This is a genomic window from Pseudoxanthomonas composti, assembly GCF_004122095.1.
In the GTDB taxonomy this organism is placed as follows: domain Bacteria; phylum Pseudomonadota; class Gammaproteobacteria; order Xanthomonadales; family Xanthomonadaceae; genus Pseudoxanthomonas_A; species Pseudoxanthomonas_A composti.
This window is the reverse complement of sequence record NZ_SAWZ01000014.1, coordinates 1-55564: the sequence shown is the minus strand read 5'-3', so window position 1 is coordinate 55564 and position 55564 is coordinate 1. Positions and strand designations below refer to the sequence as shown.

The window sequence follows — 55564 nt, the reverse complement described above, 5'->3', positions numbered from 1 at the left end:
GCCAGGACAAGGCCTGGGCATGCGCATTGTTGAGCGCAAGCAGGGCGGGCAGGTCATCGGCCAGGACATCGCGGAAGCTCGCAGGCGTGCTCATCGGTTCATCCATGCGCGGTACCGCGGGCAGGGGCGATGGCGTGCCTCACGGGTGTTCCAGGGCGGGTGGGACGACAGCATGCCGCATCGGCGCGCGATCTCAAGCGCCCGTATCGCCGCCCTCGAGCGCGGTGTCATGACCTCCGGCCAGGTCCGGCCGGCTGCGGCGACCGGCTAGAATGGCGCTCTATGTCGCCCACGCCCCTCACCCTGCTCAAGCCCCTGGCCGGCCGCGCGCTGGAAGCCGCGCTCAACCGCGCCGTCGCGCTCGATCCGGACACCTACGATGCGCTGGCCGCGCTGGAAGGGCACCGTATCGCCCTGACGCTGGCATCGCCGCCGCTGGCGCTGGAAATCGCCGTGGCCGAGCAGCACCTGCACGTGGGCCCGGTGCGCGAGCACGCCGAGGCCGACCTGTCGGTGCGCGGCACGCTGGGCGGGCTGCTGGCGCAGCTGCCCTTCGCCCGGCCCGAGCGCGCCACCACGGTGGGCAAGCTGCGCATCTCCGGCGATGCCGAGCTGGCGCATCGTTTGCAGACCCTGGCCTCGCGCTTCGACCCGGACTGGGTCAAGCCCTTCACCGACGTGCTGGGCGATGTGGTCGGCGTGCAGGTCGCGCAGGCAGTGCAGGGCGCGCTGCGGCAGGCGCAGCTGCGTGGCGCCGATCTGGCCCGCACCACCGCCGAGTACCTGACCGAGGAATCGCGCGATGTGGTGCCGCGCGCGGAGCTGGCCGCCTTCCACGACGATGTCGATGCGCTGCGCGATGACGTCGAGCGCCTGGCCGCGCGCATCGGGCGCCTGGGCCCGCGCGCATGATGCTGCCCGGCATGAAGAGCGTGCGCGCCGCGCTGCGGGCCAGCAAGATCGGCCGGGTGCTGATCCGCTACCGCCTGGACGCATTGCTGGATGGCACGCCCGCCGAGCCCTGGCTGCGCCTGGCCCGACCCTTCGTGCCGCGCGCCCGCGACGACGTGGCGGCGATGAGCCGCGGCGCGCGCCTGCGCATGGTGCTGCAGGAGCTGGGCCCGATCTTCGTCAAGTTCGGGCAGATCCTGTCCACCCGCCGCGACCTGGTGCCGCCGGACGTGGCCGAGGAGCTGACCCTGCTGCAGGATCGCGTGCAGCCCTTCGACGGCCAGACTGCGCGGCGCATCGTCGAGCAGGCGCTGGGCCGGCCGATCGAGGTCGCCTTCGCCAGCTTCGACACCGCGCCGCTGGCTTCGGCCTCCATCGCCCAGGTGCATGCGGCCACGCTGCACGACGGCCGCCAGGTGGTGGTCAAGGTGCTGCGCCCGACCATTGAGCGCGACATCGCCGGCGACATCGCCCTGCTCAAGTCCGCCGCCGCGGTGGTGGACTATGCGCATCCTTCAGCCGACAAGATCCGTCCCAAGGAAGTGGTGGCCGAGATCGAGACCACCCTGGCCGCCGAGCTGGACCTGCAGCGCGAGGGCGCCAACGCCAGCGTGATGCGCAGGTTCTGGAAGGATTCGGACGACCTGTACGTGCCGGAGATCATCTGGACCCACACCGGCGAGCGCGCGCTGACCATGGAGCGGGTGAGCGGCATCCCCTCCGACGACGTGGCGGCGCTGGACGCGGCCGGCGTGGACCGCAAGGCGCTGGCGGCCAAGGGCGTGCGGGTGTTCTACACCCAGGTGTTCCGCGACAACTTCTTCCACGCCGATGCCCACGCCGGCAACATCTGGGTCGATCCGGACCCGGCGCGCCGGCTCAATCCGCGTTTCATCGCGCTGGATTTCGGCATCACCGGGCAGCTGTCCTCGCGCGACCAGTACTACCTGGCCGAGAACTTCATGGCGATCTTCAACAAGGACTATCGCCGTATCGCCGAACTGCACCTGGAGGCGGGCTGGATGCCGGCTACGGTGCGGATCGACGAGCTGGAAGCGGCCGTGCGCGCGGTGTGCGAGCCGTACTTCACCCGGCCGCTGTCGGAGATCTCGTTGGCCGAGGTGCTGGTCAAGCTGTTCCGCACCGCGCAGAAGTACCAGCTGACGCTGCAGCCGCAGCTGATCCTGCTGCAGAAGACCCTGCTCAACATCGAGGGCGTCGGCCGTCAGCTGGACCCGCAGCTGGACATCTGGGCAGTGGCCAAGCCGGTGCTGCAGCGCATCCTGATCAAGCGCTACAGCCCGCGCCATGCGCTCAATGAACTGCGCAAGCGGCTGCCGGAGATCATGACCCAGGCCCCGGACATGCCGCGGCTGATCCACAGCTGGCTGCGCCAGCAGGTGGAGGGCCAGCACGAGCTGTCCATGCGCTCCAAAGACCTGGCCCAGCTCAACCTCACCCTGGCGCGGATGCAGCGCCGGGTGGTGACGGCCATCGCCGGTGCCGGCCTGCTGGTGGTGGCCTCGGTGCTGCATGCCTTTGGCGTGGGCGGCCCGGTGCTGCTGGGCGTGCCGCTGCTGACCTGGGTCACCGGGAGCATCGGCGTGGTGTCGCTGCTGTCGGCCTGGTTGCGCAAGTAGGCGCAGATGACCCGCTGCGTCCATCGCGGGCCGTGCGTGCGAGGACCATCGAGGGAGACAGGGCGTGGATGACTTGCAGGCGTTGAAGGACGAGCTGGCGCGCTTTGGCGCCGACAACGATGCGGTGCAGACCGCCCGCGGCAAGCGCATGCTCAACATCACCCCCGACACCGGTCAGCTTCTGGCCGTGCTGGTGCATGCCATGCAGGCCCGACAGGTGCTGGAAGTGGGCACCTCCAACGGCTATTCCACCCTGTGGCTGGCCGAGGCGGCCGCGGCCATCGGAGGCCACGTCACCACCCTGGAATACGCGCAGGACAAGGCCGACCTGGCCGCGGCCAACTTCGCCCGGGCCGGACTGCAAGCCAGCATCACCCAGGTGCTGGGCGATGCCGGACGCTGGCTGGAGGACGCCGCCGATGCCAGCGTGGACCTGCTGTTCCTGGACTCGGACCGCGGTGCCTATCTGGACTGGTGGCCGCACCTGCGGCGCGTGCTCAAGCCCGGCGGCGGGCTGATGGTGGTGGACAACGCCACCTCACACGCCCAGGAGATGGCCGGCTTCATGCAAGCCGTGCGTGCGGATGCGGCGTTCCGCTGCAGCGAGGTCCCCGTCGGCAATGGCCAGTTCATGGTCGTGCGCGCAGCGGCCTGAACCGTCCGCTTGCACTGGTCGGGCGCTTAAAACGGTTTTAATCGCGCCCGGCGAACCTGCTGCCATGCCCCTGCTGCTGCGGAGTTCGCCATGTCGCATCGTTCCTGCGTAAAGCCCGGTCCGGCCCCGACCATGACCATGCACGCCGGAGGCCTGGCATGAAGGCGGCCGTCGCACGCCTGCCGCGGCGCCGCGCCACCCTGGCCCTGCCGCTGGTACGCCGGGTGGTGCGAGAGGACCTGCCGCAGCTGATGCAGCTGTGTGCGGAACTGGCCCAGGCGCAGGCGCTGCCGGCGCAGGACGGTCCGCGGCTGGAGCTGCTGGAGGCCCTGTTCGACACCCCGGTGCGGACCTGGGTGTGGGTGGCCGAGCAGCATGGCCAACTAGTGGGCTTCATCGCCGCCAGTGCCGGCCTGGCCTTCCCGCAGCAGCGCTACCACCTGTCCATCGATGCGCTGCACGTCAGCGCGCCCTGGCGCGATGACGGCATCGCCGATGCGCTGCTGACCTTCGCCCGGGCGCGCGCGGCGGAGCTGGACTGCCTGGAACTGCGCGGTCCGCAGCCGGTGCTGGCGCAGCTGCCCGCGCCCGGTCCGCACCCGCCGCTGGTTCGCGTCGGGCAAACGCACGCGCGGCAAAACTGACCCGCGCCGATGTCACCTTCCCCGCGCCGCTGGCGCCGCCGTCTTGCCGTGGCCGCGCTGCTGTCGGCCCTCGCTGGAGTCCTGCTCGTGAATGCCGCCGCCCGTCCCCCTCGCGCCTATCCCGACTCGCCGCAGTTCCATGACGGCGCCTTCCATAACGCGGTGACGCCGAAGGGGCCGCAGGGTGCGGGCGATGTGCTCAAGCTGTGGTGGAAGTTCTTCTTCGGCAAGCGCCCGACCACGCGTCCGGACACGCAGCTGCCGGTGCAGCCGCTGACGCGCGCGGACCTGGAGGCCGCGCCGGACCATCATCTGTGGCGGCTGGGCCATTCCACCGTGCTGATGAAGCTGGACGGCGGCTTCTGGATCACCGACCCGGTGTTCTCCGAGCGCGCCTCGCCGGTGCAGTTTGCCGGGCCCAAGCGCTTCCACGCCCCGGCCATCGCGCTGGACGAGCTGCCGCCGCTGCGCGGGGTCATCCTGTCCCACGACCACTACGACCATCTGGACCGGGCCAGCATCCAGGCCCTGGCCACGCGCGCGCAGGTGTTCCTGACGCCGCTGGGCGTGGGCGACACCCTGGTGCGCTGGGGCGTGGCGCCGGAGCGCGTGATCCAGCTGGACTGGTGGCAGTCCACCCAGGTCGATGGCCTGCATTTCACCGCCACCCCGGCCCAGCATTTCTCCGGGCGCACGCCATTCCGCAAAAACCCGACGCTGTGGGCCTCCTGGGTGGTGCAGACGCCGGCGCTGAAGCTGTTCTTCAGCGGCGACACCGGCTACTTCGAGGGCTTCAAGGCCATCGGGCAGCGGCTGGGGCCCTTCGATGTGACCCTGATGGAGAACGGCGCCTACGACCCGCTGTGGTCGGGCGTGCACATGCTGCCCGAGCAGAGCGTGCAGGCCCACCAGGACCTGCGTGGCGGCTGGATGCTGCCCATCCACAACAGCACCTTCGACCTGGCCTTCCACGACTGGCAGGCACCGATGGAAACCGTGCTGTCCCTGGCCGAGCAGCGCGGGGTGTCGCTGTCCACCCCGCGCATGGGCGAGCCGGTCAACCTGCTGGCCATGCGCCCCTTCGAGCGCTGGTGGAAGCCGCTGGTGCGCACGCACGAGCGTGACGCGGCCGCGGTCGGCAACACGCTCAAGCCATCGGCCGGGGAAAGCGCACGCTGATCCCCAGCCCGCGTCCGTCCAGCCCGGTGTGCGCCTCGATGCGCGCGCCGTGGCTGCGGGCGATGCGCGCCACCAGCGACAGGCCGATGCCGCTGCCGCGCTCGCCGTTGCCATTGCTGCCGCGGAAGAAGCGCTCGAAAATGCGTTCGCGCTCGTCCTCCGGCACGCCGGGCCCGTCGTCGCACACGCGCAGCAGCGTGGACTGGCCGGATTCGTCCGGGCCGCAGCACACGCGGATGCGGCCCCCCTGCCCGGCGTAGCGCACGGCGTTGTCCAGCAGGTTGCGCACCAGCACGCCCAGGTCGTCCAGATCGCCGCGGACCTGGGCCGAGTCGCTCTGGATCGCCACGCTCTGCTGCCGCCGCCCGGCCTGGCCCTCGAATTCGCGCACCACCATCATCACCACGTCGGCCAGTTCCACCGTCGCGTCCTCGCCGCGACGCAGGGAGGCATCCACGCGCGCCGAATCGAGCAGCTGCTGGGCCAGCCTGGTGGTGCGCTCGATGCCGTGGGACAGGTGCTCCAGCGCCTGGCGCGCATCGGCCTGCGTGCCCGCGCGCAGGGCCACGTGGGTCTGGGTCAGCAGCGCGGCCAGCGGCGTGCGCAGTTCGTGCGCGGCATCGGCCAGGAACTGGCGCTCGCCCTGCATCGAGGCCGACAGTCGCTCCAGCAGCTCGTTGATCGAATACACCAGCGGTGCGACCTCGCGCGACAGGCCGGCCACCGGCAAGGGCGTCAGGTCGGTCGGCTCGCGCGCGGCGATCTGCGCGCGCAGGCGCTGCATCGGCCGGAAGCTCCAGTGCACCACCGCGGAGATGGCGATGGCCAGCAACAGCACGATGCCCAGGCCCGAGAGCAGGCTGGTCTTGAGCCAGTGCAGGAACTCGGTGCGCAGTCCAGAGCGCGGCAGGGCCACCTGCACCTGCACGCGGTGGGTCGCATCGCTGACCGCGTAGACGCGCCATTGCTCCTGCTCGGTGGTCAGCAGGCTGTAGCCGGGCCGCATCGACGGCTGGAACGGCGTTCGTGGCGCGCCGGCCGAGTTCACCAGCCCCAGGCCGGTGTCCAGCGCCCACACCTGGAACTGCATCTTGTAGAACTCAGGCCCGTGCTGCGGCGGCAGCGCCTCGTGCTCCAGCTGCAGGCGCGGCTTGCGCCCGGCGTTGCCCACGTCGGCCGGCAGCGACAGCAGGATCTGCTCGCCGACCTCGCGCAGGGACTGGTCCCACTGCGCGTTCTGCTGGTTGCTGACCTGGCTGTACTGGCAGGCCACGGTGATCAGCCAGCCCACCACCAGGCAGCCCATCAGCGCGCCCAGCAGTTTCTTCTTCAGCGAGGGGTGGTAGCCCTCGCAGCGCTCATGCCAGCGGCCAGGGCCGTGCCAGCGCTGGTGCCGATGCCGGTGCCAGCGGTTCATGCCTCGTCTCCGACGCGGTAGCCGTAGCCGTGCTCGGTGACGATGATCTCCTCGCCCAGCTTGCGTCGCAGCTGGTGGATGTACACGGCGATGGTGTTGCTCTCGATGGTGCCGTCGCCGCCGTAGACCAGCGCTTCCAGCGCATCGCGCGCCACCACCCGGCCGCGGCGCTCCATCAACGCCAGCAGCGTGCGGTATTCGTGCACGCCCAGCTTCACCGGCACGCCGGCGCGGCTGACGCTGCGCGCGGCCGGGTCGATGACGATGTCGCGCCACAGCAGCTGCGGCGCCACCCGGCCCTGGCTGCGCCGCACCACCGCCCGCAGGCGCGCGCACAGCTCATCGGTCTGGAAGGGCTTGACCACGTAGTCGTCCGCGCCGGCATCCAGCCCGCGGATGCGGTCGCTGAGCTGGTCGCGCGCGGTCACGATCAGCACCGGGGTGGTGTCGTAGCGCTGGCGCATGGCCGAGAGCACGTCCAGCCCCGAGCCCTGCGGCAGGCCCAGGTCCAGCAGCACCGCCTCGAAGCCATGGTCCACCAGCGCGGTCCGCGCGCTGGCGGCATCGGCCGCGCGGGTCACCTCCCAGCCGTCCTGGACCAATGCGGCGGCCACGGCATCGCCGAGCATGCGGTCGTCTTCGACAAGGAGAAGCTGGGACACGGAAGATCCTGAAGGAAAGCGGCAGGGTGCGAGGGTGCGGCCAAGTCTTTAAAACCGTCTTAAACAAGGCCTGGGCCGCCTGCGCTGCGATAATGCCGCGCTTTGCGCCCGCCGATGCCCGTCATGCCTTCCGATTCCACCCCGCCCGACGCGCTGCCGCCGCTGCAGGTGCTGTACGCCGACCCGCGCTTTGCGGTGATCGACAAGCCCGCCGGACTGATGATGCACGACAGCGCGCTGGCCCGTAGCGAGGACGAGTTCCTGGCCGATCGCCTGCGCGCGCAGTTCGGGCAGGCGATCTTCCTGATCCATCGGCTGGACCGCGCCACCAGCGGCTGCGTGCTGGTCGGCTTCGACCGCGAGGTGGCCGGCTTGCTCGGCAAGGCGCTGATGGCCGGCCAGATCCGCAAGGACTACCTGGCCATCTGCCGCGGCTGGCCGGAGGAGGGCGCCTTCACCGTCGACCACGACCTGGACGGCGGCCCGGGCAAGCCGGTCAAGAAATCGGCGATCACCCACTTCCGGCGCCTGGCCACCGGCGAACTGCCGATTCCTAGCGGCGGCTTTGAGACTTCGCGCTATGCGCTGATGCGCTGCCAGCCGCAGACCGGGCGCTACCGGCAGATCCGCAGGCACCTCAAGCATCTGTCGCATCACCTGATCGGCGATACCAGCCACGGCGATGGCCGCCACAACCGTGCCTTTCGCATGCAGGGCATCCACCGCATGCTGCTGCACGCCTCGCAGCTGGCATTCGCCCATCCAACCACCGGCGAGCGGATGACGGCGATGGCGCCGCTGGACCACGAACTGCGCAAGGCCTTCGACCTGTTCGGTTGGGACCACGACACGCGTTGAGCGGCGGTGCTGCGGCGCGTCAGATCCGCTTTGCCGCGTGGTGCGCTGCAGCGTGCCTGCATGCTGCAGCGCACGCATCGCCATGCTGGGTCCTGAGCAGACTTCCCATTGCACGAATGTCAGCCAATTCCGTGCAATAGACCCCAAGCATTTAGACCAAAGGCGAGCAGTGCGCGCCGTACGGCGCCGTATGATGCACGGACGAAAAACCATGCTGTGGGAGAGGGGGAGCAAGATGATGAACAAGCGCGTGCTGGCAATGGCAGTGGGTGCGGTGTGTGCGGGTGCGAGCGGGCTGGCCTCGGCCGGTGCGCTGGATCGTTCGGGGCAGTCGGTCGCCGCCTTCCTGCGGCCGGGCAACTACGCCGAATACGGCGGTTCGTTCCTGAGCCCGACGGTCGAGGGCGTGGACCGCAACGGCGATGCCACTGGCGATATGGGCAGCAGCTACAGCTTCATTGGCGCGGCGATCAAGCTGCAGCCGACCGAGAAGTTTTCCTTCGGCCTGATCTACGACGAGCCCTTCGGCGCGGCGGCCGAGTACAAGCGCGAAGGCGCCTTCGTCGCCTCGCCGACCGACCCGGTCCTGACCGGCCTGCCGGTGGTGTCCGGCCCCAGCATCGTCTCCGGTGGCCAGCTGGCCGCCTTCGGCCTGAACTCGGGCATCGAAGGCGACACCGAGGTGCAGGTGCGCACCCGCAACCTGTCGGCGCTGGTGGGCTTCCAGCCGACCGAGAACTGGAACATCTACGGCGGCGCGGCCTACCAGCAGATCAAGGGCGATGTGAACCTGCGCGGCGAGACCTACTCGGTCTTCAACGGCTACGACCTGTCCGTGCCCACCACCGGCGAGTGGGGCTGGCTGGCGGGCGTGGCTTACCAGATCCCGGAGATCGCGCTGAAGGTCTCGCTGACCTATCGCTCGGAGATCGACTACGAGATCGACGCCAACGAGTCCATGCCGATGGTCGCCGCGCTGGGCGCCAACAGCGCACAGCTGGGTGGCCTGATCCAGCAGCTGGTGCGGGCCGGCCGCATTCCGCCGGCCACCGGGCAGGCCATCGGCGGCGCGCTGGCCAATCTGCGCGGCGGCTTCACCCCGGGCACCACCGACCTGACCACGCCGCAGTCGGTCAACCTGGACTTCCAGACCGGCATCATGGCCGACACCATCGCCTTCGGTAACGTGCGTTGGGTGCAGTGGTCCAAGTTCTCCGTGCAGCCCTCGGCCTTCGGCCAGCTGTCGCGGGCGGTCGGCCCGCTGGTGGGCCAGCCCAACGGCTTCAACCTGGTGGACTACTCCGAAGACCAGTGGTCGGCCAACCTGGGCCTGGGCCGCAAGCTCGCCCAGACGCTAAGCGGTTCGCTGTCGGTGGGCTGGGACAGCGGCGCCGGCAACCCGGTGACCACGCTGGGCCCGACCGAGGGCTACTGGAACGTCGGCGTGGGCCTGCGCTACAGCCCGACGCCGAACATCGAGATCTCCGGCGGCATGAAGTACTTCTGGCTGGGCGATGCCACCGCCGAGACTGGTGCGCGCAGCTATGCCGGTGAGTTCACCGACAACCATGCGCTGGCCGGTTCGATCAAGTTTGGCTTCCTGTTCTGAGCCACACCTTCGGATGACGGGATCGAAGAAGGCGCCGCAAGGCGCCTTCTTTTTTTGCGCCTCTCCCGACGCAGCGACTCAGGAGCGAAGGTAAGGCGTGGCCTATCGCTGCTTGGCAGGGCAGCGGTCCGTCGGGTGGCAAGCGCACCTTGCCCTGTGGGAGCGGCTTTAGCCGCGAAGAGGCTTTCCCGGAAACACCTCTTCGCGGCTATACCCGCTCCCACAGAAGGCGCGCTAGCCGACGCGCAGCGCGGCCAGGACGAACAGGGCCAGCGTGCAGCCCAGCCCGACGAACCACACCAGACTACGCAAGCCAGCCCTGCCGGCGATGTAGCACAGGCCATGGGCGATGCGCGCCAGGGTGATCGCCAGCATCAGCGCCGTGGCCGTGTGCGCCGGCACGCCGGCCAGCTGTGCCATCAGCAGGCCCGCGGCGATCAGCGGGAAGGCCTCAAAGCCATTGAGATGCGCCGCATGCGCGCGCTGGGCCAGCGGGTTCTGCTGCCTGGCCATCCACTGCCGCGGATCGCGGTTGTCATAGCGCGTGCCGGCCACGGCCTTGGCGGTGGCGACCCACACATACGGCAGCACGCCCAGCACGAGCAGGCACCAGTAAGCGAGGGCATAGGTCATGGCGGATCCTCGTGGAAAGCGGGCAGCTTAACCATGCGCGTGTCCCGCCAGGCGCTGACGACGCTCACTGGACGGCTCATGATCGGCCGCTGCGGCGACGATTCCCGAATGCGGAGACGACACACGCTCTCGACCATCCCTGAAGTCGCTCCCACAAAGCTGTATGCAGCGGGCGAGTGGGAGCGAAGACCAGGTGGCAGTGCGTCGCGGCACGGTGGTCGCCGCAGCGCTTGACCGACCGCCGCGCTCAGGGCTCCTGCGGCTGCATCATGGCATCCCGGGCGGCCTTGAACGGACTGCCGGCGTAGAAGTTGGGCCAGGCGTCGCTGCCGGCCAGCTGGCGGCCCACGCCGTACAGCGCTTCCAGGTCCTGCAGGGTGCCGTCGAGCTTCCAGGCCGCCGGGTCGTACTGATCGGCCGGCGAGTGGTAGCGGTGCTTGCCGTAGTCGGCCGCATAGGCTTCACCGGCGGCCTTGCCGCCTTCGAGCAGGTCATCGCCGCCGTCGGTGTACAGCGCCGGCACGCCGGCCTTGGCGAAATTGAAGTGATCCGAGCGGAAGTAGAAGCCGCTCTGCGGCGAGGATTCCGGGTGCAGGGTGCGGCCCTGGGCGGTGGCGATGGGCTTGAGGATGTCTTCCAGCTCCGAGGCGCCCATGCCCGTCACCGTCATGTCCCGGGTCTTGCCGGCCACGGACATGGCATCGATGTTGATCACCCCGGCGATCTTGTTCAGCGGGAAGGTCGGGTGGGCGACGTAGTACTTGGAGCCAAGCAAGCCCGACTCCTCCAGCGTCACCGCCAGGAACACCACCGACCGCTTGGGCTTGGGGTCCTGGTGGGCAAAGGCATCGGCGATCTCCAGGATGCCGGCGGTGCCGGTGGCGTTGTCCACCGCGCCGTTGTAGATGTTGTCGCCCGGCTCGCCCTCGTGCTTGCCCAGGTGGTCCCAGTGGGCCATGTACAGCACCGCCTCGTCGGGCCGCTCGCTGCCGGGCAGCACGCCGATGACATTGCGCGAGGTCTTCTCGGTGGTCGTGCTCTTCAGGTCGAAGCTGACCGTGGCCTTCAGCGGCACCGGCTTGAACCCGCGCCTGGAGGCGTCCTTGTAGGCCTGGTCCAGGTCCAGCCCGGCGCCGGCGAACAGGGTGCGGGCCTGCGCCTGGGTGATCCAGCCCTGCGCCGGCACGCGCGCATCCGGGTCGTCCTTGGCCGGCAGGTCGTACTGCGGGCCGGACCAGGAGTTCTTCACCACGTCCCAGCCATAGCTGGCGCCGGCATCGTCATGGACGATGATCGCCGCGGCCGCGCCCTTGCGTGCGGCTTCCTCGAACTTGTAGGTCCAGCGGCCGTAGTAGGTCATCTTGCTGCCGTCGAACAGCGTCGCGTCCTGGGTGTGGAAGCCCGGGTCGTTGACGAACATCACCACCGTCTTGCCCTTCCAGTCCTGGCCGGCGTAGTCGTTCCACTGCTGCTCCGGCGCATCCACGCCGTAGCCGACGAACACCAGCTCGCTGTTGTCCACCTTGACCTCGGGCTGGCCGGTGCGCGTGCCCAGCACCATGTCCTGGCCGAACTTGAGCGTGCGCGTCTGCTCGCCCTGCCTGATGGCCAGGGTGGTGTGCTCGTCGGCCGTGGTCTCCACCATGGGCACGTCCTGGGTCCAGCTGCCGTTGTTGCCCGGCTGCAGGCCGATGCGCTGCATCTGCTGGGTCAGGTAGGCCACGGTCTTGTCCTCGCCCACCGAACCGGGGGCGCGGCCCTCGAACTCGTCCGAGGCCAGGGTCTTGACCAGCTCGCCGAAGTCCTCGGCATTGAGCTCGGGCGAGAAGGTGTGGGCCGAGGCAGGGGCCTGGCCCGGCGTGGCGCTGGCGGCCGCCGGATCGGCGGACTCGCGCTTGCACGCCGACAGGGCGGCCATGACGGCCAGGCCGAGCAGCAGGTGTCGTGACATCAGGACATTCCGGTGAAAGAAACCCCGGAGTTTACCCAGGACGACCTTCGGCCCGATGTGCCGAAGGTCGTCTCCCCAGACGTTGGATCAGTCTTTCGGCGCGCTCGGCGTGTCGAACGAAATCGCCGTTGCGCCCGTGATCGCACCGGTCTTGGCGGTGCTGTGCACGTACAGCTTGACCGGCAGTTCGAACTCCAGCGGGCCATCGACCACGGCGTTGGGCCCGATCACCACGCGCGGCAGCTGCGAGCGCTTGCTGGTGTAGGTGTTCTTGGGCTTCTTCAGCCGGACCTTGCCTTTGACATGCGAGCCGACGCCGACGGTGACATTGCTGCTGACGAAGGTGATGTCGCCGTCCACCTCGGTCTGCACCAGGCCGATCTCGCCGCTGACTGCGGTCACATCGCCATCGATCTTGCCGCCGCGGTCGACGAAGATGTTGCCGCTGACGGAGGTGACATCGCCGCCGATGACCGCATCGCGGCCCACGGTGAGGTTGCCGCTGACGGTGGTCAGGTCCTTGGTCCTGACCTTGTCGGCGAGTTTGAGATCGCCGCTGACCGTGGTGGCTTCCTCGATGCCGACGTCCGCGCCGATGGTGACATCGCCGCTGACCGAGTTGACGCTGCCGGCCTGCACGCCGGCATCGACATCGATATCGCCGCTGACCGTGGCCAGCTCGCCGTACTTCTGCCCGGCGGCGGCATGGATATCGCCGGAGATCTTGCTCAGGTCCTGCTGGGCCAGGGCCGGGGTGGCGGCCAGCAGGGCCAGCCACAGGATGGATCGCGGTACGCGCATGGTCTGTCTCTCCACGATGAATGATGGCGGGCGCTGTGCCAGCGACCCTCACCGTCATCGCACCATGCCTGGCTACAATCGGCACCTGCCTGAAGTCACTAGGAAATCCGTCGTGCCCCCAGCCATTGCCCGCCCGGCCTTCGCCTGTGTCCCTTGCGGGCCCGGGGTGGACGGTGGGCGCGCATGGGCGCCAGGCAACGGGGGCATGATCGCCGGATGCGCGTGCTGAGGCCTGGCCGCATGCGCCCGGCGCTGCATCTGCTGCTGCTCACCGCGCTGGCGCTGCCGGCCGCGACAGGGCTGGCGCAGACCACCGGCGAGACCCAGAAGCGCCTGGAGCGCGTGCGCGGCGAGCTCAAGAGCATCAGCGCCGAGCGGCGCAAGCTGGAGGACCAGCGCGGCGATGCCTCGCGCGACCTGCGCCAGGCCGATGCCAAGGTCGCCACCACCAGCCGCGCGCTGAGCGAGACCGAGGCCGCCATCGCCCGCGAGGCCAGCGCCCTGGCCGAGCTGCAGGCGCGCCGCGATGCCATGCGCACGCACCTGGAAGCCCAGCGCAGGCAGCTGGTGGCGCTGGTGCGCGCGGCCTACCAGCAGGGCGAGGACGCGCCGCTGAAGGTGTTGCTGTCGCAGGAACATCTGGGCGATGCCGGTCGGGCCATGGCCTATCACGGCTACCTGCAGCGCGATCACGCCAGGCGCATCGCCGCCCTCACCACGCAGATGCAGGCGCTGACCCAGGTCGAGCAGGAGATCACCGACCGTCGCCAGGCCCTGGCCGCCACCCGCGCCCAGCAGAAGCAGCAGGTCGACGCGCTGCAGCAGGACCGCAAGAGCCGGGCCACGGTGGTGGCCCAGCTGGAGGAGCGCTACAAGGACCGCAGCGAGCGCGAGCAGGCGCTGGGCCGCGATGCCAAGTCGCTGGAAACCCTGCTGGCCAACCTGCGCGCCGCCGCGCGCAAGGCCGAGGCCGAACGCCGTGCCGCCGAGGCCAGGCGCGTGGCCGAAGAGCGCGCCGCCGCCAAGGCCGCGGCCACCGCCAAGGCCGAAGGCAAGCCCGCGCCGCCGCGCCCGGAGCGCAAGGTGCCGCCCACCGTGGCCAGTGCGCCGGCGTTGAAGGTGGGTGGCCTGAGCTGGCCGGTCAGCGGCAACCTGCTGGCCAGGTTCGGCGGGCGCATGCCCGATGGCCGCAGCAGCTCGGGCGTGCTGATCGGCGCCAGCGCCGGAGCCACGGTCACCGCCGTGGCCGAGGGCACGGTGGTGTTCTCCGACTGGATGACCGGCTACGGCAACATCCTGATCATCGACCACGGCAACGGCTACATGAGCCTGTACGCGCACAACGAGGCGCTGCTGCGCGAGGTCGGCGCCACGGTCAAGCGTGGCGAGTCGGTGGCCAAGGTCGGCAGCTCCGGCGGCCAGGGCATGCCGGCGCTGTACTTCGAACTGCGTCGCAACGGCCAGCCGGTGGATCCTTCTTCCTGGCTGCAGCGGCAGTGATCGCGCGCCCCAGGGAATGGCCGATGCGCGGGGGCAACGGGTTTTTCCGCCGCGCTCGCGCATAATCCAGCCTCCCGCGTCGTTTCCCGGAGTGCGTCGAATGCGTCTGTCCTTCTCCCTGCTTCTGCTGCTGGCCGCCACCCCGGCGCTGGCACAGGAACGCGCCGCCGAACCTGCTAGCGGCGACGAGGACACGGTGGCCGCCAGCGACGACCCCAACGCCGCCGAGAACGCGCCCTCCAAGGTGCCGTTGGACGAGATCCGCCGCTACGTGGCCGTGTTCAACGCGGTCAAGGAAGCCTACGTCGAGCCGGTGGACGACAAGAAGCTGATGCAGTCGGCCATCCGCGGCCTGCTGCTGGACCTGGACCCGCACAGTACCTACTTCGACAAGGAGGACGCCGAGGCCTTCGACGAACAGGCCTCCGGCGCCTACGACGGCATCGGCGTGGAACTGCTGGCGCAGCCGGACAACACCTTGCGCGTGGTCGCGCCCATCGACGACACCCCGGCCGCGCGCGCGGGCATCAAGTCCGGCGATGTGATCGTCGCGGTGGACGGCAAGCCGCTGCCCAGCGACGACAGCATGTCGCCGCTGCGTGGCCCGACCGGCAGCCAGGTCAAGTTGACCCTGGTGCGCGAGGGTCGCGAGGGGCCCTTCGATGTCACCGTCACCCGCCAGACCATCCGCGTGGCCAGCGTGCGCTCGCGCCTGCTGGAGCCGGGCTACGGCTACATCCGCATCAGCGCTTTCCAGGCCGATACCGGCGCGACCTTCCAGCAGCAGCTGGACGCGCTGCAGGCCAAGGGCGCGCTCAAGGGGCTGGTGCTGGACCTGCGCAGCAATCCCGGTGGCCTGCTCAATGCCGCCGTGCAGGTCGCCGACGAGCTGCTGGACAAGGGCGTGATCGTCACCACCCGCGGCCGTATTGCGGTGAGCGATTCGGAATTCGACGCCACCCCGGGCGATCGCATGCATGGCAAGCCGGTGGTGGTGCTGGTGGATGCCGGCTCGGCCAGCGCCGCCGAAGTGCTGGCCGGTGCGCTGCGCGACAACGACCGCGCCCGCGTGGTCGGCAGCCGCACCTTCGGCAAGGGCTCGGTGCAGACCGTGCTGCCGCTGGACAACGGCGACTCGGTCAAGCTGACCACCGCGCGTTACTACACGCCCAGCGGCAAGTCGATCCAGGCCAGCGGCATCGTGCCGGACGTGGTGTTTCAGGCCCCGGCCCCGCAGGACAAGCCCGCCAGCATCGCCGACTACAGCGAGGCGACCCTGCCCGGCCACCTGCACGGGGACAACGAGGGCGCCGAGGGCTATACCGCCGGTGACCTGCTCGAGGGCGATGGCTACATCACCTCGGCCCTGAACGAGCTCAAGCAGCCGGGCAGCTATACCAAGGCGCAGGCAGCCAAGGGCGCCAAGGCGGCGAAAGCGCCTACTGGCGCCAAGCCCAAGGCCGCCGCGGACAAGGCAGCGGCCAAGCCTGTGCCGGCGCCCGCCAGGCCGCAGGCCCCGGCCAGCGTGCCGGCGAGCGAGCCTGCCAAGCCAGAAGCGCCGACCCCGCCGCCGGCTGCCGAGTCGGCCAAGCCGAAGCAGCCCTAAAAGCAGAAGCGACTGTGAGAGCGGCCCTAGGCCACCTAGAGCCGCTTCGATAGAGAAACTGTCACCTGCCGGCTGTCCTCGTCGGCCGGGTCCCTGACTTCGATGATCCGCTGCGGCGCATGGCAGCCAACTCACCTGGCATCGCAACGCGACCCTGGCCGGGCTGCTCAGCGCGGCTTGGCAGGCACGGGGAAGGGCGTGACCACCTTCTCGCCACTGATGGCATCGCGAATCGCCGACTGGCCTTTCTTCTCGACTTCCTCGATCCGCACCACGCTCTGCATCGGCAGATGCAGCATGCGGGTGTTGCCGAACTCCTCGCGCAGGCGTTCCTCGGTCGGGTCCACCACCAACCCTTCGTGCAGGTCGAAGACCAGCTCGCCGACCTCGGTGAAGCCCCACATCGTGTTCGATGTGCCGACATGGCGGGCGTAGAGCTCGTAGACCTTGCCGTGGTTGAGGAAGGTCACCTTGTAGAGAATCTTGCTGGACATCGCGGCGATCGATTCGGTGAGGCGAGGAAGCCTCTCATGTCTGGGCGCGGTCCTTCGAACGCAAGTGCCCGCGGCCACCCACTCACTCCTCACTCCTCTCCACTCACTCCTCGATCAGTAGCCCTTGCGCTTGCGCAGCCGCCGCGCGATCGCCGCGCGCACCCACAGCGCGAACACCACGCCGAACAGGAACCCGGCGATGTGCGCCGGCCAGGCCACCGCCCCCAACGCCGGCCCGAAGTAGGCGAAGCCGAACTGCAGCAGCGCCCACATGCCGATCAACAGCGAGGCCGGCGCCTTCACGAACTGCAGGAACAGGCCCAGCGGCAGCACGATGCCCAGGCGCGCATTCGGGAACAGCGCCAGGTAGGCCCCGATCACCGCCGACACCGCGCCGCTGGCGCCGATGATCACCCGGTCCGGGGACTGGATGGCCAGCACCGCGGCCAGGTTGGCCACAGCACCGCCGACGAAGAACAACAGCAGGAAGCGCCATGGCCCCATGCTGCGTTCGGCCGGCAGGCCGAAGATCAGCAGGAACACCAGGTTGCCCAGCAGGTGCGCCCAATCCGCATGCAGCAGCAGCGCGGTGAACAGCCGCAGCACGGTCCCGTCGTGCAGGCTGGCCGCCCAGGCCTGCGGCGAATCCAGGCCCCCGGACAGCGCGCCCCAGGCGATCACCAGATCGCGATAGGCGTTGTTCGGCCGGGTCACCGCCCACAGGTAGGCGGCCAGCAGCGAGGCCAGCAGCAGCGGCGTGGCCCAGCGCCAATGCGCTTTGCGACGGGAGGGAATGGCGACGAACATCGGCATGGACTGTAATGGCGGGACCGCGCGAACGACATGGCGCGCCGGGAAAGAGGCAGACAGGCCCGACAAAGTCGGGGCGAATGTTACCGATTTGTTAGAAATGCCCGATATACTTGCATACGGCGTCGTATGTCGGGAGGGGTTCCGGCAGGTGGTCAGGATGACTCCACCGACGCGTTGATGCACACCACAACAATCCGGAGCGCGACACGTCATGCAGAATCTTTCTACTTTCGCCCGTCTTTCCGCCCTGAGCTTGGGCATTGTCGGCGCCCTGGCCGCAGGCCACGCCCACGCCGCCGCCTTCCAGCTCAAGGAAAACAGCGCCAAGGGCCTGGGCCGCGCCTTCGCTGGCTCCGGCAGCGCGCCGGACGATGCCTCGATCATCGCCGTGAACCCGGCAGGCATGCGCCAGCTCGACGGCCGCGTGTTCCAGGCCGACGTCAGCGCCATCCAGTTCTCCGCCAAGTTCCAGGGCAGTGGCACCTACGCCAGCGGCGGGCCGATGTCCGGCGGCAACGGCGGCGACGCCGGCATGATCGCGCCGGTGCCGGCGATGTATTTCCATCTGCCCTTCGGCGCAGACGACAACATGCACTTCGGTACCTCGCTGACCGTGCCGTTCGGCTTCAAGACCGAATACGACCGCGACTGGGTCGGCCGCTACAACGGCGTCAAGACCGAGCTGCAGGCGGTGGACCTGAACTTCGCCTTCTCCTACGACGTCAACCCGTACGTGTCCTTCGGCGCGTCGGTGTTCGCCGAGCGCCTGGACATCGACCTGACCAACGCCATCGACTTCGGCACCCTGCTGGCCGCGCGTCGCGTGCCGGGCTTCGCCCCGGGCAGCGCCGATGGCTTCTCGCGCATCAAGGGCGACAACACCGAGGTCGGCTTCACTCTCGGCGGCTTGTTCAGTGTCGATGAGAATACCCACATCGGCTTCAGCTACCGCTCGCAGGTCGAGCACAAGATCACCGGCGGCGACGCCAGGTTCACCGTGCCGGGCAATGCCGCCACCGTGCTGGGCGTGGCCGCGCCGGGCACCTTCGTCGATACCGAGGGCCGGGCCACGGTCAAGCTGCCGGCCAGCGCTACGGCCAGCTTCACCCACAACATCAACGACCAGTGGTCGGTGATGGCCGACGTCACCCGCACGGCCTGGAGCAAGTTCGACAAGGTCACCGTCGACTTCGCTTCCAATCAACCCGACAGCGTGCTCGACTTCTCCTACCGCGACACCACCTTCGTTTCGCTGGGCACCGACTACCGCATGAGCGACACGCTGACCCTGCGTGGCGGCCTGGCCTACGACCAGACCCCGACCACCGACGAGCATCGCGATGTGCGCGTGCCGGACGCGACCCGCAAGTGGGTCTCGCTGGGCCTGAGCTGGAGGCCGTCCGAGCAGGCCGAGTACAACCTCGGCTACACGCACCTGTTCACCAGCGACCCGGCCGTGGCCACCACCAGCGCCACCGGTAACCGCCTGGTCGGCGACTACGAGGTCAGCGGCAACGTGCTGGCCGCCTCGGTGCACTACAAGTTCTGATCCGGCATCGCGTTGGCGATGTTCAAAAGCCCTGCTTCGGCAGGGCTTTTTTCTTGGTTCTCCGCTGGCGCCTGGCTGGCAGGTCCGCACCCCAGGGCAATCCGCAAGCAGCGATCGGCGAGCGTTGTTGGGCGCACGCAGGTCGAGCCGTGATGACCCGAAGGACGGTCCTGGTGCGCTGGCTTCGCCAAGCAGCCTGGCCCTGAGTCGGGCATGGCTCCTCGGCTCGGTCAGCCATCCCTGGCTGACTCGCCGCCGCGGGCCATCCTGGCCCGCTTTCCGCCATGCCCGACTCAGGTCCAGGCTCGGCAGCGGATGGGTTTCCATTCTCCAAACGAAAGGCTTCCGGCCTGGGACGTGCTGCAGAGCCGTAGGGTGGATGACGCTTCTCCATCCACCATCGCCGCCGGTGCCAAGGAGCCCGACCCGTGCAGCAGCGGCTCTACCGCCGTGGCGGCGGCAAGCGAGGCCTGCCAGCCTTCGCTGCACCTCACCCAGTTGCATGACGCCGCTGCCGGAAAACGCCACAAGACAGGCTCAACCTTTGGTCGACCCCGTTGCAATGTGTTGCCGAAGCCCTTGATTTCAGGCGCGTTTTAGCTGCGGCGCAGCATTTTTTCAGCTTGCCGCCCATGTGAAAGCGGGACTACCATCGAAACGGTCTTCGCGGGCTGGGTGCCTGGCAGCGTCGGCATGATTGAAGTGGCTCCACTCCCTTCGGGCGGGGCGGGCGCGCGACTGACGCTGCGACCTCCCCGGGCATTGTCCGCACGGCAGTTCGTGCTGCTGTTCGGCGTGCTGTGCGGTGCCATGTGGCTGGTGGCGGGACTGGGGTGGTGGACCGGCAACGTGTTCGCCCCCGTGTTCGCGCTGCTGCACAGCACGCTGCTGGGGCTGTCCCTGCGCTGGCTGTGGCGGGAGGGTGAGCGCGACGAGGTCATCGCCGTGGCACCCGATGCGGTTGAGGTCAGGCGGTCCCGGTTGCCTGCGGCGGTGTTCCGCGCGCATCCCTACTGGGTCCGGCTGAATGTGGGTGGACAAGGTGAATGGATTTCGCTGTCCTCCAGCGGCAGGCGGGTCGAAGTCGGCGCTTTTCTCGGGCCGGCCGAACGCCAGGTGCTGGCGGGACAGTTGCAGGATCTCCTGGCGGCCGTGGCAGGCCGCGACCGATGACGCGTTGAGGGTCTAGGCAAATGCGGCGAGCGATGGGGTGGGGCAGGCGTTGGATGATGGCCATGGCGGCGATGAGCGCGCCGATGCTGGCCGTGGCACAGGCGGCCGATCCCAAGGAGTGGCAGCTCAACATGGGCCGCGGGGTGACCCATACCGCGCGCATGGCCTACGAGGCGCACATGGTGGCGCTGTGGGTCTGCGTGATCATCGGCCTGATCGTGTTCGGCGCGATGGGCTATGCGATGTTCAAGTTCCGCAAGTCCAAGGGCGCGGTCGCCGCGACCTTCTCGCACAACACCACCGCCGAGATCATCTGGACGGTGATCCCGGTGATCATCCTGGTGGTCATGGCCTGGCCGGCCACGGCCAAGCTGATCGCCATGTACGACACCCGCGAGTCGGAGATGACGGTCAAGGTCACCGGCTACCAATGGATGTGGAAGTACGAATACCTGGGCGAGGACGTCTCGCTGACCAGCCGCCTGGACCGCGAATCGGACCGCATCCGCCAGAGCGGCCAGCGCCCGGACGCGGCGGCCAACCCGCATTACCTGCTGGACGTGGACAACGCACTGGTCCTGCCGGTGGACACCAAGATCCGCTTCGTGATCACCGCCGATGACGTCATCCACTCCTGGTGGGTGCCGGCGCTGGGCTGGAAGCAGGATGCGATCCCCGGCCTGATCAACGAGGCCTGGACCAACATCGAGCAGCCCGGCATCTACCGCGGCCAGTGCGCCGAGCTGTGCGGCAAGGACCATGGCTTCATGCCGATCGTGGTGCGCGCCGTGCCCAAGGCCGAATACCAGCAGTGGCTGGCCTCGCGCAAACCCGCGCCGGCCGAGGCCGCGCCTGCACCCGCGCCTGCCGAAGCCGCGCCGGCCGCGCCCGAGGGCCAGCCGGCCGAAACTCCCGCCGCCGAAGCCGCGCCCGCGCCCGCGCAGGCCTGACCGCTTCCACGCTCGCTGCTCTTTCGAGGATCCGTCCATGGCCCATACCGCCACCGATCACCACGATGACCACCACGGTCATCACCAGCAGAGCTTCATGGAGCGTTGGTTCTTCTCGACCAACCACAAGGACATCGGGACGCTGTACCTGATCTTCAGCTTCATCATGTTCATCATCGGTGCGGCGATGAGCGTGGTGATCCGCGCCGAGCTGATGGCGCCGGGCCTGCAGTTCGTCAAGCCCGAGTTCTTCAACCAGATGACCACCGTGCACGCGCTGGTGATGATCTTCGGCGGCGTGATGCCGGCTTTCGTCGGCCTGGGCAACTGGATGATCCCGCTGCAGATCGGCGCGCCGGACATGGCGCTGCCGCGCATGAACAACTGGTCGTTCTGGCTGCTGCCGGTGGCCTTCACCATGCTGCTGCTGACGCTGTTCCTGCCGGGCGGCGCGCCGGCCGGTGGCTGGACGCTGTATCCGCCTCTGTCGCTGCAGGGCGGCGCCAACGTGGCCTTCACCGTGTTCGCCATCCACGTGGCCGGCATCAGCTCGATCATGGGCGCGATCAACATCATCGCCACCATCCTCAACATGCGCGCGCCGGGCATCGACCTGCTGAAGATGCCGATCTTCGTGTGGACCTGGCTGATCACCGCCTTCCTGCTGATCGCGGTGATGCCGGTGCTGGCCGGCGCAGTGACCATGCTGCTGACCGACAAGTTCTTCGGCACCAGCTTCTTCAATGCCGCCGGCGGCGGCGACCCGGTGATGTTCCAGCACATCTTCTGGTTCTTCGGGCACCCCGAGGTCTACATCATGATCCTGCCGGCCTTCGGCGTGGTCAGCGAGATCCTGCCGACCTTCAGCCGCAAGCCGCTGTTCGGCTACCAGGCCATGGTCTACGCCACCGCCTCGATCGCCTTCCTGTCCTTCATCGTGTGGGCGCACCACATGTTCGCGGTGGGCATGCCGCTGGGCGGCGAGATCTACTTCATGTTCGCCACCATGCTGATCGCCATCCCCACCGGGGTGAAGGTGTTCAACTGGGTCAGCACCATGTGGAAGGGCTCGCTGTCCTTCGAAACCCCGATGCTGTGGGCGGTGGCCTTCGTCATCCTGTTCACCATCGGCGGCTTCTCCGGCCTGATGCTGGCCATCGTGCCGGCCGACTTCCAGTACCACGACACCTATTTCGTGGTGGCGCACTTCCACTACGTGCTGGTCACCGGCGCGCTGTTCTCCATCATCGCCGCCACCTACTACTGGTGGCCGAAGTGGACCGGGCGCATGTACAGCGAGTTCTGGGGCAAGGTGCATTTCTGGTGGACGATGGTGTTCGTCAACCTGCTGTTCTTCCCGCAGCATTTCCTCGGCCTGGCCGGCATGCCGCGCCGCATCCCCGACTACAACGTGGTGTTCGCCGACTGGAACCTGGTCAGCTCGATCGGCGCCTTCGGCATGTTCGTCACGCCCTTCATGATGGCGGCGATCCTGGGCGCGTCCCTGCGCAGCGGCAAGCGCGCCGACGCGCGCGCCTGGGAAGCGGCCAAGGGCCTGGAGTGGACCGTGCCTTCGCCGGCACCGGCCCATACCTTCACCACGCCGCCGGTGATCAAGCCAGGCGACCTGGCGCACGACGACGTCACGCACTGAAGGCCGACATGAGCATCGCACCGGACGAGCAGGGCCTGATCGAACGCCGCCGCCGCGCCTCGCGCACGGCGCTGGTGGCGGGCCTGATCGCGCTGGGCATCTATGTGGCCTTCATCCTGTCGGGGGTGTTGTCCAGGTGAACGCCTCGGCGCCCTCGCGGACCTTCGGCCTGCCAAAGCTGATCGGCGTGGCGGTGGCGGTGTTCGTGCTGACCTTCTCGCTGGTGCCGCTGTATCGCATCGCCTGCGAGAAGGTGTTCGGCGTTCGCCTCGAGCAAGGCCCGGCCGATACCCGCGCCGCTGCCGCAGGCGCGGGCGCGCCGCAGGAACGCGTGGTCACGGTGGAATTCGATGGGGGCGTCAACTCGCGCCTGCCGTGGGCCTTCCACCCCGAGCAGCTGACCATGAAGGTGGTGCCCGGGCGCATGTACGAGGCGAACTACTTCGCGCGCAACGACGGTGCCCGCGCCATCGTCGGCAGCGCCGTGCCGTCCGTGGCGCCGGCGCGCGCCTCGCAGTACTTCACCAAGACCGAGTGCTTCTGCTTCACCGCCCAGACCCTGGATGCGGGCGAGACGCGGGACATGCCGGTGCGCTTCATCATCGATCCCAACCTGCCCAAGGACGTGTCCACCGTGACGCTGTCCTACACCTTCTTCAAGAACGATGCCCTGACCGCGGAGCTGGGCGCTCCGCCGCAGGGCTCGCCACCGCGCGCTGCGCCTTAACCCGTTTTACCGGAGAGCCCCATGGCACAGACCCAGATGCCGGACAGCAACGTCTACTACGTGCCCGCGCAGAGCAAATGGCCGTTCGTGGGCTCCATTGCGATGTTCGTGACCGTCATCGGCGTGGCCAGCTGGCTCAACGACGCCGGTTGGGGGCGCTGGATGTTCTTCGCCGGTTTGCTGATGCTGGCGGCCACGCTGTTCATGTGGTTCGGCGATGTCATCCGCGAGTCCATCGCCGGGCACTACAACCGGCAGGTGGACGTGTCCTTCCGCATGGGGATGGTGTGGTTCATCTTCTCCGAGGTGATGTTCTTCGCCGCCTTCTTCGGCGCGCTGTTCTACACCCGCACCTATGCACTGCCGTGGCTGGGCGGCGAGGGCGATGGGGTCATGACCAATGCCATCCTGTGGGATGGCTATAGCGCCGGCTGGCCGACCAACGGCCCGGCGCAGATCGGGGGCGCCTTCCAGACCATCCCGGCCTGGGGCCTGCCGCTGATCAACACCCTGATCCTGCTGACCTCGGGCATGACCCTGACCGTGGCCCACCACGCCCTCAAGGCCGGCCACCGCCGTCAGATCCTGGTGTGGCTGGGCCTGACCGTGGCGCTGGGCGTGGTGTTCCTGTGCCTGCAGGCCGAGGAATACATCCATGCCTACCATGCCCTCAACCTGACCCTGGGCTCGGGCATCTACGGCTCGACCTTCTTCATGCTCACCGGCTTTCACGGCGCCCACGTCCTGCTCGGCACGATCATGCTGGCGGTCATGTGGCTGCGCGTGCTGCGCGGGCATTTCACCGCCGACAACCACTTCGCCTTCGAAGCGGCCGCGTGGTATTGGCATTTCGTCGACGTGGTGTGGCTGGCGTTGTTCCTGTTCGTTTACGTGCTTTGAGCAGAAACGAGAAACGAGAAACGAGGAACGAGGAACGAGTGAAAGCAGGGGCTGCGCCGAAGATCGAGCTTTGACTCGTTTCTCGTTCCTCCGCACTCGTTCCTCGCACTTTGCCCACTCGTTACTCGTTCCTCCGCACTCGTTTCTCGCCCTCAACCGCCTACCCCATGCGGCCGGATCACGCCGCTCCAGATGCCCAGGACGACCAGCACGATCAGTCCGACCGACAGGCCGATGCGCCAGGTCAGGGCGTTGACCGTGCGTTTGCTCTGGCCGCGATCGACCAGCAGGTAGTACAGGCCGGCGCCGAGATTCCACAGAATCAGCAGCAGAAAGCCGACCACCAGCAGGATCTTGAGTGACTCGTTCATCGCACGCCTCCCACGCCGATGTCCATGAGCGTCCGATTATGGCCGCTGCGGCGACGCCGCGTGTGAGGCGCATGCCGCTGTGGCTGGGGTGGACGCTGGCGCTGCTGGTGGCGGCCGGCTTCAGCGCGCTCGGCCACTGGCAGCTGCAGCGCGCGCGGGACAAGCAGGCGCTGCTGGCCAAGACCGAGCAGGTGCTGGCCAGGCGCCAGGCCGGGCCGCTGTCGCTGGCCGGCGCGCCCGACGGCCTGGACTGGGCCGCCGGGCACGGGCGCTTCACCGACGCCCCGCCGGTCCTGCTGGACAACCAGCTGCGCGAAGGGCGCGCAGGGGTGCGGATCTACCGCGTGTTCCAGCCGCTGCAGGGCCCGCCGCTGCTGGTGGAACTGGGCTGGCAGCCGCTGCCGGCCGATCGCCGCCTGCCGCATCCGCCCAAGCCTGTGCAGACCGAGGTCTCCGGCCTGCTGATGCCGCCGCCCGCGGCCGGGCTGGCCGGCCACGGCGCGCCGGCCGCGCAGGACGGCGTGCTGCTGGCGCTGGGCCTGCAGCCGCAGGCGCTGGCCGGCCCGCTGCATGCGCCGGGCCTGGCGCCGCGGGTGCTGCGCCTGGATCCGGCCCTGCCCTGGGGCTATCCGCGGGACCTCGAGGTGCTGCCCAACACCCTGCCGCCGGAGCGCCACCTGGGCTATGCCGTGCAGTGGTTCGGCCTGGCCATCGCGGTGCTGGCCACCGCCGCGCTGCTCACGTTCCGACGCCGACGGGCCGCGCGTGCGAAAATAGGCGGATGACCCCGCCGTCCACCGACGCGGCCCGTGTCCGCGGCCGCTGGATCCTGATCGCCCTGTTCGTCCTGTTCTTCGGCAGCGCCGCCGGGGCCGGACTGCTGCGCTTCTCCGGCTGGCAGCCGGCCGGCATGCGCAATCACGGCCAGCTGCTGAACCCGCCGGTGGACCTGCGCCAGCATCCGCCGCAGCTGATCGGTGGTGGCCGCTATGCCTGGCAGCAGCCGCAGAAGACCTGGCGCATCGTCCTGGCACCGCCGCCGGAGTGCCAGGCCGCCTGCGTGGCGTTGGGCCAGCGGCTGGACACGGTGTGGCAGCTGTTCGGCCACAACGCCGACCAGGTGCACATCCTGTGGCTGGGCACCCCGCCGGCCGGCGCGCCGCGCCCGGCCGCGCTGCGCGTGCTGGCGCCGGATGCGGCGCTGCGCGCGGCGCTGCCGCAGGTGGACGACCCGGCCGGCGTGCCGGTCTACGTCATCGATCCCAATGGCTTCGTCATCATGCGCTTCGCCCCGGGGTTCGACCCCGCCGACCTGCGCAGCGACGTGGCCAAGCTGTTGAAACTTCTTTGATTTAGCGGTCGCCCCCTCATGCCTGCCTCGTTCCGCCTGCCGTTCCGGCACTTCCACCGCATCGCCTGGTTCGCCGCGCTGATGACCGCCAGCACGATCATCTTCGGTGGCTTCGTGCGCCTGTCCGACGCCGGCCTGAGCTGCCCGGACTGGCCGACCTGCTACGGCCGGGCGACCTGGCCGAGCGCGCCGGCCGAGGTCGCCGACCATGCCGCCAGCAAGATCCGTCCGCTGGAGACGCACAAGGTCTGGCGTGAGCAGGTGCACCGCTTCCTGGCCGGCCTGCTGAGCATCGAGGTGTTCGCCCTGGCGCTGATGTCCGCGCGCCGCCGCAAGGGCGGCATGGCGCAGATCATCGGCGCGGCGGTGCTGGTGGCCGCGGCGATCCCGCTGTACATGGGCGGGCAGCATGTGGCGGCCAGCGTGCTGGCGGCGCTGGGCGAGGCCGTGCTGCTGATCGCCGCGCTGCGCTGGTCCAACCAGGATCTCTCGCGGGTCTCGGTGCTGGCCCTGGCCACCATCATCTTCCAGGCGCTGCTGGGCATGTGGACGGTGACCTGGCTGCTCAAGCCCATCGTGGTCATGGGCCATCTGCTGGGCGCCATCACGTTGTTCATCATGCTGGTGTGGATGGCCTGGCGCGCCACCCAGCTGCCGATCCGCCTGGCCGATGCGGCGCGCCTGAAATGGCTGCTGCGCATCGGGCTGGGCCTGCTGCTGGTGCAGATCGCCCTGGGCGGCTGGGTCAGCGCCAACTACGCCGCGCTGGCCTGTGGGGGCGGCAGCTGGTCGGCCGACAACTTCCCGCGCTGCGTCAGCCAGTGGTGGCCACCGCATGATTTCGCCGAGGGCTTCACCCTGTGGCGCGGCATCGGGGTGGACTACGAAGGCGGCGTGCTCGACGGCGCCTCGCGCATCGCCATCCAGCTGGCGCACCGGATGATGGCGGTGCTGGTGGCGGTGTACCTGCTGTGGCTGTCGCTGCGGCTGCTGCGCTCGCCGGGCATGCGCGGCTGGTCCATCGCCCTGGTGGCGGCGCTGGCGGCGCAGATCAGCTTCGGCATCCTCAACGTCAAGCTGGCCCTGCCGCTGGCCGTGGCGGTGCTGCACAACGCCGGCGCGGTGGTGCTGACCTTCCTGCTGGTGTCGCTGCTGGCGCGCCTGCGGGCGCCGGGCGAGTGAGGGCGCGGGGATGAGCGCGACCGCACGCGACTACTGGGACCTCACCAAGCCCAAGGTGGTGGGGCTGATCGTGTTCACCGCGCTGGTGGGCATGTCCCTGGCCATCGAGACCGTGCCCACGGCCGAACAGCTGCGCGCCGGGGTGCTGGGCTTCATCGGCATCTGGCTGGCGGCCTCGGCCGCGGCGGCGATCAACCAGCTGCTGGATGCGCGCATCGACGCGCAGATGGCGCGCACCTCCTGGCGGCCGCTGGTGGTGGGCAAGGTCAGGCCCTGGCAGGTGCTGGTGTTCGCCGGCGTGCTGACCGCGCTGTCCATGGCGCTGCTGGTGCTGTGGGTCAACGTGATCACCGCGGTGCTGACCTTCGGTTCGCTGATCGGCTATGCGGTCATCTACACCGTCTATCTCAAGCGCGCCACGCCGCAGAACATCGTCATCGGCGGCGTCGCCGGGGCCACGCCGCCGCTGCTGGGCTGGGCCTCGATCACCGGCATGCGCGGCGAGTGGGACTGGGCCTATGCGCTGCTGCCGGTGCTGATCATCTTCGTGTGGACGCCGCCGCACTTCTGGGCGCTGGCGATCTTCCGCCGCGCCGACTACGCCAAGGCCGCCATCCCGATGCTGCCGGTGACCCATGGCGTGGCGTACACGCGCAAGCAGATCCTGCTCTACAGCGTGCTGTTGCTGATCAGCACCCTGTTGCCGGTGGTGGTGGGCATGAGCGGGCTGTTCTACCTGGGCGGGGCGGTGGTGCTGGGGGGCGTGTTCCTGTGGTACGCCTGGCGCCAGCTGGATCCGCCCGATGCCATGTTCGACATGCGCTTCTTCCGCTACTCCATCGTCTACCTGATGGCGCTGTTCGCCTTCCTGCTGGTGGACCACTGGCTCAAGCCTTGGCTGCCGGGCAGCGGCATGGTGGGTTGAAGAACCGCTGGGAGCAACAGGGGTAAGCGCGTCAGGGGCTCCCACAAGTTCATCGGCGTTGACCGCAGGGTGCGCTTGGACTGGAGCTCGGGCAGCAGCGCCTCCGCTCACTCCTCACTCCTCTCCAGTCACTCCTCGCCCCACCTCACCCGGCGCGCAGCTTCAGCAGCTCACGCAGCTCGTACTTGTCCGTCTCATCCAGCCCCTGCGCGCGCTGCTTGGCCAGCAGCTCGTCGATGCGCTGAGCCAGGGTCTGCTTTTCCAGCTGCAGCGAAGCGTCGTGCAATTCCTGGCGCCAGGTCTCCAGATCGCCTGGAATATCCTGCAGCGCCAGCTTCTGCAGGGCCGCGACTTCCTCGCGCTCGGCGAAGTGCTCCAGCAGCGCACCGGTGGTGATGTCCGGGCGGCCCTGCACGATGTCCAGCAGCTCGCACAGCAGCTCGATGCCGGGCTGGCGCAGGTCGGCGAAGGGATGCGGCGGCGGCAGGTCCAGCGCCAGCGCCGGGGCATGCAGGACGCGCAGGATCGCGCTGCGCACCAGGCTCATGCGCTGTGCCCCCGCGCTGGGTGCGCGGCGCATCGGGCGCGCCACCGGCGCGGGCGTGGGCGCGGCGCTCGGAGAGGCCTGGCCGATGCCGGTGATCTCCCCCAGGCGCGCACGCATCAGATCGCCGAAAGCGCCTTCGGGAATCTGCGCCAGCAGCGGACGCGCGCGCTCGGCCAGCCGCGCCTTGCCATCCAGCGTGCCCAGGTTGATGTCCTTGGACAGCTCGTCGAAGAAGAATTGCGACAGTGGCGTGGCCTGGCCCAGGCGCGCGGAAAATCCGTCGGCGCCCTCCTTGCGCACGATGGTGTCCGGGTCCTCGCCTTGCGGCAGGAACAGGAAGAACGCCTGGCGCCCGTCCTTCATCCGCGGCAGCACCGATTCCAGCGCACGCCAGCCGGCGCGTTGGCCGGCCGCATCGCCGTCGAAGCAGAAATATACATCGGCTGCGTTGCGGAACAGCAGCTCGGCGTGGTCCGGCGTGGTGGCCGTGCCCAGCGTGGCCACCGCGTAGGTCACGCCGAACTGGAACAGGCTGACCACGTCCATGTAGCCCTCCACCACCACCAGTTTGTCGATCTTCTGGTTGGACTGGCGCACCTGCCACAGGCCGTACAGCTCGCGGCCCTTGTGGAACAGCGTGGTCTCGGGACTGTTGAGGTACTTGGGGCCATCGTCCTTGCCCAGCACGCGACCGCCGAAGGCGATCGTGCGCCCGCGCCGGTCGGCGATGGGGAACATGATGCGGTCGCGGAACTTGTCGTAGACGTGGCCGCGCTCGTTGCGCGAGAACATGCCGCCGCGCTCGAGCAGCTTCATGCGGCGCTCGTCCTTGCCCAGGGCATCCTTCAACGCGGAAAAGCCATCGGGCGCGTAGCCGATGCCGAACAGCGTGCGCGTGGCCGCATCCACGCCGCGCCCATCCAGATAGCCCTTGGCCTTGTCGCTGCCCTCCAGTTCGCGCTGGAAGAACTTGGCGCTGGCTTCCAGTGCGGTGTAGAGCTCGCGGCTGTCGTCGCTCTGGTTGCGCTGGCGGGTTTCGCGCGGCACTTCCATGCCGTTGCGCTTGGCCAGTTCCTCGACCGCGTCCAGGAACTCCAGGCGGTCGTAGTTCATCAAAAAGCTCAGCGCCGTGCCGTGGGCGCCGCAGCCGAAGCAGTGATAGAACTGCTTGGTGGGCGAGACGGTGAACGAAGCCGAGCGCTCGTCATGGAACGGACAGCGCGCCGAGTACTCCTTGCCCTGCTTCTTCAACGGCACGCGCAGGCCGACCACCTCGACGATGTCGGTGCGGGCGAGGAGTTCGTCGATGAAAGCGTCGGGAATGCGGGCCATGGCAGGCCACTAGGATGCCATGGGCGTCAAGCCAGGAGCCGGCAGCCCAGTGCTGCCGTGGTCGGTGCTATTCCAGGCGTCTGGCCAGGTCCTGGCTCGATCCGAGCCACCAGCGGCGGGCAACTCCGGCGTTGCGCGGGGCCTGCGCGCTCAGGCCCTTGGCGCGGCGTCCTTGTGCAACAGTACGTCCTGCGCAGGCAGCGGTTGCGAATCCGGATCCACCGCCGCTGCGCTGGTCACCGTGCTCTGGCGCAGCTTGGCCTCGCGCTCGGCGGCCCGGTGCGCGGCACGCTGGTCCATGCGCTCGTCGATGACCGCCGTGATCAGGGCGCCGACGAAGAACACCACCGTGGCGTAGTACAACCACACCAGCATGATCACCATCGCCCCCATCGCGCCGTAGGCGCTGCCCGGATCGGTCTGCGACAGATACAGGCCAATGCCGTAGCGCCCGGCGATGAACAGGCCGGCGGTGATCACGCCCCCCAGCAGCGCCTGCCGCCATTCCACCGGGCGGTCGGGCAGGTAGTGGTAGAGGAAGCCGAACGCGGCCGCATACAGCGCGAAGGTCAGGCCATTGCCCAGTGCCGGAAGCAGAGAGGGCACGTTGGCCAACATCACCTGCAGCGCGGTGGCCGCCATCATCGACACGATCAGCAGGAAGCCCAGCCCCAGCACCACACCGAAGGAGAACACGCGCTTCTTCAGGAACTCCTTGATGCCGCCGCCCAACTCCTGGCGGTCGGTGAAGAAGATCAGGTTGAGCGCGGCCTGCAGCCTGGCGAAGACCGCGGTGGCACCGACGAACAGCAGCAGCGTGCTCCACAACCCGGCCAGCGAGCCGATGCTGGGCTGGTCCTTGGCATTGGTGAGCACGGTGCGGGCTACCGCGCCCGCCTCAGGCCCGGCCAGGCCGGCAATCTGCCGCAGCAGCTCGTCCTGCGCCGGCGGATACAACGAGGCCACGATCCACAGCAGCAGCACCAGCAGTGGGGCCAGCGACAGCAGGGCATAGAAAGTCAGCGCCGCGGCCTGTGTCATCAGGTCGCTGTCGGAGAAGCGCTTGGCCATGGCCACCGGCAGGCTGTCCTGCAGCTGTTGCAGGCGGTGCTGGAAGCGGTCGGTGGAAGGCAGCAGGGGCACGGTTGGCAGCGCGGTCACAGGGAAACGAACACGTCACCGAGCATGCCCCAGCAGGCTGTCATCGCCCAGTGAGCATGGTGTTCAGCGCGTGTGTGTCCTGGGTGCGTGCGCCCACACGCTGTTGGCATCGGCGCTGCGCGCGCGGCGCCAACTGGCCAGCGCCATGCGCGCATACGCGGCGGCCAGCAGCAGCGCCAGCGCGCCGATCCAGAACCGGGCGCCATGGCCGTGCACCGCTGCGGCGATCAGATGCTCGCCGGTGCCCAGCCAGCCGGCCATGGGAATGGCCGCGGTGATCAGCGCGCAGAGCGCCAGCAGCTCGCTCGCGCCGCGCGCGGCCGGGCGCAGCAGTGCCCACAGCAGCACCAGGCCGAACACCGCGTAATAGGCCAGCGCCGCCTGCGAGGCCGGCAGCAGCGCGCCGGCGATGAACAATGCCGAGACCCCGGCGATGCAGCCCAGGCAGATGCCCAGCGTCAGCCGCGCCATCACCTGCGTGCGCAGGGGCTGCTGCGGCTGGCGACGCTTGCGGCGCGCCTCGATCCACAGCAGGTTGCCGCTGTAGAACAGGAAGGCCCCGCCCAGGCCCAGCAGCAGGTAGAGCCACTTCACCGGCGCATGGCCGAAGTTGCCGAAGTGCAGCGCCTGGATGCCGCGCAGCCAGGCCGTGCCCGGCGACATGGTGCGCGGGTCGATCACGCGCAGCACCTGCCCACTGGCGCCGTTCAAGGCGACCACGCCCATGGTGTTGAGATGGCGCTGGTCGACCTCGCCGTACAGCTCCACCCGCGCGTTGGCATCGCCGCTGTCGTGATACGCGATCGATTCGACCTGCAGCCCGGGCAGGGCCCGCTGCGCGCGTGCGATCAACTCGGCCACCGGCAGCGTGGGACGGGCGACATGGGCCGGGGCCACGTGCGGCACCACTTCGAAATCCGACTGCAGCACCTGCATCAGCTTGCCGCCGAACACCAGGTACTGGAACGGCGCCAACAGCAGCACGCCCAGCGTCAGCACCGCGCCGGACCAGGCGAAGATCACGTGGAAGGGCAGGGACAGCATGCCGATCACGTTGTGCGCGTCCTGCCACAGGCGCTTGAGGTTGGGGCCCGCGCGCAGGGCGAACAGATCCTTCAAGAACACCGGCGCATAGATCACCACGCCCGACACCAGCGCCAGCCCGTAGAGGAGGCACACCACGCCGAACAGGTAGGTGCCGAACTGGCGCGGCAGGCCAGCGGTGAAATGCAGGTCGTAGAGGAAATCGACGAAGCCGGTGCGCTGGGGCAGGGTCACCAGCGTGCCGGTCTCGTCCAGCTGGTACTGGAAGGTGTCCTTGCCGCCGGGCGGCTGGTGGAACAGGCGCGGCACCGGGCCATGGTCGCCGGCCAGCACCAGGAACATCGCCTCGCGCGCGGCGGGGCGCTGCCGCAGCATGGTGTCCACCAGGGTCTGCGCGCGTGCCAGCGCGGCCGGGGCGTCTTCGGCCGGGGCGGCGGTGGCCGGGCGTGGCGCCCAGTCGCTCAGCTCGTGGGTGAAGACGCTGAAGGCCCCGGCATAGAAGGCGATGAACAAGGCCATGCCGGCGACCAGCCCGACCCAGGTGTGCACGGCCAGGAAACTGCGCAGGGTGGCGGCCTTCATGCGGGCAGCTCCGTGGCCCAGCCGGCGGCCTTGACCAGGTAAAGCGCGGCGAACACCAGCACGGTCGCCCCGCCCAGCCACAGCCATGCGCGCGCGCCGCTGCGGCAGGCGAAGGCCGCCGACATCACGCCGATCCACACCGGGAAGGACAACAACAGCAGCGGCAGGGTATGGCGTTCCAGCGGGCCGGGCCACAGCAGCGCGATCAGGCCGATCAGGCCGGTGGACAGCGGCAGGCCCAGCAGCGCGGCGGCCAGCGACTTACCCCACATGATTGTTCTTTCCGGCGCGCTGGCGGCACCCAACGTCCAGGTAGGGCAGCAGCACGGCGGCCAGCATGAAGACGGTCAAACCTGCGAACACCCCGGCCCATGGCCCCAGGGCCTGCATGGCCGCGCCAAGGCCGGCCAGACACAGCAGCCACCCGGCCACGCGCAGCGGCCGCGCATGGCGATGCAGCGCGGGCCGCAAGCGCTGATGCGGGCTGGCCAGGTAGAAGCACAGTGCCGCGGCGGCGCCGAGCGCTAGGTAAGCCGTTGTCGGCAGGGAACCGGTCAGCATGTGGCAGCGACACGGGTGCGGGAAAAGACCACGAGCGAGATCCCATCAAGCGAAAGGCGCAGCCCAGGACTAGGCCGCGCCTTCATTGTAGATGGGAACCGTTTGCGTTTGCGCCGTCGGGCGGCGCACCACTTGCTGCCGGCGGGGCAGTCAGCCGGCCAGCTTGGCCTTCACCAGCTTGGACACCAGGCCCATGTCGGCCTGGCCCGCCAGCTGCGGCTTCAGCACGCCCATCAGCTTGCCCATGTCGGCCGCGCCGCTGGCGCCGGTCTGGGCGATGGCCGCATCGATCGCCGCGGCAATGGCTGCCTCGTCCAGCTTGGCCGGCAGGTAGCCGTCGATGATCGCCAGCTCGGCGCGCTCCACGGCGGCCAGGTCCTCGCGATTGGCCGCCTCGTACTGGGTCACCGAATCCTTGCGCTGCTTGACCATCTTCTCCAGCACGGCCAGCACCGCGGCATCGTCCAGCTCGATGCGCTCGTCCACCTCGCGCTGCTTGATCGCCGCATTGATCAGGCGGATCACGCCCAGGCGGTCCTTTTCGCCGGCCTTCATGGCGGCCTTCATGTCGTTGGTCAGTTGGGCTTTGAGGCTCATGGCGGATCTCTAGGACGGGGGCGAAGGGCTAGGGCGCGTGGCCAGCGGCGGATGTGCGCGGCGGCGGGCGACCAGCCAGGAACTTCAGGAACGACAAAAAGCCGGCGACGCTTGCGCGTGCCGGCCTTTTGGCAGAACAACCAGCGCATCGCCCCAATGAAGGCGCGCGCCAGCAGCCACCGTGCCGTCGCTCAGTACAGGCGCTGGCGCTTGGTGACGTCGCGCGAGGAGCGACGCATCTGGCGCTTGACCGCGGCGGCAGCCTTGCGCTTGCGCTCCTGGGTCGGCTTCTCGTAGAACTCGCGCTTACGGGTTTCGGCCAACACGCCGGCCTTCTCGCAGGTGCGCTTGAAGCGGCGGAGCGCAAATTCAAAAGGCTCGTTTTCGCGGACTTTGACGCTGGGCATGGAATCTCCGGGACACAAATGACCGGGCACAAACCCGGTGAGCCGCGCACTATAGCGGCGCGCACGGCCCCGCGCAAGCCCGCCACTGGCATCGGCGGCCATCTGGCCCCATCCTGCACGTCATGAAAGTCCTTGGCATCGAAACCTCCTGTGACGAGACCGGCGTGGCGGTCTACGACACCGCGCTGTCCGGCGTGCAGGCATTGCGCGCGCACGCGGTCTACAGCCAGATCGCGCTGCACGCCGAATACGGCGGCGTGGTCCCCGAGCTGGCCAGCCGCGACCACGTGCGCAAACTCTTGCCGCTGATCCGCCAGACCCTGGCCGAGGCCGGCTTGTCCACGCGCGAGCTGGACGGCGTGGCCTACACCGCGGGCCCGGGCCTGGTGGGCGCGCTGCTGGTCGGCGCCGGCGTGGCGCGGGCGCTGGCCTGGGCGCTGGAGCTGCCGGCCATCGGCGTGCACCACATGGAAGGCCACCTGCTGGCCCCGCTGATGGAAGACGATCCGCCGCAGGCGCCGTTCGTGGCGTTGCTGGTGTCCGGTGGCCACACCCAGCTGGTGGCGGTGGAGGAGATCGGCCGCTATCGCCTGCTGGGCGAGACGCTGGACGATGCCGCCGGCGAGGCCTTCGACAAGACCGCCAAGTTGATGGGCCTGCCGTATCCAGGCGGTCCGCAGCTGGCCAAGCTGGCCGAGGCCGGAACCCCCGGCGCCTTCAAGTTCTCGCGACCGATGACCGATCGCCCGGGGCTGGATTTCAGCTTCTCCGGCTTGAAGACCCAGGTGCTGCTGGCCTGGCGCGACAGCGACCAGGGCGAGACCACGCGGGCCGATATCGCGCGCGGGTTCGAGGACGCGGTGGTCGATACGCTGGCGATCAAATGCCAGCGCGCACTGGATGCGGCCGGTAGCGATGTGCTGGTGGTGGCCGGTGGCGTGGGCGCCAACAAGCGCCTGCGCGCCAAGCTGCAGGACATGGCGCAGCGTCGCGGCGGTCGGGTGTGCTTCCCGCGCCCGGCGCTGTGCACCGACAACGGCGCGATGATCGCCTTCGCTGGCGCGCTGCGCCTGCAGGCCGGCCAGCACGACGACGCGCAGGTGAAGGTCACCCCGCGCTGGGACATGGCCCAGCTTTCGCCGGTGGCGCCGGCATGAGCGTCGATCCTTTCCAGGGTAGCGATGAGATCTTCATCGACGACCTGCAGGTGCAGGCGCTGATCGGCGTCTACGACTTCGAGCGCGGTGCGCCGCAGCCGCTGCGTTTCGATGTACGCATGGCCAAGGACAACCGCCCTGCCGGCGCCAGCGACGCGCTGGGCGACACCATCGACTACGCGGCCGTGTCCGAGCGCATCGCCGTGCTGTGCGCGCAATCGCAGTACCAGTTGGTGGAGGCGCTGGCCGAGCACATCGCCGCGCAGCTGCTGGCCGAATTTCCGATGCACGCCATTGCCCTGCGTGTCACCAAACCCCATGCCGTGCCCGCCGCCCGAGGCGGCGTGGGCGTGCAGATCACGCGGCAGCGGGAGCGCGCATGAGCACCGAAACCTATCGCTACATCCTGCTGCTGGGCAGCGCGAGCTCGCCGGTGGCCGAGGCGGGCGAGTCCCGCCGCGAGCAGCAGCTGCGACGCGCGCGCGACCTGCTCAAGCAGCGCGGCAAGGTGCTGGCGCGCTCGGGCGTGGTGCACGCCGACAGCGTGGTGCCCGGCGACGGCGACCGCTACGTCAACCAGGCCCTGCTGTTCGCCTCCAGCCTGCCGCGCGAGGCCTTCGGCGCCTGGCTCAAGACGCTGGAGCAGCGGCTGGGCCGCGGCGAGGGCGAAGGCGCCTGCGCCATCGACATCGACCTGGTCGGCGAATGCGACGCCCAGGGCCGGATGCTGTGGGAGAACGCCGGCAAGCTGGAGCACGCGTTGTTCCGGGAGTTGGTGGGGCGCGTGGTGAGGCGCTAGAAGCTAGAAACGAGAAACGAGAAACGAGGAACGAGTGAAAGCAAGGCAGACGCCGCCGTGGCGGCGGACACTCGTTTCTCGTTCCTTCTCACTCGTTCCTGCCTCTAGCACTCGTTCCTCGTTCCTCTCCACTCGTTCCTCACTAGACATACAACAGCCGCCCCCCATCCACCGCCACTACCTGCCCGGTGACATAGTCGTTGCCGGTCAGCAGCCAGCGCACGGTCGAAACGATAGCCTGGGGGCTGCCCTGGCGTTGCAGGGCCACGCGCTCGTGCAGCATGGCCTCGGTGTCGGCCTTGACCGGGTTGTCCGACCACAGGATGTTGCCAGGGGCGATGGCGTTGACGCGCACCTGTGGCGCCAGTTCGCGCGCCAGCGAGCGCGTCATCATCACCAGGGCGGCCTTGGCCATGCAGTAGACGGTGTGCTGCGGCAGGGGGCGCTCGGCGTAGATGTCGGCCAGGTTGACGATGGCCCCGCCGCTGGCGCGCAGGTGCGGCGCGGCCGCCTGCGAAAGAAAGAATGGCCCACGCGCGTTGGAGGCGAACAGGTCGTCCCAGTGCTCGGCCGTGGCCTGGCCTACCGGCGTGGCGTAGTAGGCCGAGGCGTTGTTGACCAACGCATCCAGCCGGCCGAAGCGCGCCATCGTGGCCTGGACCATCGCAGCGAGCGCATCCAGCTGCGCCAGGTCGGCCTGCACCAGTAGCGTGCTGTCCGCCCGTGCGGCCTCCAGTTCGGCCTGCAGGGCCTGCGCGGCCTGTTGCGAGCCGCGGTAGTGCAGGACCACCCGGTAGCCATCGGCATGCAGGGCGCGGGCGATCTCCGCGCCGATGCGGCGGGCCGCGCCGGTGACCAGGGCGACAGGAGGGGCGTGTGGCGTCATCGGTCGACCCGCATCAGGACTGTGAGCGCGGGATTGTAGTGCGCCACGTGTGGGCGTCCGATGCGCGGCGCCGGCCTCGGTAGATGCCGGGCCGGTGCCGCGGCCAGCGCCGCGATGTGTCGACCATCGCAGAAACGCTTGACGCTTGCGGCCCCGGCGGGCATGTTCGATCCACCTGCAGCGGCACGGCCCGGTGGCGCGCACGGCACCGGAACGGAGCGAATGGACTGGGAGAAGTATCGGACTTCCACGTATGACGAGCTGATCCAGGCCGATGGCCGGCCACGCCCCGCCGCGCGCCGCCTGGTGGAGTACCTCGCCGGCCTGTCCGGCCGCGAACTGGCCGAACGCCAGCTTGCCGCAGACGTCATCGCCCGGGTCATGGGCATCACCTTCACCGTGTACTCCGACGGCCGCAACGTGGACCGCACGCTGCCGTTCGACCTGATCCCGCGGGTGATCCCCCGCAAGGAGTGGGAGGTCACCGAGGCCGGCCTGAAGCAGCGCATGCAGGCGCTGAACCTGTTCATCGGCGACATCTACGGCGAGCAGCGCATCGTCAAGGACCGCATCTTCCCGGCGATGCTGCTGGAGGAGTCGGTGAACTTTCGCCAGCAGTGCGTGGGCGTGAAACCACCGCTGGGCGTGTGGGCGCATATCTGCGGCTCGGACCTGGTGCGCGATGGCGACGGCACGCTGTACGCGCTGGAAGACAACCTGCGCATCCCCTCCGGCGTGAGCTACATGCTGGAGAACCGCATGGTCGCCAAGCGCGTGTTTCCCGAGCTGTTCGAGACCAGCTCGATCCTGCCGGTGGACGAATACCCAAGCCAGCTCTACGACACCCTGGCCGCGCTGTCGCCGCGCCCGGGCGATGCGCCGGTGATCGCGCTGCTGACGCCGGGCGTGTTCAATAGCGCTTATTTCGAGCATGCCTACCTGGCCCAGGCCATGGGCATCGAGCTGGTGGAAGGCTCGGACCTGTTCGTGGCCGAGGACGACTGCACCTACATGCGCACGGTCTATGGCCCGCAGCGCGTGGATGTGATCTATCGCCGCGTGGACGACCTGTTCATCGATCCGGAAGTGTTCCACCCCGATTCGGTGCTGGGCGTGCCGGGCCTGATCCGCAGCTGGCGCGCCGGCAAGGTGGCGCTGGCCAACGCGCCGGGCGCGGGCGTGGCCGACGACAAGGTGGTGTTCGCCTACGTGCCCAAGATGATCCGCTACTACCTGGGCGAGGAGCCGATCCTGCCCAACGTGCCCAGCTACCTGTGCCACGACGACAAGGACCGCAAGTACGTGCTGGAGCACATCGACCAGCTGGTGGTGAAGCCGGCCAACGAGTCCGGCGGCTACGGCATGCTGATCGGCCCGCGCTCGACCAAGGCCGAGCAGGAGAAGTTCCGTGAGCTGATCCAGGCCAACCCGCGCAACTACATGGCCCAGCCCACACTCAACCTGTCCACCGCGCCGATCGTCACCGACGACGGCCCGGCGCCGCGGCACCTGGACCTGCGCCCGTTCATCCTCTCGCGCGAGGACACCTACGTGACCACCGGCGGGCTGACCCGCGTGGCCATGACCGCCGGCTCGCTGGTGGTCAACTCCTCCCAGGGCGGCGGCGCCAAGGACACCTGGGTGGTGGACCTGGACGATGAGGAGGGTCTCTGATGCTCTCCCGCGTCGCAGACAACCTGTATTGGTTCAGCCGCTACATCCGCCGCGCCGAGAACACCGCGCGCCTGGTCGGCGTGGGCAGCCAGCTGCAGCTGGACCTGCCGCGCTCGGTGCGCTTCACCTGGCGGCCGATGATCGACACGGTGGGCGCCGGCGAGGTCTTCGAGAGCCTGCATCCGGATGCAGGCGGCGATGTGGGCGATGCGGAGGTCTCGCGCTTCCTGTTGCTGGACCCGCTCAACCCATCCTCGTTGCGCAGCTCGGTGGATGGCGCGCGCGAGATCCTGCGCGGTATCCGCGACAGCCTGCCGCAGGAAGTGTGGGAGGCGGTCAACGACCTGCACCTGTACATCGAGGGTAACGGCGAGCGCGCCATCACCCGGCGCTACCGCATCGAGTTCATCAGCCGCATCGCCGACGGCTGCCTGAAGGTCTCCGGCCTGCTGACGGCGAACGTGAGCCGCGACATCGGCTTCAACTTCATGCGCCTGGGCACGGCCATCGAACAGGCCGACATGACCACGCGCATCATCGATGCCGGCGCCTCCGGGCTGATCACCCCGCGCCAGGAAGAAGACCGCGAGGCCTTCAGCAACATGCAGTGGATGGCGGTGCTGCGCTCGCTGGCCGCCTACCAGATGTACCGGCGCAACGTGCGCCAGCGGGTCACCGGCGAGCATGCGCTGCGCTTCCTGCTGCAGAACGGCGACTTCCCGCGCAGCGTGGTGTTCTGCCTCTCGCGCGCCCAGCGCGTGCTGCCGGGCATGCCGCCGCGCCCGGCGGTGGACCGCCACTTCAACCGCGTGGTCGGCATTACCCGCAACGCCGACCCGGCCTGGCTGGCCGCGCACAACCCGGCCAAGTTCATGGACGAGGTGCAGGTGCAGCTGGGCGATCTGCACAACGCCATCGTGCAGGGCTATTTCTACAGCTGAGGGCCGCAGGCCCGCCACAGGAGGTGGCCCATGCAATCCCGTCCCTACGTGTCCGCGGTGGATGGCTTCATCGCCTGCTGCCTGGCGCTGCCGCTGATGCTCTCGGCCGGCACGGTGGCCTGGGGTTGGCTGCATGGCCCTTCAGCGGGCGGTCTGGCGACGTTTCTGGGCGTGCTGCCTGCGCTGGTCCTGCCGCTGTGGCTGCTGCTGGATACGCGCTACCAGCTCACCGCCGAGCGCCTGCTGGTGCGCTGCGGGCCGTTCCGCTGGCGCATCGCCTTGTCCGAGATTCGCGCGGTGACCCCGACCCGCAGCCTGATGTCGGGGCCGGCGCTGTCGCTGGACCGGCTGCGGGTGGACTATGGGCGCTGGCGCAGCGTGCTGATCTCGCCCCGCGAGCGGCAGGCGTTCCTGGACGAACTTGCCGCCCTGCGCGAGGCACAGGGCACGCGCTGAGCGTCGTTATTGCTGGCCCTGCACATCGCCCGGATCAAGCCGCGGCGCGGTGCGGCGCGGCGGCACCCGGGGACCGGCGCTGGCCACCACCGGTTCGGTGCTGCGGCCCTGCTCCCAGGGGAAGCTGGGCAGGCTGTGCACGGCCGCCTCCAGCTTGCGCGACCAGGTGTCGTGGATCTCGGCGTAGAGCGGCGTGTCCGCTTCCAGCCGCATCTTCTGGGTGATGCGCAGGTCGCCGGCCTTGATCAGCGCCATGTCGATGGGCATGCCCACCGACAGATTGGAGCGGATGGTCGAATCCAGCGACACCAGTGCGCAGCGGGCGGCGTCTTCCAGGCTGGTGCTGGCGCGGATGATGCGGTCCAGGATCGGCTTGCCGTACTTGGATTCGCCGATCTGCAGGTAGGGCGTTTCCGGCGAGGTGGCAATGCAGTTGCCCAGCGGATAGACCAGGTACAGGCCGGGCCGCTCGCCGGCGATCTGCCCGCCCAGGATCAGGGTGGACTGCACGCTGACCCCGCTCTGCTGGGCCTCGTCGCTGACCCGGGCCTGGCTGGAGACCAGCACCTCGCCGATGTACTCAGCCACCTCGTACAGGTGCGAGAAGCTGCGCAGGCTGCGGGGGGCGTCGGGATCTTCCAGGTCGCGCTTGAGCCGCGACAGCGTCAGCTGGGTAGTGGCCAGATTGCCGGCGGACATGATCACGAACACCCGGTCGCCCGGAAACTCGAAGATGTGCATCTTGCGATACACGCGCACATCGTCGAACGAGGCGCTGGTGCGGGTGTCTGCGGCGAAGATCAGGCCTTCGTCCACTTCAATGCCGACGCAGTAGGTCATGTCGAAGCCGTGAAAGTAGTGCCACCCGATCATAGGGGGGCATCCGGGGGATGGCTACCCTGATCGATCACGGGCGCAGCGCGTACCATGACGGTTTCATCTGCCGTTGTTTGGTCACATGCCTGAACTCCCCACGCCAGACGCCGCCGCGCTGGCCCATAGCGACACGCTGGCGCGTCATCTCCGCGAAGAAATCGCCGCCTCCGGCGGCAGCATGCCGTTCTCGCGCTTCATGGAGCGTTGCCTGTACGCGCCCGGGCTGGGCTATTACAGCGCCGGTGCCACCAAATTCGGGCAGGCGGGGGACTTCGTCACCGCGCCTGAATTGGGGCCGCTGTTCGCCACCTGCGTGGCCGATGCGCTGGCGCCGGTGCTGCAGCAGCTGGGACCGGAGGCGCAGTTCATGGAAATCGGCGGCGGTAGCGGCGCCTTCGCCGAGACCGTGCTCAAGCGCCTGCTGCAGCTGGACGCGATGCCGGCGCGCTACATGATCCTGGAGCCCTCGGCCGACCTGCGCGAGCGCCAGCGCGAGCGCCTGGGCCGCGGCCTGATTCCGCCGGTGTTCGCCTGCGTGGAATGGCTGGACAGCCCGCCAGCGCAAGCCTGGCAGGGCGTGGTGTTCGCCAACGAGGTCATCGACGCGCTGCCGACGCCGCGCTTCACCCTGCGCGATGGCGAGGTATTCGAGGAGCACGTCGCGCTGGATGGCCAGGGCCGGTTCATCGCCACCGATCGGCCGGCCGACGCCTTGCTGGCGGCCGGCGTGCGCCATGTCGAGCGCTACCTGGAAACGCCGTTCGCCGATGGCTACCGCTCCGAGCTGCTGCCGCAGCTCCCGTATTGGGTGCAGGCGGTGATCGGCCAGCTGCAGGCCGGCGCGCTGCTGTTCATCGATTACGGCCATCCGCGTCGCGAGTACTACCTGTCCGAACGCGAGGGCGGCACCCTGCGTGCCTTCTACCGGCACCAGACCCACAACGACCTCCACCGCTGGCCGGGCCTGCAGGACCTGACCGCCTCGGTGGATTTCACCGCCCTAGCCGAGGCCGGCACGGGTGCCGGCTTCGAGCTGGCCGGCTACTGCACCCAGGCCAGTTTCCTGCTGGGCAACGGTTTGCCGCAGCGGCTGGAGGAAGTGCAGGCGCGTGGCGATGAGGTGCTGTCGCTGCGCTTTGCCAACCAGGCCAAGCGCCTGACCCTGCCCAGCGAGATGGGCGAGCGCTTCCAGGCGATGGGGTTCTCGCGCGGCGTGGACTTCGGCCCGGCCTTCCTGGTGGGGGACCTGACATGGCGGCTGTGAGCATCCCCGGGCTCAAGCCGCTGGGCCATCCGCGGCTGTGGCTGGCGCTGTGGCTGTTGGCCAATGTCGCGGTGGTGGTGGTGTGCCTGCTGCCGGGTGCCAGCCTGCCGCAGGTGCCCGACGGCGGGGACAAGGTCGAACACGCGCTGGCCTATTTCGTCCTGGCCGCCGCCGCGGTGCAGCTGTTCGCCACGCGCCGCGGCCTGCTGCGCGCCTGTGCCTGGCTGGTGATGCTGGGCGTGCTGATCGAGTTCGCCCAGGGCGCCCTGACCGCCGACCGCAGCGCCGATGCGCTGGACGCACTGGCCGACACGGTGGGCGTGCTGCTGGGCCTGGCCACGGCGTGGACGCCGCTGCGGAACCTGCTGGTCAGGCTCGATCCGGAAAAGCAGGAGTGAGCGCAGAGGAGTGAGGAGTGAGCGAAAAGCGGTGAGCGTCTTGCACCACGCTCACTCCTCACTCCTCGCTTCATCCACTCACTCCTCGCTCTTAGCCACTCACTCCTCGAGCGTCATCCGATCCAGCACCCACATCTCCGGCCGCGTATCGCCGGTGAACCATACGCACAGGTCCGCCTGCGCCGGGGCGCGCTTGAGCGGCACGGTGATGTCGACGAAACCATCGGGGTCGAGCTTGCCCGGCATCGGCACGGTGGCCAGCGTGGGGCCCTCGCAGCCGTTGCGCACCACCAGTTCGCCGTGGGCGGTGCTGGCCGGCTTGAAGCCGCGATGGGACTCGTCGTGGGCCAGCTGGAACAGGTAGGGCAGGCGCCCGGCGCGTATGCGCAGGCTGCGGATCTGGCGCAGGTCGGCCTGCTTCCAGGTCCAGCACGGGTTGAAGATGTCGACGTTGAAGATCTCGCGCGGCCCCTCGCGCGGGCCGTCGTCCTCCAGGCGCAGCATCAGCTGGTTGGTGCACATGGCCAGCTCCTCGTCGCTGCGCGTGCGCAGCGAGGCCGCGCTGAGCGCGCGCGAGGTGGCCGGTGCCAAGGCCTGCCCCTCAATAAACACCTGCGCCTGCACGGTGGCCGGCAACGTCAAGGCCAGCGGCGCGCTGTACAGCGGTGAGGCGGCCGTGGGGGCGCTGCCGTCGGTGGTGTAGCGCAGCGGGTAGCCCAGTGGCTCGCTCAGCTGCACGGTCGCCTTGCCCGCACGGGCATCGCCCTGCACGGTGAACTGCGCCTGGAACGGCGTGGCGGCGTAATCGATGCCCAACGCCCGGTAGTGCGCCAGCAGCGCCGGCAGGCGTGCCAGGAAGCTGGCGTAGTCCTTGTCGGCCTGCGGGCTCCACGCGGTCTCGGCCAGGGCCGCCAGGCGCGGGAAGATCGCGTGCTGCACGCGCGCGAAGCTGCGCATGTGCTCGGTGAAGGTGTTGGCCTGCACGCCGATGATGTGCGTGCGCTGCTGCGCATCCAGCGCGCTCGGCACCGGCTCGAACCCGTAGACCTTCTCCAGGTCGATCGTCGCCGGCCGGCCCGGCGGCTCGTCGGGCGAGCGCGTCTGCAGGTAGTCCAGGTACAGGTGGGTGACCGGCGACATCACCACGTCATGGCCTTGCCGGGCCGCGTCGATGCCGCCCTCGATGCCGCGCCAGGACATCACTGTGGCCTCCGGCGGCAGGCCGCCTTCCAGGATCTCGTCCCAGCCGATCAGCCGGCGCTGGTGGGCGACCAGGAAGCGCTCCATGCGCTTGATCATCCAGCTCTGCATTTCCATCTCGTTGTTCACGCCCAGCGCGCGCATGCGCGCCTGCATCTTCGGCGAGGCCTGCCACTGGTCCTTGACCGCCTCATCGCCGCCGACGTGTACATAGCGCCCGGGAAACAGGTCGATCACCTGCGCCAGCACGTCCTCGATGAACTGCATCGTCGGCTCGTCGGCGTTGAACAGGTTCGGATACACGCCCCACTCGTTGCCCACCTTCAGCGGCGTGTCCAGCATGCCCAGCTGCGGGTAGGCGGCAATGGCGGCGGTGGCGTGGCCGGGGATGTCGATCTCCGGCACGACCTCGATGTGCAGCTTGGCCGCATACGCCACCACCTCGCGGATCTGCGCATGGGTGTAGTAGCCGCAGTAGGTGGCCGGGCTGCCATCGGCGGCCTTGCCGGCATCGCCGGCGGGCACGCGACAGCTGCCGACCTCGATCAGCTTGGGGTACTTGTCCACCGGCATGCGCCAGCCCTGGTCGTCGACCAGGTGCCAGTGGAAGGTGTTGAGCTTGTGCACCGCCATGGCATCGAGCAGCGCCTTGATCTCATCGACCTGCTGGAAGTGGCGCGCCGAGTCCAGCATCAGTCCGCGCCAGGCAAAACGCGGCGCGTCCTCGATTTTCACCGCGGCGATCGGCCTGGGCTGGCCAGCCTCGCCCGTGGGGATCAGCTGCCACAGGCTCATGGCGCCGTAGAACAGGCCGCGTGGATCGGCCGCGCGCACGGTCGCGCGCTGTGGCGTGACCTCCAGGGTGTAGCCCTCGGGCGTGCTGGCGGCCTTGCGGTCCAGCACGAACACGATGCGCTTGTCCTTGCCGCCGGTCTTGCCGTCCTGCGCCAGTTGCGGGCCGCCGCTGCGCGCCAGCAGCGCCACGAACTGCGCGGCGGCGGCCTGCGCGTCCGGGCCGGCGCCCACGCGCACCTGCGCATCCAGCAGGAACTGTCCTTCACCGGCCTGGGCATGGGCCGGGGCGGGGATCAGCGGCGTCGTGGCGGCCTGCGTGGTGGACAGCAGCGCCAGCGGCAGCAGCGCGGCCAGCAGCCAGCGGGTGGAGCGTGGGCATCGCATCGAATCGGTTCTCCATGTGCGTCGACGCGCCAGGCGCATCGTCATTGGACTGTAGCGTGTCTGCGGGAATCGCCTTGACGCCCTGCAACGCATGCGGGCGGCAGGCGCGTGCGCGGTGCGCACCGATCCCCAAAACAACCACGGGCCCGGCGAACCGGGCCCGTGCAGTGTTCCGTCACTGTGCGGCGAGACTGCGTCCTTAGAACTTGAAGTTCAACGTCGCCATGTAGCGCGGGCCACTCTTGTAACGACCGGCGATGTGGTCCTTGTCGCCCAGGTACTGGAAGTACTCCTCGTCCAGGAGGTTTTGCGCATCGATCTGCAGCGACAGGTTGTCGGTGAAGCGGATGCCGACGCTGGCGCCCAGCTCGGTGTACGCGTCGACCGAGGCCGGGGCGGCGCCAGCCACGTAACCGCCGGCCAGGTAGCTGGAACGGTGGTTGTAGGTCAGGCGGGCGTTGACGATGCCCTTGTCGTAGTACGGGCTGATGGCAAAGCTCGTCTTGGACTGGTAGGGCAGCGGATCGCCGGTGTTGTTCTCGCCATCGGCGTAGGTGAAGCTGGACGTCACGCCGAAGCCGCTGTCGCCGAAGGGCTGCTGGAAGCTGGCGGTGAAGCCCTTGACCTCGCCTTCGCCGGCATTGCGCGGACGCTGGATGCTGTAGTCGCAATAGCCATCCGCGGTGCAACCGCGCGAGCCGACGTAGTTGGCCGCCCAGTCAGCCGGGGAGGTGTCGCGGATCGAGTTGTACTGACGCTCGACGACAGCCGAGGTGTCGATGTAGTTGTCGATCTTCTTGTAGAACACCGACCACGCCGCAACGGCCTCGGTGTCGAAGTAGTACTCGGCCGAGACGTTGAAGTTCCAGGACTCGTACGGCGAGAGTTCGGCATTGCCGCCGCTGCCGGTGAGCTGGGTATCGTTGAGGAAGGTGTTGTTCACCATCTGGTTGTACGGCGCCCAGGCGATGACCTTGGCCGCGGCGAAGCGGAACACCCAGTCGTTGCTGGCATCGAACACCAGGTTCACCGAGGGAAGGAAGAAGTCCTCGGTCTTGCTGCGGGTCTGCCACTTGCTGTCCAGGTCCTCCAGCGTGGGCGTGCCGCTGTAGACGAAGCCGCTGCCATCGGTCTTGGAGCGCACGTAGCGCACGCCGAAGTTGCCGCGCAGCGCGCCGTCGGTGGCGAAGTCCATCTGCACGTAGCCGGCGGTGTTGGTCTGCTCCAGCGCCCAGGTGTTGTTGAGGTAGCTGCCCGGATCCTGTGCATCGAAGGCATAGTTGATGTTGCTGCCGCGGATCCAATCCAGCACGTTGCCGCGACCGGCCTGGATATGCTGGCCATGGTCGGGAGAAAAGCCCTGAATGTCGGTCAGACCGATCGTACCGACGTCGGCGAGCGAACCGGGACGCACCCCGCCGAACACACCGAGCTGGAAAGACTCCTCGTGCTTGGCCTGGCGCACGCCGAAGGACAGCTTGTTGAATGCGCTATCGAACATGACGTTGAAGTCGGCCTGTCCATAGGTGTCCTTGCTCTCGGTGGAGAAGATACCGTTGTTACCGAACCAACCGCCGGCCGAGTTCCAGTTGGCGGGGTCGCGCGCAGCGGCGGAATCGTCGAAGGTAATGCCGCGGTTGAGGTCCCAACTGAAGCCGCCGTTGTAGAACGGCTCGATGAAGAACTGCGACATGTTCTTGTTGTCGGACTTGCTCTGGCCGACCTGGCCGCTCACGCCCCAGCCCTCGCCCTTGAACGCGCCGCGCAGGTCCAGCCCCTTGGTGGTGACTTCGGACTCACGCACGTTGTTATCGTAGATCACCGTGCCGCTGTTGGCCGCCGCGTTGGCGGTGGAATGTCCACTGGTGACCACGCCGTTCGGACCTTGGTTGAGCTGGTCCACGGCGTTCTGGGTGCCCGGGTTCCAGGTCAGGAAGCTGTACATCGACTGGTTGTAGTTGTCGAAGTTTTCCTTGATGTACAAGCCGCTCAGGTTGAACTCCAGTGCATCGGAGGGCTTGAGCTGCAGGTTGACCACGGCGCTGTCGCGCTTGCGGTCCTGCTGGAACCACGCCGCGTTGACCGAGTTGGGCACATCGGCGTTCGGGTCCAGGCCCGCGGCGGCGGCGTTCGGGAAGGACGAGGCCTTGGCGTAGCCGAACACTTCCATGCCCTGGCGGTCCACGCGCTCCTCGTAGTGCTGCGCCGAGGCGGTGACGCCGAAGGTTTCCTGGTCGTTCTTCCAGCTGTAGAGCACCGAGGCGTTGGGCTTGCCTTCGCTGGCCTGTTCGCTATAGCTGTAGCCGACCGACGCGGCGATCTCGTTGGCCTTCAGGTCCAGCGGCTGGCGGGTATGCATCAGCACGGTGCCGCCAAGGCTGCCTTCGGTCAGGCGCGCTTCGGAAGACTTGATGATTTCGGCGCGGCCGAGGATCTGCGGTGCCAGCAGGGTGTAGTCGAAGCCACGGTTGGGCTGTTCGCCGTACAGCCAGATCGCCTGCGCCACCGGGTGGCCGTCGATGAAGGACAGGTTGAGGCTGGGATCGGTGCCGTCGATGCTGACGCGTTCGCCCTGGCCGAAGCGGCGATCCAGGGTCACGCCCGGGATCTGCGAAAAGGCCTCGGCCACGTTGGTGCTCGGGAACTTGCCGATGTCTTCAGCGGTGATCGCCTCTGACACGGTGGTGTTGTAACGCTTGGTATCCAGCGACTTTTCGAGACTGGCGCGGATACCGGTCACCACCACGGTGTCCAGATCGGTCGCCTGCGTGGTGCTGGCCTGCTGCGCCTGCGCAGCGAACCCGATGCTGGTCAGGATCGCCGCGGAGAGGAGGGACTTCTTACAGTTCATGATGCTTCCCCATCACTGTTGTTGAGTGGTGGCAGCGCGCTGCCAGTGCCTGTGCGTGGTACGACGGTCTTGCCGATCCTTCACTGCCTGCGTGCGAACGCCCCCTGGCGCCCGCACGTGATCTGCTCATGCGTGTTGCGTCTGGCCGAGGTACCAGTTGGCGGCACCCAGAACTCCCAGTTGTCCGTGCTCGACCAGTCGCACGGGAATGCGCTCCAGCGCCGCTCGCATCGGTCCCTTGTTGAGGAAGCGCTCGACGAAGCGGCTCTGCAGCAGGAACTCGCGGATCTGCGGCAGGATCCCGCCGGCCAGGTAGACCCCGCCGGTGATGCCGTACAGCAGGGCCATGTCGCCCACGGCGCTGCCCAGGAATCCGCAGAACACCTCGAGCGCCTCGCGCGCCAGCGGGTCATCGCCACGCGTGGCGGCGGCGGTGACCTCGCCGGGCGTGGCGTGCGCCGGTGCCTGGCCCCGCAGTTCGCACAGCAGGCCGTAGAGATTGAGCAGGCCCGGGCCGGACAGCGCCGATTCCACCGGGACGTGCGGCTGCCGGGCCAGCATGCGCTCCAGCAGCGCCAGCTCCAGCGGGTTGCCCGCGCTGAGCGCGGCCTGTCCGGCCTCGGTGGCCAGCACGGTGGCGCCGTGGGCGTTGGGGATCCACACCGCCGCACCCAGGCCGGTGCCAGGTCCCAGCACCAGGGTCGGGCCGCGCTCGGAGGCGGTGGCCGGGCCGGTCAGGCGCAGCACCTCGTTGTCGCCCACCAGCGCCGCGGCGTAGGCCACGGCTTCGAAATCGTTGACCAGCCGCAGGTCGCGCAGCCCCAGGCGCTGCTGGATCTCGCGCGGGGACAGCCGCCAGGGCAGGTTGGCGGTGATCACCGTGCCGTCTTCCAGCGGAAAGCCGGCGCTGGCGATCACGCCGCACTCGGCGGTGCCGCCATCGAGCGTACCCAGGAAGTCGCCGATGATCTCGGCCAGCCCCGGGTAGGCCGCGCAGGCGTACTTGCGGTAATTGACCACGTCCACCGGGCGCGCGGCGTCGCCGGTGGCGTGCACCAGGCCGATGCGCACGTGCGTGCCGCCGACGTCGGCCGCGATGAACGGCTGGCGCGAGGAGGCGAGGGTGGAACCGGAGGTGGCGTTGGAAAGCACGGATCGTCCCCGATGGCGGTATGCGGCCCTGGACAGCGGCGCCGCCGTGGCATGACCTGGAGTTTTGCGATCCGCTGACAACGTTGTCAACAGATCGTCATGATTTTTTTACATGACGCCAACGTCAGGGATTCCCGGACACAGGGGGTGCCTGAGCGCGGTCCCTCGGTCGGCGCTCCTTATTGTTTTGAAGTCGCTCCTGGAATCGGTTGCAGCCGTGCGGCGTGCTACGACCAAAGGCGAATGCACTTGCGCTCGATGCGGCGCGGTCCAACCCTCGCTCGCAAGCGCGAGGCTTGGCAAAGCCGGCGCCCTTGTGACAACGTTAGTCCCGCATGTCCACCACAGGGGTCTTCGGGGAAGATCCCAGTCCTGCCGGCCTTCCGCGGTACCGGCGTCCTACCGGGTCGTGATCCATGTCAAACCGAAACACCTCCGCCCTGGCCGTGACCGGCCTGCTGTTCTTCATCATCGGTTTCTTCACCTGGATCAACGGGCCGCTGATCACCTTCGTGCGGCTGGCCTTCGACCTGAACGAGGTCAACGCCTTCCTGGTGGTGTTCGTGTTCTACATCTCCTATTTCGTCCTGGCGCTGCCGGCGGCGGCGGTGATGCGCGCGACGGGCCTGAAAAAGGGCCTGGCGCTCAGCCTGCTGGTGATGGCGGTGGGCGCGGCGATGTTCGGCCAGTTCTCCACCCAGCGTTGGTATGCCGGCGCGCTGTCGGGGCTGTTCGTGATCGGCGGCGGCCTGGCGCTGCTGCAGACGGCGGTCAATCCCTACGTGAGCATCCTGGGGCCGATCGAGACCGCGGCCCGGCGCATCGCCGCCATGGGCCTGTGCAACAAGATCGCCGGCATCCTGGCGCCCATCGTGATCGGCTCGCTGGTACTGCACGGCATCGGCGATCTGTCCGCGCAGGTCGCCGCGGCCGATGCGGCAACCAAGGCGCAGTTGCTCACCGCCTTTGCCGCGAAAATCCACGGCCCCTACATGACGATGGCCGGCGTGCTGGTGCTGGTGGCGGTGTTCATCGTCTTCTCGCCGCTGCCGGAACTGAAGAGCAGCGAGGCCAACGCGTCCACCGATGGCGCAAGTGCGCGCGGCAGCATTTTCCAGTTCCCGCATCTGTGGCTGGGCGTGCTGTGCCTGTTCGTCTACGTCGGCGTGGAGGTGCTCGCCGGCGATGCCATCGGCACCTATGGCAATGGCTTCGGCCTGCCGCTGGACGAGACCAAGTTCTTCACCTCCTTCACCCTGGGCGCCATGCTGCTGGGCTATGTGGTGGGGCTGGTGACCATCCCGCGCGTGTTTTCCCAGCAGGCCTATCTGGCCGTCTCGGCGCTGTTGGGCGTGGCGTTCGCCATTGCCGCACTGCTGACCCATGGCTACGTGTCGGTGGGGTTCGTGGCCGCGCTGGGCTTTGCCAACGCGATGATGTGGCCGGCGATCTTCCCGCTGGCGATCAAGGGCCTGGGTCGTTTCACCGAGACCGGATCGGCGCTGCTGGTGATGGGCATCGCCGGCGGCGCGCTGATCCCGCAGGCCTTCGCCGTGCTCAAGCAGCACTACGATTTCCAGTGGGTGTTCGCCGGCCTGGCCGTGCCCTGCTACCTGTACATCCTGTTCTTCGCGCTGCGCGGCTACCGCGCCGGACAGCGCTTGGCAGGCCGGGGCTGATTGGCCTCCTCGCTCCATAGGATCCCCATGCGCCGACCCACGATCAAGGACGTTGCCGAACGCGCGAAGGTCTCGCTGAAGACCGTCTCGCGGGTGATCAACAACGAGCCCTCGGTGATGCAGGGCACACGCGCGCGCGTGCTGCACGCCATCGCCGAGCTGGACTACGAGCCCGACCCGGCCGCGCGCAACCTGCGCAGCGCCACGCCCTTCGTGATCGGGCTGGTCTACGACAACCCCAACCCGTACCACATCATCGGCGTGCAGAACGGCGTGCTGGCCGCGTGCCGGGAGACCGGCTTCGGCCTGCAGATCCAGCCCTGCGATTCGACCTCGCCGCTGCTGGCCGAGGAGCTGGCCGAGTTCGTGCAACGCTCGCGCCTGGCCGGGCTGGTGCTGACCGCGCCGATGTCCGAGCGGCCCGAGCTGATCGCCGCGCTCAGCGCGCGCGGGGTGCAGCTGGTGCGCATCATCGCCGCCACCGAGGACCCCGGCGACGGCCCGCCCTGCGTCTACGTGGACGATCGCGATGCGGCCTACGAAATCACCGAGCACCTGATCCAGCTGGGTCACCAGCGCATCGGCTTTTTGATGGGGGGGATGGCGCATCGCTCCTCCACCGAGCGCCATGCCGGCTACGAGCAGGCGCTGAAGGACTACGGCATCAGCCCGGACAAGCACCTGGTGATTCCCGGCGACTACACCTTCGACGATGGCTTCCGCGGCGCGCGTCGGCTGCTGGCGCTGCGCGAGCCGCCCACGGCGATCTTCGGCTCCAACGACGAGATCGCCGCCGGCGTGCTGGCCGCGGCCAAGTCCGCCGGCATGAACGTGCCCTACGACTTGTCCATCGCCGGCTTCGAGGACAGCCCGTTCTCCAAGCAGTCCTGGCCGCCGCTGACCACGGCCAAGCAGGCCACCGAGGACATCGCCAAGCAGGCCGCGCGCCTGCTGATCGCGCGCCTGCGCCAGGACGCCTACGCCGATACGCCCATCGCCCTGCACAACCAGGGCTTCACGCCGCAGCTGGTCGTGCGCGGTTCCACCGCCCCGGTGCGCCCCGCGCGCGCCGAGGCCAAGACCCAGAGTGCCTGATTCGACGCCTATGAATTCCGCCGCACCGCTGCCGCAGGCAGACCAGACCCTGATGTTCAACGAAGCCGCCTCCACCGGCGATGTCGTGGCCGCGCAGTTCGCGCGCAACCACGACACGGTGGCGGCGCTGGCCGCCGAACTGCGCGCCAACCCGCCGCCGTTCATCGCCACCTGCGCGCGCGGCAGCTCCGACCACGCGGCGACCTTCGCCAAGTACCTGTTCGAGACCCAGCTGGGCATCGTCACCGCCTCGGCCTCGCCTTCGATCGGCTCGGTCTACGCCGCGCCGTTGAAGCTGGCCGGCGCCTTGTTCATCGCCATCTCGCAGTCGGGCAAGAGCCCGGACCTGCTGCGCAATGCCGAAGCCGCCAAGGCCGCCGGCGCGCGCGTGGTGGCGCTGGTGAACGTGGAGGATTCGCCGCTGGCGCAGCTGGCCGACACGGTGATCCCGCTGTGCGCCGGCCCGGAGAAGTCGGTGGCCGCCACCAAGAGCTACCTGGCCTCGCTGGCGGCACTGCTGCAGCTGGCTGCGCAGTGGTCGCGGGAGCCGAAGCTGCTGGCCGCGCTGGAGACCCTGCCGCAGGCCCTGCGCAGCGCCTGGCAATCGGACTGGTCCAGCCTGACCACCGGCCTGACCGGGGCGCACAACCTGTTCGTGCTCGGCCGTGGCCTGGGCCTGGGCGCGGCGCAGGAAGCGGCATTGAAGTTCAAGGAAACCTGCGGCCTGCACGCCGAGGCCTATAGCTCGGCCGAGGTGAAGCACGGGCCGATGGCGCTGGTGGGTGAGGGCTTCCCGGTGCTGTGCTTCGCCCAGCCCGATGGCACCGAGGCCGGCACCCTGGCCCTGGCCGAGGAGTTCCGCGGCCGCGGCGCGCAGGTGTGGGTTGCCTCGGCCCACGGCGATCTGCCGCTGGCGGCGCCGCCACATCCGGCCTGCGCGCCGCTGCTGACCATCCAGAGCTTCTACAAGGCGATCAACGCCCTGGCACTGGCGCGTGGCCACAATCCCGACGTGCCGCCGCATCTGAACAAGGTCACCGAAACCGTATGAGCACGTCCTTCGCCCTGGTCAACGCGCGCGTCCTGGCGGCGCAGGGACTGATCGAGGAGGGGGCGGTGGTGGTTCGCGATGGCCGCATCGCCGCCGTGACCGACACCGCCGGCGCCAAGGCGCACACCGATGACCTGCGCGACCTGCAGGGGGCCTGGCTGGCGCCAGGCTTCATCGACATCCAGGTCAACGGCGGTGGCGGGGTGCTGTTCAACAACACGCCCACCGCTGCAGGCATCGAGGCCATCGGCAAGGCGCACCGCAAGTTCGGCACCACCGCCTTCCTGCCGACCCTGATCAGCGACGGCGCGGACGTCATGCGCACGGCCATCGACGCTACGCGCCAGGCCATCGCCCAGGGCGTGGATGGCGTGCTGGGCGTGCACCTGGAAGGGCCGTACCTGGCGCCGGCGCGCAAGGGCACGCACGACATGCAGCGCTTTCGCGTGCCCGATGCCGACGAGATCGAAATGGTCACCGCGCTGGACAACGGCCTGACCCTGCTGACGGTGGCACCGGAAGTGATCGGCCCCGAGCGCATCGCCGCGTTCTGCGCGCGTGGGGCGATGGTGGTGGCCGGGCACACGGCGGCGACCTACGAGCAGGTCCGGGCGGGCCTGCAGGCCGGCCTGCGCGGCTTCACCCACCTCTACAACGCCATGTCGCCGCTGCAGGGGCGCGAGCCGGGCGCGGTGGGCGCGGCGCTGGAGGATGCCGACAGCTGGTGCGGGGTCATCGTCGATGGCGTACACGTGCATCCGGGCTCGCTGCGCGTGGCGCTGGCGGCCAAGCCGCGCGGCAAGGTCCTGCTGGTGACCGATGCCATGCCGATGGTGGGCGATGCCAGCCCCAGCTTCGACCTCTACGGCGAGACCATCACCGCGGTCGATGGCGTGGTGCGCAATGCCGCCGGTTCGCTGGCCGGCTCGGCGCTGGACATGGCCAGCGCGGTGCGCAACAGCGTGCAGCTGCTGGGGCTGTCCCTGGAGGAGGCCGTGCGCATGGCCGCGCTGTATCCGGCCCAGTTCCTCAAGCTGGAGCACGAGCGCGGCAGCATCGCGCCGGGCCTGCGCGCGGACCTGGTGGCGCTGGATGCGCAACTGGGCGTGGTCCAGACCTGGATCGGCGGCCGCGCCAGCGCGGCCTGACCGGCATGCACGCAAGACGGTTCGATTCGGTCGATGCCCTGCGCGGCATCACCGTGGCGGCGATGCTGCTGGTCAATAACCCCGGCGATTGGTCGCACGTCTACGCGCCGCTGCTGCATGCGCACTGGCATGGCTGCACGCCGACCGACCTGATCTTCCCGTTTTTCCTGTTCGTGGTGGGCGTGTCCATCGCCCTGGGCATCGTGCCGCGGGTGGAGGCTGGCGGTGCGCTGGGCGGCCTGCGGGGCCGTATTGCCTGGCGTGCGCTGAAGATCGTGCTGCTCGGCCTGGCCCTGCACGCGGTGGCGATGTGGTGCCTGGACAAGCCGCACTTCCGCCCCTGGGGCGTGCTGCAACGGATCGGGCTGTGCTTTTTCGCGGCCGGGCTGCTGGCGACCTGGGCCAGGCCCTTGTCGCTCGGCGCGCTGGCCATCGGCCTCCTGCTGGCCGACTGGGCGCTGATGGCCCCATCCGGCTACGCACCGTTCACCAATCTGGCCAGCCGGCTGGACACTGCGCTGCTGGGACCCCTGGTGTACGAGTTCGATCCCGCCACCGGGCTGGGTCATGACCCCGAGGGCCTGCTGAGCACGCTGCCGGCCCTGGCCACGACCCTGCTGGGGGTGGTGGCGGGGCAATGGTTACGGCTGGGGCGCAGTGCCTGGTTGCCGGTGGCCGGACTGATGCTGCTGGTGCTGGGCGCGGCCTGGTCGCCGTGGTTGCCGTTCAACAAGAATCTATGGACGCCCTCGTTCGTGCTGTGGACCGCGGGCTGGGCGCTGCTGGGCTTGTGGTTGTTCCACCAGCTGATCGATCGCCGCGGGTTGCCGCCGCTGGGCAAGGCGTTCGGCATCAACGCCATCACGGTGTATGCGGGTTCGGCGCTGATGGTCTATGCGCTGGCCGGGCTGGGCTGGTGGGAGACGATCTATCGCGTCGGCTTCGCCGACTGGATGACCCCGCGCTTCGGGCCCAAGCTGCCTTCGCTGGCGTTCGCGTTGGCTTTCGTTGGCGTGTGGTGGTGCGTCGCGCGGTGGATGCAGCGCCGTGGGCTGGTGATCAAGATCTGACTGGTCGCGCTGCCGAGTCAGCGTGTTCGGAGAGAGTTCCTCGGCAGGGCGACGAGATCGCTGCGCGCCTCTGCAGTCCCTTCTCCCACTGGCGTGAGTTGGATGGCGAAGCTGTTGCCGTTGCCGTTGCCGTTGCTGTTGCTGTTGCTGTTGCTGTTGATCTTCGCCCTTGACCTTTGGAGCCGTAAAGCTCGCCGAGCACCGGAGGAAAAAACGGGCGAAGAGGCGCGCCTGTTTGAGCGAAGCGAGTTGAGCGCCGTCC

The 55564-nt window shown here is 68.8% G+C and carries 54 protein-coding genes (1 of these 54 cut by a window edge); 33 read left to right on the top strand and 21 right to left on the bottom strand.

Annotation, left to right across the window (positions count from 1 at the left end):
• Positions 1-94, bottom strand: the 5' end (the start) of a protein-coding gene (locus tag EPA99_RS17930; RefSeq protein ID WP_129472628.1) for a GNAT family N-acetyltransferase. The gene continues 398 nt to the left of window position 1, outside the view; only the first 94 of its 492 coding nucleotides appear in the window; its start codon is at positions 92-94; the stop codon falls past the left edge of the window.
• A gap of 188 nt (positions 95-282) precedes the next feature.
• Between EPA99_RS17930 and EPA99_RS17925 the strand changes: the two genes are divergently transcribed.
• From EPA99_RS17925 to EPA99_RS17905, 5 genes are all read left to right on the top strand, one after another.
• Complete coding sequence (locus EPA99_RS17925; RefSeq protein ID WP_129472627.1) at positions 283-912, top strand: ubiquinone biosynthesis accessory factor UbiJ; 630 nt, start codon at positions 283-285, stop codon at positions 910-912.
• Between the two features lie 20 nt (positions 913-932).
• Entirely contained in the window at positions 933-2591 is a 1659-nt protein-coding gene (ubiB, locus tag EPA99_RS17920; protein ID WP_129472641.1) for a ubiquinone biosynthesis regulatory protein kinase UbiB, read from the top strand.
• A gap of 64 nt (positions 2592-2655) precedes the next feature.
• Positions 2656-3246 (top strand): O-methyltransferase, encoded by a 591-nt coding sequence (locus EPA99_RS17915; protein WP_129472626.1) that lies wholly within the window; start codon positions 2656-2658, stop codon positions 3244-3246.
• 158 nt (positions 3247-3404) lie between these two features.
• The gene (locus EPA99_RS17910) at positions 3405-3890 is read left to right on the top strand and encodes a GNAT family N-acetyltransferase (protein ID WP_129472625.1); all 486 of its coding nucleotides are present in this window, start codon (positions 3405-3407) and stop codon (positions 3888-3890) included.
• A gap of 9 nt (positions 3891-3899) precedes the next feature.
• Positions 3900-5069 (top strand): MBL fold metallo-hydrolase, encoded by a 1170-nt coding sequence (locus EPA99_RS17905; protein ID WP_129472624.1) that lies wholly within the window; start codon positions 3900-3902, stop codon positions 5067-5069.
• On the opposite strand, the gene EPA99_RS17900 is transcribed toward EPA99_RS17905, so the two are convergent.
• Together EPA99_RS17900 and EPA99_RS17895 are read right to left on the bottom strand one after the other, a co-directional pair.
• Positions 5038-6486: a sensor histidine kinase gene (locus tag EPA99_RS17900; RefSeq protein ID WP_129472623.1), complete on the bottom strand. Its 1449-nt coding sequence runs from the start codon at positions 6484-6486 to the stop codon at positions 5038-5040. The genes EPA99_RS17905 and EPA99_RS17900 overlap by 32 nt on opposite strands.
• Positions 6483-7148: a response regulator transcription factor gene (locus EPA99_RS17895; protein ID WP_129472622.1), complete on the bottom strand. Its 666-nt coding sequence runs from the start codon at positions 7146-7148 to the stop codon at positions 6483-6485. The genes EPA99_RS17900 and EPA99_RS17895 overlap by 4 nt, the downstream gene beginning before the upstream one ends.
• 123 nt (positions 7149-7271) lie before the next feature.
• Here EPA99_RS17895 and EPA99_RS17890 point away from each other — a divergent pair, with 123 nt between their 5' ends.
• Positions 7272-8006 (top strand): pseudouridine synthase, encoded by a 735-nt coding sequence (locus tag EPA99_RS17890; protein ID WP_129472621.1) that lies wholly within the window; start codon positions 7272-7274, stop codon positions 8004-8006.
• 238 nt (positions 8007-8244) lie between these two features.
• Positions 8245-9615: an outer membrane protein transport protein gene (locus tag EPA99_RS17885; RefSeq protein WP_129472620.1), complete on the top strand. Its 1371-nt coding sequence runs from the start codon at positions 8245-8247 to the stop codon at positions 9613-9615.
• Between the two features lie 234 nt (positions 9616-9849).
• Here EPA99_RS17885 and EPA99_RS17880 read toward each other — a convergent pair whose 3' ends face one another.
• From EPA99_RS17880 to EPA99_RS17870, 3 genes are all read right to left on the bottom strand, one after another.
• Complete coding sequence (locus EPA99_RS17880) at positions 9850-10248, bottom strand: MAPEG family protein (protein ID WP_129472619.1); 399 nt, start codon at positions 10246-10248, stop codon at positions 9850-9852.
• A 247-nt stretch (positions 10249-10495) separates the two neighbouring features.
• Positions 10496-12199: a M28 family metallopeptidase gene (locus EPA99_RS17875; RefSeq protein ID WP_129472618.1), complete on the bottom strand. Its 1704-nt coding sequence runs from the start codon at positions 12197-12199 to the stop codon at positions 10496-10498.
• A gap of 87 nt (positions 12200-12286) precedes the next feature.
• Positions 12287-13000 (bottom strand): DUF4097 family beta strand repeat-containing protein, encoded by a 714-nt coding sequence (locus EPA99_RS17870; RefSeq protein ID WP_129472617.1) that lies wholly within the window; start codon positions 12998-13000, stop codon positions 12287-12289.
• Positions 13001-13216: 216 nt separating this feature from the next.
• Here EPA99_RS17870 and EPA99_RS17865 point away from each other — a divergent pair, with 216 nt between their 5' ends.
• Both EPA99_RS17865 and EPA99_RS17860 read left to right on the top strand, forming a co-directional pair.
• Positions 13217-14500, top strand: a complete 1284-nt coding sequence (locus tag EPA99_RS17865; RefSeq protein WP_129472616.1) for a murein hydrolase activator EnvC family protein — start codon at positions 13217-13219, stop codon at positions 14498-14500.
• 91 nt (positions 14501-14591) lie between these two features.
• Positions 14592-16106 carry a S41 family peptidase gene (locus EPA99_RS17860; RefSeq protein ID WP_129472615.1) on the top strand — a complete coding sequence of 505 codons (1515 nt, stop codon included), beginning with the start codon at positions 14592-14594 and terminating at the stop codon, positions 16104-16106.
• A gap of 167 nt (positions 16107-16273) precedes the next feature.
• On the opposite strand, the gene EPA99_RS17855 is transcribed toward EPA99_RS17860, so the two are convergent.
• A complete protein-coding gene (locus EPA99_RS17855; RefSeq protein WP_129472614.1) occupies positions 16274-16600 on the bottom strand; it encodes a DUF1820 family protein in 327 nt (108 codons plus the stop codon).
• 114 nt (positions 16601-16714) lie between these two features.
• Positions 16715-17407 (bottom strand): rhomboid family intramembrane serine protease, encoded by a 693-nt coding sequence (locus EPA99_RS17850; RefSeq protein ID WP_129472640.1) that lies wholly within the window; start codon positions 17405-17407, stop codon positions 16715-16717.
• Between the two features lie 217 nt (positions 17408-17624).
• On the opposite strand from EPA99_RS17850, the gene EPA99_RS17845 reads away from it, so the two are divergent.
• The 7 genes from EPA99_RS17845 to EPA99_RS17820 all read left to right on the top strand — a co-directional run bounded on the left by EPA99_RS17845 (position 17625) and on the right by EPA99_RS17820 (position 24366).
• On the top strand, positions 17625-18962 hold the full coding sequence (locus EPA99_RS17845) for an outer membrane protein transport protein (RefSeq protein WP_129472613.1): 1338 nt from the start codon (positions 17625-17627) through the stop codon (positions 18960-18962).
• A gap of 693 nt (positions 18963-19655) precedes the next feature.
• Positions 19656-20135: a DUF2244 domain-containing protein gene (locus tag EPA99_RS17840; protein WP_129472612.1), complete on the top strand. Its 480-nt coding sequence runs from the start codon at positions 19656-19658 to the stop codon at positions 20133-20135.
• 32 nt (positions 20136-20167) lie between these two features.
• The gene (gene coxB, locus EPA99_RS17835; protein ID WP_425479241.1) at positions 20168-21085 is read left to right on the top strand and encodes a cytochrome c oxidase subunit II; all 918 of its coding nucleotides are present in this window, start codon (positions 20168-20170) and stop codon (positions 21083-21085) included.
• Between the two features lie 37 nt (positions 21086-21122).
• On the top strand, positions 21123-22739 hold the full coding sequence (ctaD, locus tag EPA99_RS17830; protein ID WP_129472610.1) for a cytochrome c oxidase subunit I: 1617 nt from the start codon (positions 21123-21125) through the stop codon (positions 22737-22739).
• Between the two features lie 8 nt (positions 22740-22747).
• Positions 22748-22879 (top strand): hypothetical protein, encoded by a 132-nt coding sequence (locus EPA99_RS19100; RefSeq protein WP_277751655.1) that lies wholly within the window; start codon positions 22748-22750, stop codon positions 22877-22879.
• On the top strand, positions 22876-23466 hold the full coding sequence (locus EPA99_RS17825) for a cytochrome c oxidase assembly protein (RefSeq protein WP_129472609.1): 591 nt from the start codon (positions 22876-22878) through the stop codon (positions 23464-23466). The genes EPA99_RS19100 and EPA99_RS17825 overlap by 4 nt, the downstream gene beginning before the upstream one ends.
• Positions 23467-23487: 21 nt before the next feature.
• On the top strand, positions 23488-24366 hold the full coding sequence (locus EPA99_RS17820; protein WP_129472608.1) for a cytochrome c oxidase subunit 3: 879 nt from the start codon (positions 23488-23490) through the stop codon (positions 24364-24366).
• 152 nt (positions 24367-24518) lie between these two features.
• Here EPA99_RS17820 and EPA99_RS17815 read toward each other — a convergent pair whose 3' ends face one another.
• Complete coding sequence (locus tag EPA99_RS17815; RefSeq protein WP_129472607.1) at positions 24519-24737, bottom strand: twin transmembrane helix small protein; 219 nt, start codon at positions 24735-24737, stop codon at positions 24519-24521.
• 71 nt (positions 24738-24808) lie between these two features.
• Between EPA99_RS17815 and EPA99_RS17810 the strand changes: the two genes are divergently transcribed.
• From EPA99_RS17810 to EPA99_RS17795, 4 genes are read left to right on the top strand one after another with little or no spacing between them, the layout of a single operon-like run.
• On the top strand, positions 24809-25522 hold the full coding sequence (locus tag EPA99_RS17810) for an SURF1 family protein (RefSeq protein ID WP_241688459.1): 714 nt from the start codon (positions 24809-24811) through the stop codon (positions 25520-25522).
• Positions 25519-26088 carry a thioredoxin domain-containing protein gene (locus EPA99_RS17805; RefSeq protein ID WP_129472605.1) on the top strand — a complete coding sequence of 190 codons (570 nt, stop codon included), beginning with the start codon at positions 25519-25521 and terminating at the stop codon, positions 26086-26088. Before EPA99_RS17810 ends, EPA99_RS17805 begins: the two co-directional genes overlap by 4 nt.
• A gap of 18 nt (positions 26089-26106) precedes the next feature.
• Entirely contained in the window at positions 26107-27270 is a 1164-nt protein-coding gene (locus EPA99_RS17800; RefSeq protein WP_129472604.1) for a COX15/CtaA family protein, read from the top strand.
• A gap of 10 nt (positions 27271-27280) precedes the next feature.
• Positions 27281-28195 carry a heme o synthase gene (locus tag EPA99_RS17795; RefSeq protein ID WP_129472603.1) on the top strand — a complete coding sequence of 305 codons (915 nt, stop codon included), beginning with the start codon at positions 27281-27283 and terminating at the stop codon, positions 28193-28195.
• Positions 28196-28340: 145 nt separating this feature from the next.
• Here the strand turns inward: EPA99_RS17795 and dnaG are convergent, their stop codons facing one another.
• From dnaG to rpsU, 7 genes are all read right to left on the bottom strand, one after another.
• Complete coding sequence (gene dnaG / locus EPA99_RS17790; protein WP_129472602.1) at positions 28341-30074, bottom strand: DNA primase; 1734 nt, start codon at positions 30072-30074, stop codon at positions 28341-28343.
• Positions 30075-30224: 150 nt separating this feature from the next.
• Positions 30225-31217: a YihY/virulence factor BrkB family protein gene (locus EPA99_RS17785; protein ID WP_425479244.1), complete on the bottom strand. Its 993-nt coding sequence runs from the start codon at positions 31215-31217 to the stop codon at positions 30225-30227.
• 81 nt (positions 31218-31298) lie between these two features.
• The gene (locus EPA99_RS17780) at positions 31299-32861 is read right to left on the bottom strand and encodes a PepSY-associated TM helix domain-containing protein (protein ID WP_129472601.1); all 1563 of its coding nucleotides are present in this window, start codon (positions 32859-32861) and stop codon (positions 31299-31301) included.
• Entirely contained in the window at positions 32858-33133 is a 276-nt protein-coding gene (locus tag EPA99_RS17775; RefSeq protein ID WP_129472600.1) for a hypothetical protein, read from the bottom strand. The genes EPA99_RS17780 and EPA99_RS17775 overlap by 4 nt, the downstream gene beginning before the upstream one ends.
• Positions 33123-33422, bottom strand: a complete 300-nt coding sequence (locus EPA99_RS17770; RefSeq protein WP_129472599.1) for a hypothetical protein — start codon at positions 33420-33422, stop codon at positions 33123-33125. Before EPA99_RS17770 ends, EPA99_RS17775 begins: the two co-directional genes overlap by 11 nt.
• Before the next feature lie 150 nt (positions 33423-33572).
• Positions 33573-34019: a GatB/YqeY domain-containing protein gene (locus tag EPA99_RS17765; RefSeq protein WP_129472598.1), complete on the bottom strand. Its 447-nt coding sequence runs from the start codon at positions 34017-34019 to the stop codon at positions 33573-33575.
• Positions 34020-34210: 191 nt separating this feature from the next.
• Positions 34211-34426, bottom strand: a complete 216-nt coding sequence (gene rpsU / locus EPA99_RS17760) for a 30S ribosomal protein S21 (protein ID WP_057637008.1) — start codon at positions 34424-34426, stop codon at positions 34211-34213.
• A 122-nt stretch (positions 34427-34548) separates the two neighbouring features.
• Between rpsU and tsaD the strand changes: the two genes are divergently transcribed.
• From tsaD to EPA99_RS17745, 3 genes are read left to right on the top strand one after another with little or no spacing between them, the layout of a single operon-like run.
• Positions 34549-35583 carry a tRNA (adenosine(37)-N6)-threonylcarbamoyltransferase complex transferase subunit TsaD gene (tsaD, locus tag EPA99_RS17755; protein ID WP_129472597.1) on the top strand — a complete coding sequence of 345 codons (1035 nt, stop codon included), beginning with the start codon at positions 34549-34551 and terminating at the stop codon, positions 35581-35583.
• Positions 35580-35966, top strand: a complete 387-nt coding sequence (folB, locus tag EPA99_RS17750) for a dihydroneopterin aldolase (RefSeq protein ID WP_129472596.1) — start codon at positions 35580-35582, stop codon at positions 35964-35966. Before tsaD ends, folB begins: the two co-directional genes overlap by 4 nt.
• Positions 35963-36382: a 2-amino-4-hydroxy-6-hydroxymethyldihydropteridine diphosphokinase gene (locus EPA99_RS17745; RefSeq protein ID WP_129472595.1), complete on the top strand. Its 420-nt coding sequence runs from the start codon at positions 35963-35965 to the stop codon at positions 36380-36382. The genes folB and EPA99_RS17745 overlap by 4 nt, the downstream gene beginning before the upstream one ends.
• A 142-nt stretch (positions 36383-36524) precedes the next feature.
• Here EPA99_RS17745 and EPA99_RS17740 read toward each other — a convergent pair whose 3' ends face one another.
• Complete coding sequence (locus EPA99_RS17740) at positions 36525-37268, bottom strand: pteridine reductase (protein WP_129472594.1); 744 nt, start codon at positions 37266-37268, stop codon at positions 36525-36527.
• 222 nt (positions 37269-37490) lie between these two features.
• On the opposite strand from EPA99_RS17740, the gene EPA99_RS17735 reads away from it, so the two are divergent.
• The 3 genes from EPA99_RS17735 to EPA99_RS17725 are packed head-to-tail and all read left to right on the top strand — an operon-like array spanning position 37491 to position 40339.
• The gene (locus tag EPA99_RS17735; protein WP_129472593.1) at positions 37491-38942 is read left to right on the top strand and encodes a circularly permuted type 2 ATP-grasp protein; all 1452 of its coding nucleotides are present in this window, start codon (positions 37491-37493) and stop codon (positions 38940-38942) included.
• A complete protein-coding gene (locus tag EPA99_RS17730; RefSeq protein ID WP_129472592.1) occupies positions 38942-39883 on the top strand; it encodes an alpha-E domain-containing protein in 942 nt (313 codons plus the stop codon). Before EPA99_RS17735 ends, EPA99_RS17730 begins: the two co-directional genes overlap by 1 nt.
• 30 nt (positions 39884-39913) lie before the next feature.
• A complete protein-coding gene (locus EPA99_RS17725; protein WP_129472591.1) occupies positions 39914-40339 on the top strand; it encodes a PH domain-containing protein in 426 nt (141 codons plus the stop codon).
• Between the two features lie 6 nt (positions 40340-40345).
• Here the strand turns inward: EPA99_RS17725 and EPA99_RS17720 are convergent, their stop codons facing one another.
• The gene (locus tag EPA99_RS17720) at positions 40346-41179 is read right to left on the bottom strand and encodes a proteasome-type protease (RefSeq protein WP_129472638.1); all 834 of its coding nucleotides are present in this window, start codon (positions 41177-41179) and stop codon (positions 40346-40348) included.
• 118 nt (positions 41180-41297) lie between these two features.
• Here EPA99_RS17720 and EPA99_RS17715 point away from each other — a divergent pair, with 118 nt between their 5' ends.
• Both EPA99_RS17715 and EPA99_RS17710 read left to right on the top strand, forming a co-directional pair.
• Positions 41298-42479: a class I SAM-dependent methyltransferase gene (locus EPA99_RS17715; protein WP_129472590.1), complete on the top strand. Its 1182-nt coding sequence runs from the start codon at positions 41298-41300 to the stop codon at positions 42477-42479.
• Positions 42467-42877: a VanZ family protein gene (locus tag EPA99_RS17710; protein WP_129472589.1), complete on the top strand. Its 411-nt coding sequence runs from the start codon at positions 42467-42469 to the stop codon at positions 42875-42877. The genes EPA99_RS17715 and EPA99_RS17710 overlap by 13 nt, the downstream gene beginning before the upstream one ends.
• Before the next feature lie 99 nt (positions 42878-42976).
• On the opposite strand, the gene EPA99_RS17705 is transcribed toward EPA99_RS17710, so the two are convergent.
• The 3 genes from EPA99_RS17705 to EPA99_RS17695 all read right to left on the bottom strand — a co-directional run bounded on the left by EPA99_RS17705 (position 42977) and on the right by EPA99_RS17695 (position 49259).
• Complete coding sequence (locus EPA99_RS17705) at positions 42977-45256, bottom strand: beta-N-acetylhexosaminidase (protein ID WP_241688457.1); 2280 nt, start codon at positions 45254-45256, stop codon at positions 42977-42979.
• Positions 45257-45455: 199 nt separating this feature from the next.
• Positions 45456-48107: a TonB-dependent receptor gene (locus tag EPA99_RS17700; RefSeq protein WP_129472587.1), complete on the bottom strand. Its 2652-nt coding sequence runs from the start codon at positions 48105-48107 to the stop codon at positions 45456-45458.
• A 126-nt stretch (positions 48108-48233) separates the two neighbouring features.
• Positions 48234-49259, bottom strand: coding sequence for a glucokinase family protein (locus EPA99_RS17695; RefSeq protein ID WP_241688456.1), 1026 nt, complete (start codon positions 49257-49259; stop codon positions 48234-48236).
• A 416-nt stretch (positions 49260-49675) separates the two neighbouring features.
• Between EPA99_RS17695 and EPA99_RS17690 the strand changes: the two genes are divergently transcribed.
• The 5 genes from EPA99_RS17690 to EPA99_RS17670 are packed head-to-tail and all read left to right on the top strand — an operon-like array spanning position 49676 to position 55302.
• Positions 49676-50938, top strand: a complete 1263-nt coding sequence (locus EPA99_RS17690; protein WP_129472585.1) for a sugar MFS transporter — start codon at positions 49676-49678, stop codon at positions 50936-50938.
• Between the two features lie 27 nt (positions 50939-50965).
• Positions 50966-52033: a LacI family DNA-binding transcriptional regulator gene (locus EPA99_RS17685; RefSeq protein ID WP_129472584.1), complete on the top strand. Its 1068-nt coding sequence runs from the start codon at positions 50966-50968 to the stop codon at positions 52031-52033.
• A gap of 10 nt (positions 52034-52043) precedes the next feature.
• Positions 52044-53084 (top strand): SIS domain-containing protein, encoded by a 1041-nt coding sequence (locus EPA99_RS17680; protein WP_129472583.1) that lies wholly within the window; start codon positions 52044-52046, stop codon positions 53082-53084.
• Complete coding sequence (gene nagA, locus EPA99_RS17675; RefSeq protein ID WP_129472582.1) at positions 53081-54232, top strand: N-acetylglucosamine-6-phosphate deacetylase; 1152 nt, start codon at positions 53081-53083, stop codon at positions 54230-54232. The genes EPA99_RS17680 and nagA overlap by 4 nt, the downstream gene beginning before the upstream one ends.
• The gene (locus tag EPA99_RS17670; protein WP_425479243.1) at positions 54229-55302 is read left to right on the top strand and encodes an acyltransferase family protein; all 1074 of its coding nucleotides are present in this window, start codon (positions 54229-54231) and stop codon (positions 55300-55302) included. The genes nagA and EPA99_RS17670 overlap by 4 nt, the downstream gene beginning before the upstream one ends.
• Positions 55303-55564 lie beyond the last annotated feature (262 nt).

Coding starts and splice junctions, on each gene's coding strand:
- EPA99_RS17925 (WP_129472627.1), top strand. CDS start 283: ATGTCGCCCACGCCCCTCACCCTGCTCAAGCCCCTGGCCGGCCGCGCG.
- EPA99_RS17910 (WP_129472625.1), top strand. CDS start 3,405: ATGAAGGCGGCCGTCGCACGCCTGCCGCGGCGCCGCGCCACCCTGGCC.
- EPA99_RS17905 (WP_129472624.1), top strand. CDS start 3,900: ATGTCACCTTCCCCGCGCCGCTGGCGCCGCCGTCTTGCCGTGGCCGCG.
- EPA99_RS17900 (WP_129472623.1), bottom strand. CDS start 6,486: ATGAACCGCTGGCACCGGCATCGGCACCAGCGCTGGCACGGCCCTGGC.
- EPA99_RS17890 (WP_129472621.1), top strand. CDS start 7,272: ATGCCTTCCGATTCCACCCCGCCCGACGCGCTGCCGCCGCTGCAGGTG.
- EPA99_RS17885 (WP_129472620.1), top strand. CDS start 8,245: ATGAACAAGCGCGTGCTGGCAATGGCAGTGGGTGCGGTGTGTGCGGGT.
- EPA99_RS17880 (WP_129472619.1), bottom strand. CDS start 10,248: ATGACCTATGCCCTCGCTTACTGGTGCCTGCTCGTGCTGGGCGTGCTG.
- EPA99_RS17875 (WP_129472618.1), bottom strand. CDS start 12,199: ATGTCACGACACCTGCTGCTCGGCCTGGCCGTCATGGCCGCCCTGTCG.
- EPA99_RS17870 (WP_129472617.1), bottom strand. CDS start 13,000: ATGCGCGTACCGCGATCCATCCTGTGGCTGGCCCTGCTGGCCGCCACC.
- EPA99_RS17865 (WP_129472616.1), top strand. CDS start 13,217: ATGCGCGTGCTGAGGCCTGGCCGCATGCGCCCGGCGCTGCATCTGCTG.
- EPA99_RS17855 (WP_129472614.1), bottom strand. CDS start 16,600: ATGTCCAGCAAGATTCTCTACAAGGTGACCTTCCTCAACCACGGCAAG.
- EPA99_RS17850 (WP_129472640.1), bottom strand. CDS start 17,407: ATGTTCGTCGCCATTCCCTCCCGTCGCAAAGCGCATTGGCGCTGGGCC.
- EPA99_RS17845 (WP_129472613.1), top strand. CDS start 17,625: ATGCAGAATCTTTCTACTTTCGCCCGTCTTTCCGCCCTGAGCTTGGGC.
- EPA99_RS17840 (WP_129472612.1), top strand. CDS start 19,656: ATGATTGAAGTGGCTCCACTCCCTTCGGGCGGGGCGGGCGCGCGACTG.
- coxB (WP_425479241.1), top strand. CDS start 20,168: ATGGGGTGGGGCAGGCGTTGGATGATGGCCATGGCGGCGATGAGCGCG.
- ctaD (WP_129472610.1), top strand. CDS start 21,123: ATGGCCCATACCGCCACCGATCACCACGATGACCACCACGGTCATCAC.
- EPA99_RS19100 (WP_277751655.1), top strand. CDS start 22,748: ATGAGCATCGCACCGGACGAGCAGGGCCTGATCGAACGCCGCCGCCGC.
- EPA99_RS17820 (WP_129472608.1), top strand. CDS start 23,488: ATGGCACAGACCCAGATGCCGGACAGCAACGTCTACTACGTGCCCGCG.
- EPA99_RS17815 (WP_129472607.1), bottom strand. CDS start 24,737: ATGAACGAGTCACTCAAGATCCTGCTGGTGGTCGGCTTTCTGCTGCTG.
- EPA99_RS17810 (WP_241688459.1), top strand. CDS start 24,809: ATGCCGCTGTGGCTGGGGTGGACGCTGGCGCTGCTGGTGGCGGCCGGC.
- EPA99_RS17805 (WP_129472605.1), top strand. CDS start 25,519: ATGACCCCGCCGTCCACCGACGCGGCCCGTGTCCGCGGCCGCTGGATC.
- EPA99_RS17800 (WP_129472604.1), top strand. CDS start 26,107: ATGCCTGCCTCGTTCCGCCTGCCGTTCCGGCACTTCCACCGCATCGCC.
- EPA99_RS17795 (WP_129472603.1), top strand. CDS start 27,281: ATGAGCGCGACCGCACGCGACTACTGGGACCTCACCAAGCCCAAGGTG.
- dnaG (WP_129472602.1), bottom strand. CDS start 30,074: ATGGCCCGCATTCCCGACGCTTTCATCGACGAACTCCTCGCCCGCACC.
- EPA99_RS17780 (WP_129472601.1), bottom strand. CDS start 32,861: ATGAAGGCCGCCACCCTGCGCAGTTTCCTGGCCGTGCACACCTGGGTC.
- EPA99_RS17775 (WP_129472600.1), bottom strand. CDS start 33,133: ATGTGGGGTAAGTCGCTGGCCGCCGCGCTGCTGGGCCTGCCGCTGTCC.
- EPA99_RS17770 (WP_129472599.1), bottom strand. CDS start 33,422: ATGCTGACCGGTTCCCTGCCGACAACGGCTTACCTAGCGCTCGGCGCC.
- EPA99_RS17765 (WP_129472598.1), bottom strand. CDS start 34,019: ATGAGCCTCAAAGCCCAACTGACCAACGACATGAAGGCCGCCATGAAG.
- rpsU (WP_057637008.1), bottom strand. CDS start 34,426: ATGCCCAGCGTCAAAGTCCGCGAAAACGAGCCTTTTGAATTTGCGCTC.
- tsaD (WP_129472597.1), top strand. CDS start 34,549: ATGAAAGTCCTTGGCATCGAAACCTCCTGTGACGAGACCGGCGTGGCG.
- folB (WP_129472596.1), top strand. CDS start 35,580: ATGAGCGTCGATCCTTTCCAGGGTAGCGATGAGATCTTCATCGACGAC.
- EPA99_RS17745 (WP_129472595.1), top strand. CDS start 35,963: ATGAGCACCGAAACCTATCGCTACATCCTGCTGCTGGGCAGCGCGAGC.
- EPA99_RS17740 (WP_129472594.1), bottom strand. CDS start 37,268: ATGACGCCACACGCCCCTCCTGTCGCCCTGGTCACCGGCGCGGCCCGC.
- EPA99_RS17735 (WP_129472593.1), top strand. CDS start 37,491: ATGGACTGGGAGAAGTATCGGACTTCCACGTATGACGAGCTGATCCAG.
- EPA99_RS17730 (WP_129472592.1), top strand. CDS start 38,942: ATGCTCTCCCGCGTCGCAGACAACCTGTATTGGTTCAGCCGCTACATC.
- EPA99_RS17725 (WP_129472591.1), top strand. CDS start 39,914: ATGCAATCCCGTCCCTACGTGTCCGCGGTGGATGGCTTCATCGCCTGC.
- EPA99_RS17720 (WP_129472638.1), bottom strand. CDS start 41,179: ATGACCTACTGCGTCGGCATTGAAGTGGACGAAGGCCTGATCTTCGCC.
- EPA99_RS17715 (WP_129472590.1), top strand. CDS start 41,298: ATGCCTGAACTCCCCACGCCAGACGCCGCCGCGCTGGCCCATAGCGAC.
- EPA99_RS17710 (WP_129472589.1), top strand. CDS start 42,467: ATGGCGGCTGTGAGCATCCCCGGGCTCAAGCCGCTGGGCCATCCGCGG.
- EPA99_RS17705 (WP_241688457.1), bottom strand. CDS start 45,256: ATGCGATGCCCACGCTCCACCCGCTGGCTGCTGGCCGCGCTGCTGCCG.
- EPA99_RS17700 (WP_129472587.1), bottom strand. CDS start 48,107: ATGAACTGTAAGAAGTCCCTCCTCTCCGCGGCGATCCTGACCAGCATC.
- EPA99_RS17690 (WP_129472585.1), top strand. CDS start 49,676: ATGTCAAACCGAAACACCTCCGCCCTGGCCGTGACCGGCCTGCTGTTC.
- EPA99_RS17685 (WP_129472584.1), top strand. CDS start 50,966: ATGCGCCGACCCACGATCAAGGACGTTGCCGAACGCGCGAAGGTCTCG.
- EPA99_RS17680 (WP_129472583.1), top strand. CDS start 52,044: ATGAATTCCGCCGCACCGCTGCCGCAGGCAGACCAGACCCTGATGTTC.
- nagA (WP_129472582.1), top strand. CDS start 53,081: ATGAGCACGTCCTTCGCCCTGGTCAACGCGCGCGTCCTGGCGGCGCAG.